General features: G+C 72.5%; 50 protein-coding genes, 1 pseudogene and 1 riboswitch (2 of these 52 only partly in view). Of the genes and pseudogenes, 31 read left to right on the top strand and 20 right to left on the bottom strand.

Features of this window, described 5'->3' with window-relative positions; genetic code table 11:
* Positions 1-1,455: the 5' portion of a long-chain fatty acid--CoA ligase gene (locus J7E94_RS12890; protein WP_215015103.1), read on the bottom strand. 342 nt of this gene lie to the left of the window's left edge; 1,455 of the gene's 1,797 nt are visible here — the first part of the coding sequence; it begins with the start codon at positions 1,453-1,455; its stop codon lies off the left edge, out of view.
* A 230-nt stretch (positions 1,456-1,685) separates the two neighbouring features.
* On the opposite strand from J7E94_RS12890, the gene J7E94_RS12885 reads away from it, so the two are divergent.
* From J7E94_RS12885 to J7E94_RS12860, 6 genes are all read left to right on the top strand, one after another.
* Complete coding sequence (locus J7E94_RS12885; RefSeq protein ID WP_215015101.1) at positions 1,686-2,462, top strand: metallophosphoesterase; 777 nt, start codon at positions 1,686-1,688, stop codon at positions 2,460-2,462.
* Positions 2,463-2,540: 78 nt separating this feature from the next.
* Positions 2,541-2,981 carry an SRPBCC family protein gene (locus J7E94_RS12880; protein ID WP_215015099.1) on the top strand — a complete coding sequence of 147 codons (441 nt, stop codon included), beginning with the start codon at positions 2,541-2,543 and terminating at the stop codon, positions 2,979-2,981.
* Positions 2,982-3,164: 183 nt separating this feature from the next.
* A complete protein-coding gene (locus J7E94_RS12875; protein WP_215015097.1) occupies positions 3,165-4,385 on the top strand; it encodes an ArsA family ATPase in 1,221 nt (406 codons plus the stop codon).
* Positions 4,386-4,461: 76 nt separating this feature from the next.
* A complete protein-coding gene (locus tag J7E94_RS12870; RefSeq protein WP_215015095.1) occupies positions 4,462-4,920 on the top strand; it encodes a DUF5304 domain-containing protein in 459 nt (152 codons plus the stop codon).
* A 61-nt stretch (positions 4,921-4,981) separates the two neighbouring features.
* Positions 4,982-5,923, top strand: a complete 942-nt coding sequence (locus J7E94_RS12865; protein ID WP_215015093.1) for an ROK family glucokinase — start codon at positions 4,982-4,984, stop codon at positions 5,921-5,923.
* 70 nt (positions 5,924-5,993) lie between these two features.
* Complete coding sequence (locus J7E94_RS12860; RefSeq protein WP_215015091.1) at positions 5,994-6,758, top strand: endonuclease/exonuclease/phosphatase family protein; 765 nt, start codon at positions 5,994-5,996, stop codon at positions 6,756-6,758.
* Positions 6,759-7,361: 603 nt separating this feature from the next.
* On the opposite strand, the gene J7E94_RS12855 is transcribed toward J7E94_RS12860, so the two are convergent.
* Positions 7,362-7,943, bottom strand: a complete 582-nt coding sequence (locus J7E94_RS12855) for a hypothetical protein (protein ID WP_215015089.1) — start codon at positions 7,941-7,943, stop codon at positions 7,362-7,364.
* Positions 7,936-8,715, bottom strand: coding sequence for a carboxylesterase (locus J7E94_RS12850; RefSeq protein WP_215015087.1), 780 nt, complete (start codon positions 8,713-8,715; stop codon positions 7,936-7,938). Before J7E94_RS12850 ends, J7E94_RS12855 begins: the two co-directional genes overlap by 8 nt.
* Before the next feature lie 171 nt (positions 8,716-8,886).
* On the opposite strand from J7E94_RS12850, the gene J7E94_RS12845 reads away from it, so the two are divergent.
* The 5 genes and pseudogenes from J7E94_RS12845 (at position 8,887) to J7E94_RS12825 (ending at position 13,838) form a co-directional block, all read left to right on the top strand.
* Positions 8,887-9,624 (top strand): 1-acyl-sn-glycerol-3-phosphate acyltransferase, encoded by a 738-nt coding sequence (locus J7E94_RS12845; RefSeq protein ID WP_215015123.1) that lies wholly within the window; start codon positions 8,887-8,889, stop codon positions 9,622-9,624.
* Positions 9,625-9,658: 34 nt separating this feature from the next.
* Positions 9,659-10,882, top strand: coding sequence for a MacS family sensor histidine kinase (gene macS, locus J7E94_RS35375; protein WP_215015085.1), 1,224 nt, complete (start codon positions 9,659-9,661; stop codon positions 10,880-10,882).
* A gap of 29 nt (positions 10,883-10,911) precedes the next feature.
* Positions 10,912-11,556, top strand: a complete 645-nt coding sequence (locus J7E94_RS12835) for a response regulator transcription factor (RefSeq protein ID WP_215015121.1) — start codon at positions 10,912-10,914, stop codon at positions 11,554-11,556.
* Between the two features lie 145 nt (positions 11,557-11,701).
* A complete protein-coding gene (locus J7E94_RS12830) occupies positions 11,702-12,730 on the top strand; it encodes a 6-phosphofructokinase (protein ID WP_215015119.1) in 1,029 nt (342 codons plus the stop codon).
* 99 nt (positions 12,731-12,829) lie between these two features.
* Positions 12,830-13,838, top strand: a pseudogene (locus J7E94_RS12825) (2-hydroxyacid dehydrogenase).
* A 163-nt stretch (positions 13,839-14,001) separates the two neighbouring features.
* Here the strand turns inward: J7E94_RS12825 and J7E94_RS12820 are convergent.
* Positions 14,002-15,888, bottom strand: coding sequence for an anthranilate synthase family protein (locus J7E94_RS12820; RefSeq protein WP_215015117.1), 1,887 nt, complete (start codon positions 15,886-15,888; stop codon positions 14,002-14,004).
* A gap of 326 nt (positions 15,889-16,214) precedes the next feature.
* Between J7E94_RS12820 and J7E94_RS12815 the strand changes: the two genes are divergently transcribed.
* Both J7E94_RS12815 and J7E94_RS12810 read left to right on the top strand, forming a co-directional pair.
* Positions 16,215-17,579: a class II 3-deoxy-7-phosphoheptulonate synthase gene (locus J7E94_RS12815; protein WP_374224431.1), complete on the top strand. Its 1,365-nt coding sequence runs from the start codon at positions 16,215-16,217 to the stop codon at positions 17,577-17,579.
* A 177-nt stretch (positions 17,580-17,756) separates the two neighbouring features.
* Positions 17,757-18,041 carry a bacterioferritin-associated ferredoxin gene (locus J7E94_RS12810; RefSeq protein WP_215015081.1) on the top strand — a complete coding sequence of 95 codons (285 nt, stop codon included), beginning with the start codon at positions 17,757-17,759 and terminating at the stop codon, positions 18,039-18,041.
* A gap of 6 nt (positions 18,042-18,047) precedes the next feature.
* Here the strand turns inward: J7E94_RS12810 and bfr are convergent, their stop codons facing one another.
* Positions 18,048-18,524: a bacterioferritin gene (gene bfr, locus J7E94_RS12805; RefSeq protein ID WP_215015079.1), complete on the bottom strand. Its 477-nt coding sequence runs from the start codon at positions 18,522-18,524 to the stop codon at positions 18,048-18,050.
* Between the two features lie 173 nt (positions 18,525-18,697).
* Between bfr and J7E94_RS12800 the strand changes: the two genes are divergently transcribed.
* Complete coding sequence (locus J7E94_RS12800; protein ID WP_215015077.1) at positions 18,698-19,330, top strand: sulfite oxidase-like oxidoreductase; 633 nt, start codon at positions 18,698-18,700, stop codon at positions 19,328-19,330.
* Positions 19,331-19,346: 16 nt separating this feature from the next.
* Here the strand turns inward: J7E94_RS12800 and J7E94_RS12795 are convergent, their stop codons facing one another.
* The 6 genes from J7E94_RS12795 to thiO all read right to left on the bottom strand — a co-directional run bounded on the left by J7E94_RS12795 (position 19,347) and on the right by thiO (position 25,315).
* On the bottom strand, positions 19,347-19,949 hold the full coding sequence (locus tag J7E94_RS12795; protein ID WP_215015075.1) for a DUF4396 domain-containing protein: 603 nt from the start codon (positions 19,947-19,949) through the stop codon (positions 19,347-19,349).
* An 88-nt stretch (positions 19,950-20,037) separates the two neighbouring features.
* A complete protein-coding gene (locus J7E94_RS12790) occupies positions 20,038-20,895 on the bottom strand; it encodes a deoxyribonuclease IV (protein WP_215015115.1) in 858 nt (285 codons plus the stop codon).
* A 9-nt stretch (positions 20,896-20,904) separates the two neighbouring features.
* On the bottom strand, positions 20,905-22,833 hold the full coding sequence (pknB, locus tag J7E94_RS12785; protein WP_215015073.1) for a Stk1 family PASTA domain-containing Ser/Thr kinase: 1,929 nt from the start codon (positions 22,831-22,833) through the stop codon (positions 20,905-20,907).
* Positions 22,834-23,118: 285 nt separating this feature from the next.
* The gene (locus J7E94_RS12780) at positions 23,119-23,913 is read right to left on the bottom strand and encodes a thiazole synthase (RefSeq protein ID WP_215015072.1); all 795 of its coding nucleotides are present in this window, start codon (positions 23,911-23,913) and stop codon (positions 23,119-23,121) included.
* Positions 23,914-23,918: 5 nt separating this feature from the next.
* Positions 23,919-24,137 (bottom strand): sulfur carrier protein ThiS, encoded by a 219-nt coding sequence (thiS, locus tag J7E94_RS12775; RefSeq protein WP_215015071.1) that lies wholly within the window; start codon positions 24,135-24,137, stop codon positions 23,919-23,921.
* A complete protein-coding gene (gene thiO / locus J7E94_RS12770; RefSeq protein ID WP_215015070.1) occupies positions 24,134-25,315 on the bottom strand; it encodes a glycine oxidase ThiO in 1,182 nt (393 codons plus the stop codon). The genes thiS and thiO overlap by 4 nt, the downstream gene beginning before the upstream one ends.
* Positions 25,313-25,425, bottom strand: a riboswitch (TPP riboswitch). Its footprint overlaps the gene before it by 3 nt.
* A 125-nt stretch (positions 25,426-25,550) precedes the next feature.
* On the opposite strand from thiO, the gene J7E94_RS12765 reads away from it, so the two are divergent.
* From J7E94_RS12765 to J7E94_RS12745, 5 genes are all read left to right on the top strand, one after another.
* Positions 25,551-26,774 (top strand): NAD(P)/FAD-dependent oxidoreductase, encoded by a 1,224-nt coding sequence (locus J7E94_RS12765; RefSeq protein WP_215015069.1) that lies wholly within the window; start codon positions 25,551-25,553, stop codon positions 26,772-26,774.
* A 79-nt stretch (positions 26,775-26,853) separates the two neighbouring features.
* Positions 26,854-27,219 (top strand): Rv2175c family DNA-binding protein, encoded by a 366-nt coding sequence (locus J7E94_RS12760; RefSeq protein WP_215015068.1) that lies wholly within the window; start codon positions 26,854-26,856, stop codon positions 27,217-27,219.
* A 75-nt stretch (positions 27,220-27,294) separates the two neighbouring features.
* Positions 27,295-27,936, top strand: coding sequence for a thiamine phosphate synthase (gene thiE / locus J7E94_RS12755; protein WP_215015067.1), 642 nt, complete (start codon positions 27,295-27,297; stop codon positions 27,934-27,936).
* Positions 27,937-28,051: 115 nt separating this feature from the next.
* A complete protein-coding gene (metF, locus tag J7E94_RS12750; protein WP_215015066.1) occupies positions 28,052-28,966 on the top strand; it encodes a methylenetetrahydrofolate reductase [NAD(P)H] in 915 nt (304 codons plus the stop codon).
* A 51-nt stretch (positions 28,967-29,017) separates the two neighbouring features.
* Positions 29,018-29,935 (top strand): hypothetical protein, encoded by a 918-nt coding sequence (locus tag J7E94_RS12745; RefSeq protein ID WP_215015065.1) that lies wholly within the window; start codon positions 29,018-29,020, stop codon positions 29,933-29,935.
* A gap of 34 nt (positions 29,936-29,969) precedes the next feature.
* On the opposite strand, the gene J7E94_RS12740 is transcribed toward J7E94_RS12745, so the two are convergent.
* The 5 genes from J7E94_RS12740 to J7E94_RS12720 all read right to left on the bottom strand — a co-directional run bounded on the left by J7E94_RS12740 (position 29,970) and on the right by J7E94_RS12720 (position 34,332).
* Positions 29,970-31,427 carry an NAD(P)/FAD-dependent oxidoreductase gene (locus tag J7E94_RS12740; RefSeq protein ID WP_215015063.1) on the bottom strand — a complete coding sequence of 486 codons (1,458 nt, stop codon included), beginning with the start codon at positions 31,425-31,427 and terminating at the stop codon, positions 29,970-29,972.
* Positions 31,428-31,450: 23 nt separating this feature from the next.
* The gene (locus J7E94_RS12735; RefSeq protein ID WP_215015061.1) at positions 31,451-32,077 is read right to left on the bottom strand and encodes a DUF4126 domain-containing protein; all 627 of its coding nucleotides are present in this window, start codon (positions 32,075-32,077) and stop codon (positions 31,451-31,453) included.
* Between the two features lie 157 nt (positions 32,078-32,234).
* Positions 32,235-32,636: a DUF3040 domain-containing protein gene (locus J7E94_RS12730; RefSeq protein ID WP_215015059.1), complete on the bottom strand. Its 402-nt coding sequence runs from the start codon at positions 32,634-32,636 to the stop codon at positions 32,235-32,237.
* A 297-nt stretch (positions 32,637-32,933) separates the two neighbouring features.
* A complete protein-coding gene (locus J7E94_RS12725) occupies positions 32,934-33,692 on the bottom strand; it encodes a bifunctional 2-polyprenyl-6-hydroxyphenol methylase/3-demethylubiquinol 3-O-methyltransferase UbiG (protein WP_215015057.1) in 759 nt (252 codons plus the stop codon).
* Between the two features lie 91 nt (positions 33,693-33,783).
* Positions 33,784-34,332, bottom strand: coding sequence for an SAV_6107 family HEPN domain-containing protein (locus J7E94_RS12720; RefSeq protein ID WP_215015055.1), 549 nt, complete (start codon positions 34,330-34,332; stop codon positions 33,784-33,786).
* Between the two features lie 198 nt (positions 34,333-34,530).
* On the opposite strand from J7E94_RS12720, the gene J7E94_RS12715 reads away from it, so the two are divergent.
* The 3 genes from J7E94_RS12715 to J7E94_RS12705 are packed head-to-tail and all read left to right on the top strand — an operon-like array spanning position 34,531 to position 38,132.
* A complete protein-coding gene (locus tag J7E94_RS12715; protein WP_215015053.1) occupies positions 34,531-35,412 on the top strand; it encodes an ATP-binding cassette domain-containing protein in 882 nt (293 codons plus the stop codon).
* Complete coding sequence (locus J7E94_RS12710) at positions 35,384-37,471, top strand: YhgE/Pip family protein (RefSeq protein ID WP_215015051.1); 2,088 nt, start codon at positions 35,384-35,386, stop codon at positions 37,469-37,471. The genes J7E94_RS12715 and J7E94_RS12710 overlap by 29 nt, the downstream gene beginning before the upstream one ends.
* A 28-nt stretch (positions 37,472-37,499) precedes the next feature.
* On the top strand, positions 37,500-38,132 hold the full coding sequence (locus J7E94_RS12705) for a TetR/AcrR family transcriptional regulator (RefSeq protein ID WP_215015049.1): 633 nt from the start codon (positions 37,500-37,502) through the stop codon (positions 38,130-38,132).
* A gap of 705 nt (positions 38,133-38,837) precedes the next feature.
* Here J7E94_RS12705 and J7E94_RS12700 read toward each other — a convergent pair.
* The 4 genes from J7E94_RS12700 to J7E94_RS12685 form a co-directional block, all read right to left on the bottom strand.
* Entirely contained in the window at positions 38,838-41,255 is a 2,418-nt protein-coding gene (locus J7E94_RS12700) for a DUF3488 and transglutaminase-like domain-containing protein (RefSeq protein ID WP_215015047.1), read from the bottom strand.
* Positions 41,252-42,616: a DUF58 domain-containing protein gene (locus J7E94_RS12695; protein ID WP_215015045.1), complete on the bottom strand. Its 1,365-nt coding sequence runs from the start codon at positions 42,614-42,616 to the stop codon at positions 41,252-41,254. The genes J7E94_RS12700 and J7E94_RS12695 overlap by 4 nt, the downstream gene beginning before the upstream one ends.
* The gene (locus J7E94_RS12690; RefSeq protein ID WP_215015043.1) at positions 42,616-43,626 is read right to left on the bottom strand and encodes a MoxR family ATPase; all 1,011 of its coding nucleotides are present in this window, start codon (positions 43,624-43,626) and stop codon (positions 42,616-42,618) included. Before J7E94_RS12690 ends, J7E94_RS12695 begins: the two co-directional genes overlap by 1 nt.
* 136 nt (positions 43,627-43,762) lie before the next feature.
* On the bottom strand, positions 43,763-44,350 hold the full coding sequence (locus J7E94_RS12685; protein WP_374224430.1) for a beta-class carbonic anhydrase: 588 nt from the start codon (positions 44,348-44,350) through the stop codon (positions 43,763-43,765).
* Between the two features lie 284 nt (positions 44,351-44,634).
* Here J7E94_RS12685 and rsmH point away from each other — a divergent pair, with 284 nt between their 5' ends.
* From rsmH to murG, 9 genes are all read left to right on the top strand, one after another.
* Positions 44,635-45,594: a 16S rRNA (cytosine(1402)-N(4))-methyltransferase RsmH gene (gene rsmH, locus J7E94_RS12680; protein WP_215015039.1), complete on the top strand. Its 960-nt coding sequence runs from the start codon at positions 44,635-44,637 to the stop codon at positions 45,592-45,594.
* A 134-nt stretch (positions 45,595-45,728) separates the two neighbouring features.
* A complete protein-coding gene (locus tag J7E94_RS12675; protein WP_215015037.1) occupies positions 45,729-46,160 on the top strand; it encodes a hypothetical protein in 432 nt (143 codons plus the stop codon).
* 474 nt (positions 46,161-46,634) lie between these two features.
* The gene (locus tag J7E94_RS12670; RefSeq protein WP_215015035.1) at positions 46,635-48,611 is read left to right on the top strand and encodes a penicillin-binding protein 2; all 1,977 of its coding nucleotides are present in this window, start codon (positions 46,635-46,637) and stop codon (positions 48,609-48,611) included.
* Between the two features lie 36 nt (positions 48,612-48,647).
* Positions 48,648-50,363 (top strand): UDP-N-acetylmuramoyl-L-alanyl-D-glutamate--2,6-diaminopimelate ligase, encoded by a 1,716-nt coding sequence (locus J7E94_RS12665; RefSeq protein WP_215015033.1) that lies wholly within the window; start codon positions 48,648-48,650, stop codon positions 50,361-50,363.
* Positions 50,360-51,784: a UDP-N-acetylmuramoyl-tripeptide--D-alanyl-D-alanine ligase gene (murF, locus tag J7E94_RS12660; protein ID WP_215015031.1), complete on the top strand. Its 1,425-nt coding sequence runs from the start codon at positions 50,360-50,362 to the stop codon at positions 51,782-51,784. Before J7E94_RS12665 ends, murF begins: the two co-directional genes overlap by 4 nt.
* Entirely contained in the window at positions 51,781-52,851 is a 1,071-nt protein-coding gene (mraY, locus tag J7E94_RS12655) for a phospho-N-acetylmuramoyl-pentapeptide-transferase (RefSeq protein ID WP_215015030.1), read from the top strand. The genes murF and mraY overlap by 4 nt, the downstream gene beginning before the upstream one ends.
* Positions 52,833-54,269 carry a UDP-N-acetylmuramoyl-L-alanine--D-glutamate ligase gene (murD, locus tag J7E94_RS12650; protein ID WP_215015028.1) on the top strand — a complete coding sequence of 479 codons (1,437 nt, stop codon included), beginning with the start codon at positions 52,833-52,835 and terminating at the stop codon, positions 54,267-54,269. The genes mraY and murD overlap by 19 nt, the downstream gene beginning before the upstream one ends.
* Before the next feature lie 68 nt (positions 54,270-54,337).
* Entirely contained in the window at positions 54,338-55,699 is a 1,362-nt protein-coding gene (ftsW, locus tag J7E94_RS12645) for a putative lipid II flippase FtsW (protein ID WP_215015026.1), read from the top strand.
* A 6-nt stretch (positions 55,700-55,705) separates the two neighbouring features.
* Positions 55,706-56,621: the 5' portion of an undecaprenyldiphospho-muramoylpentapeptide beta-N-acetylglucosaminyltransferase gene (gene murG, locus J7E94_RS12640; RefSeq protein ID WP_215015024.1), read on the top strand. 179 nt of this gene lie beyond the right edge of the window; 916 of the gene's 1,095 nt are visible here — the first part of the coding sequence; it begins with the start codon at positions 55,706-55,708; its stop codon lies off the right edge, out of view.

Below are 56,621 nucleotides of genomic sequence, written 5' to 3'. Positions count from 1 at the left end.
CGCGTGGGCGCGGATGCGGTCCTCGATGACCGCGGGCGCCACGTTCTTGCCGCCCGCGGTGACGATGAGTTCCTTCTTGCGCCCGGTGATCGCGAGGTAGCCGTCCTCGTCGAGGGTGCCGACGTCGCCGGTGTGGAACCAGCCGTCGGTCAGCGCCTCGGCGGTCGCCGTCTCGTTCTTCCAGTAGCCCTTGAAGATGTGCTCGCCGTGCAGCAGCACCTCGCCGTCGTCCGCGATGCGCACCACGGACCCCGGGAGCGGCTGGCCGACCGTACCGATCTTCGTCTTGTCCCACGGGTTGAAGGCCGTGGCCGCGCAGGACTCGGTCAGGCCGTAGCCCTCCAGCACGGTGAAGCCGATGCCGCGGAAGAAGTGCCCGAGGCGCTCGCCCAGCGGGGCGCCGCCCGAGATCGCGTACTCGCCGCGACCGCCGAGGACCGTGTGCAGCTTGCTGTAGACCAGCTTGGAGAACAGCTTGTGCTTGAGCTTCAGGCTCAAGGAAGGGCCGCCCGGGGCGTCCAGCGCGCGGCTGTACGCGATCGCCGTCTCGGCCGCCGCGTCGAAGATCTTGCCCTTGCCGTCGGCCTGCGCCTTGGCGCGCGCCGAGTTGTAGACCTTCTCGAAGACGCGCGGCACACCGAGGATCAGCGTCGGCTTGAAGGACGCCAGCTCGTCGGTCAGGTTCTTGATGTCCGGTACGCAGCCCAGGCGGATCGGCGCCAGTACGGACGCCACCTCCACCAGGCGGCCGAAGACGTGCGCGGCCGGCAGGAAGAGCAGCACGGAGCACTCGCCGGTGCGGAAGAGCGGGCTGAGGCGCTCCACCACGTTCCCGCACTCGGCGAAGAAGTTGCGGTGGGTCAGCACACAGCCCTTGGGGCGGCCGGTGGTGCCCGAGGTGTAGACGATGGTGGCCGGGTCGTCGGCGTTGGCGAGGCTGCTGCGCTCCTCGACCTCGGCGTCGGGGACGGCCGCGCCCGCGCTCTTCAGCGTGTCGAGGGCGCCCTGCTCGATCTCCCAGACCTCGCGCAGCTCCGGCAGCCGGTCGCGCAGCGAGGCCACGGCCGCGCTGTGTCCGGGGCTCTCGACGATCGCGGCGACGGCGCCGGAGTCGCCGAGGATCCACTGGATCTGCTCGGGGGAGCTGGTCTCGTACACGGGGACGGTGATGCCGCCCGCGCTCCAGATCGCGAAGTCGATCAGCACCCACTCGTAGCGGGTGCGGGAGAGGAGGGCGACCCGGTCGCCGGGGCGGATGCCGGCCGCGATGAGGCCCTTGGCCGCGGCCCGGACCTCGGCGAGGAACTCGGTCGCGGTCACGTCCTGCCACCGGCCGTCGACCTTGCGGCTCATGACGGCGGTGTCTGGATGCTGAGCGGCATTGCGGCGGATGAGATCCGTCAGGTTCCCGTCCGACGGGACCTCGTACAGGGCCGGAAGGCTGAACTCGCGCAAGACTGCTGCTCCTCTGGGCGCCATCGCCACCGTGTGGACCGACCGGACGTTACCCACCGGTAGTGGGTTCCCGATAGAGGGAACCGGCCAGATGTTCCCTGCGTCACATGACGCAGCCATACCGTGCCGACCCTAGTCGACCCCGTTCGCGACTCGGAAGTAACCGCAGGTCCAGCCGCTTTCACCACCCGCACTACCGGCCGGTGGCCAGGCGCCCCTAGGGTGACCGCATGGCTGGCAGCACACGGGTTCACGTCGTGAGCGACGTACACGGCAACACCGAGGCCCTCGCCAGGGCAGGGGACGGCGCCGACGCGCTGATCTGCCTCGGCGACCTGGTTCTCTTCCTCGACTACGCCGACCACTCGCGCGGGATCTTCCCCGACCTCTTCGGCGCCGAGAACGCCGACCGGATCGTGGAGCTCCGTACCGCGCGCCGCTTCGAGGAGGCCCGCGACTTCGGGCGGCGGCTGTGGGACGGGCTGGACCGGGAGCGGCTGATCGAGGGCGCGGTGCGCCGCCAGTACGCCGAGATGTTCGCCGCCTTCCCCAGCCCGACGTACGCCACCTACGGCAACGTCGACATCCCGGGCCTGTGGCCGGAGTACGCCGTCCGCCCCGGCATCACCGTGCTCGACGGGCAGCGGGTGGAGATCGGCGGCCGGGTCTTCGGCTTCGTGGGCGGCGGGCTGCCCACGCCGATGCGGACGCCCTACGAGGTGTCGGTGGAGGAGTACGCCGCCAAGGTGGAGGCCGTGGGGGAGGTGGACGTGCTGTGCTCGCACATCCCGCCGGAGGTGCCGGAGCTCTGCTACGACACGGTGGCGCGGCGGTTCGAGCGGGGCAGCGAGGCCCTGCTCGCCGCCATCCGGCGGACCCGCCCCCGGTACGCCCTCTTCGGGCACGTGCACCAGCCGCTGGCGCGGCGGATGCGGATCGGGAGCACGGAGTGCGTGAACGTCGGGCACTTCGCGGCGACCGGGAGGCCCTGGGCCCTGGAGTGGTGAGCTCCGCACGCACGGTAGCCTTCGAGCGGCGGCCCGAGGCCGCACATTTCCTCGAATACTCCCGGAGGATCGACCGCGATGGCGGAACACACCAGCTCAAGCATCACGATCGAGGCTTCGCCGGCCGACGTGATGGCCGTGATCGCCGACTTCGCCCGCTACCCGGAGTGGACCGGCGAGGTGAAGGAGGCCGAGGTGCTGGCCACCGACGCCGAGGGCCGCGCCTTGATGGTACGGCTGCTGCTCGACGCGGGCGCGATCAAGGACGACCACACCCTCGCGTACACCTGGAAGGGTGCGGACGAGGTCAGCTGGACCCTGGACAAGTCGCAGATGCTGCGACAGCTGGACGGCTCCTACCGGCTGGCCCCGGTGGACGGCGGCACGCGCACCGAGGTCACTTACTCGCTGACCGTGGATGTCAAGATCCCGATGCTCGGCATGATCAAGCGCAAGGCCGAGAAGGTGATCATCGACCGCGCCCTGGCGGGCCTGAAGAAGCGCGTGGAATCTTCCTGACCCCTGCCCCGTGTCCGGCCGCCGCTCCCGGGGCCCTGCCCCAGCCCCGTGTCCGGGCCGCTGCCGGGGCCCTGCCCCAGCCCCGTGTCCGGGCCGCTGCCGGGGCCCTGCCCCAGCCCTTGTCCAGGGGCCGCTGCCGGGGCCCTGCCCCAGCTCCTTGAAGTTACCCGGAGTAGACCCACCATGCCGCACACCCTGCTGATCACCGGCCCCGGCGGCTCCGGCCGGAGCACCGTCGCCGCCGCCACCGCCCTCGCGGCGGCCCGGCAGGGGAGGCGGGTGCTGCTGCTGTCTGGGGACGCCGGCGACCCCGTCGGCGCCCTCACCGGCGAGCCGGCCGGCGAGGTCGCGCCCGGGCTGCGGGCCGCCACCGCCGCCCACGGGCTGCGCGTGGCCCGCGTGGACTCCGGCGAGGAGTTCCGCGAGGAGCTCGTCGCCCTCCAGGAGCGCGGCTCCACGCTCCTCGGCATGGTCGGCGCCCGCCCGCTCGGCGCCGAGGAACTGACCGAGCTGCCCGGCGCCGAGCAGTTCGCGCTGCTGCGCGCCCTCCGCCGGGCCGCCGCCGCGCCCCGCACCGACCTCGTCGTCGTCGACATGCCCCCGCTCCACCAGGCCGTCGCCACCCTCGCCCTCCCCGCTCAGCTGCGCCGCTACCTCGCCCGGCTGCTCCCCGCCGAGCGGCAGGCCGCCCGCGCCCTGCGGCCCGTACTGGCCCAGCTGGCCGGGGTGCCGATGCCCGCGCAGTGGCTCTACGAGGCCGCCGCCCGCTGGGACGAGGAGCTCGCCGCCGTACAGGCCGTCGTCGAGGCCGACACCACCGACGTGCGACTGGTCGCCGAGCCGGGTCCGGCCGCCGCCGACGCGCTCCGGCTGGGGCGGCTCGGGCTCGCCCTCCAGCAGCTGCCCGTCTCCGCCGTCGTCGCCAACCGCACCCTGCCCCAGGGCTCCGCCGACCCCTGGCTGGCCGGGCTCGCCGCCGAGCAGGAGAAGTACGCCGCCCAGTGGGCCGGGGAGGTCCCGCTGATCCGGCTGCCCCACCTCGGCCGGTCCCCGCGGGGCCCGCAGGACCTGGAGCTGCTCGCCGACGCCGCCGACAGCGGTGGCGCCACCGCCGACGGCCTCGTCCCGCCGCACCCCGCACCCCGCCGGGCCTGGGCGGTCGAGGACCGGCTCGCCGAGGACGGGGTACTCGTCTGGGTGGTTCCGCTGCCCGGCGCGCACAAGCGCGAGCTCGACCTCATCCGCCGCGGCGACGAGCTGCTGCTCACCGCGGGCCCGTACCGCAGGATCGTTCCGCTCCCCGCCGCGCTGCGCCGCTGCACGGTGTCCGGCGCCGCCCTGGCCGAAGACGCGCTCCGCATCCGCTTCACCCCGGACCCGGGCCTTTGGCCGCGCACGCACTGATCCCCGTACCGCCGTTCGGGTACCGTCGAAGGTAGCCCGTACCGCACGCACAGCAGCCGCCGCAGGAGAGTCCGCCATGAGCGAGGCCACCGACCGCCCCACCGACGACGACGCCTGGGCCAAGGCCTGCGCCGAGGACCTCGCTGCCGAGAAGGAGCGCCTGCGCGGGCAGGGCGGAGGGACGCGGTCCGGGGACACCGGGACCGCCGCCGAAGAGCTGTTCAAGCTCTTCGAGGCCGTCGCCGACAAGGTCTCCGGGCTGAACCACCCGCTCTTCGGCGGCGCCGCCCAGGGAGCCGTGCGCCAGTTCGTCAACCAGGCGAAGACCGCCGCCAAGCCAGTCATCGAGCGCAACCCCGAGGTCTTCGACCACCTCGCGGCCGCCGGTTCCGAGCTGCTCGCCGCCTACCGTTCGGCCGTCGAGGGCCACGAGCGCCGCTGGACGCGGGACGAACCCCCGGCCCCCCGCAAGGAGCGCGGCCCCCGCGACGAAGGCCCTGGTGCGGGCCCGACGGAGCGGATCGATCTCGACTGAACCTCTGCCGCCCTCGGGTACCGTTGGCCGTGGCGGGGTTTGACCGGAAACCGAGGGACTAATGGGACTCACCATCGGCGTCGACATCGGCGGCACGAAGATCGCGGCCGGCGTGGTCGACGAAGAGGGCACCATCCTTGAGACGTACAAGGTGCCCACCCCGCCGACCGCGGACGGAGTCACGGAGGCCATCTGCGCCGCCGTCTCCGAAGTCAGCAGCAACCACACCATCGAGGCCGTCGGCATCGGCGCCGCCGGCTACGTGGACGACAAGCGCGCCACGGTGCTCTTCGCACCGAACATCAACTGGCGCCACGAGCCGCTGAAGGACAAGGTCGAGCAGCGCATCGGCCTCCCCGTCGTCGTCGAGAACGACGCGAACTGCGCGGCCTGGGGCGAGTACCGCTTCGGCGCCGGCCAGGGCCACGAGGACGTCATCTGCATCACGCTCGGCACCGGCCTGGGCGGCGGCATCATCATCGGCAACAAGCTGCGGCGCGGGCGCTTCGGCGTCGCCGCCGAGTTCGGGCACATCCGGGTCGTCCCGGACGGCCTGCTGTGCGGATGCGGGAGCCAGGGCTGCTGGGAGCAGTACGCCTCCGGGCGCGCGCTCGTCCGGTACGCGAAGCAGCGCGCCAACGCGACCCCCGAGAACGCGGCGATCCTGCTGTCCCTCGGCGACGGCACCCCCGAGGGCATCGAGGGCAAGCACATCAGCGCGGCCGCCCGCCAGGGCGACCTGGTGGCCGTCGACTCCTTCCGCGAGCTGGCCCGCTGGGCCGGCGCGGGCCTGGCCGACCTGGCCTCGCTCTTCGACCCGTCGGCCTTCATCGTCGGCGGCGGGGTCTCCGACGAGGGCGACCTCGTCCTCGACCCGATCCGCAAGTCCTTCAAGCGCTGGCTGATCGGCGGCGCCTGGCGTCCGCACGCGCAGGTCCTCGCCGCCCAGCTGGGCGGAAAGGCCGGGCTCGTGGGCGCGGCGGACCTGGCGCGCCAGGGCTGACACCTTCCCTTGACGCAACCGCCCGCCGCGCCCCCTGGGGGAGCGGCGGGCGGTTGCGTATCTTGCGGGCATGGACCAACAGCTGCTGCCTTCGCTGCCGACGTCTCGTACGGAGCCGGACGGTTCTGCCGTGATCCGGGTGCTCAGCTACAACATCCGCTCGCTGCGCGACGACGAGGAGGCGCTGGCCCGGGTCATCCGGGCGTGCGAGCCCGACCTGGTCTTCGTGCAGGAGGCGCCGCGGTTCTTCCGCTGGCGCAAGCACGCGGCGCGGCTGGCCGCGAAGACCGACCTCGTGGTGCTGGGCGGGGGCGCGACGGCGGCGGGGCCGCTGCTGCTGTGCTCGCTACGGGCCTTCGTGGAGCGGACGCAGGACGTACTGCTGCCGCGCACCCCCGGCCTGCACCGGCGCGGCTTCGCGACGGCCGTGGTCCGCTTCGGGGCGGCCCGGGTGGGGCTCATCAGCGCCCACCTGTCGCTGGACCCGGCGGAACGGCGGGCCCAGGCCGGTCTGCTCCTGGACCGGGTCGCGTCGCTGGGAGCCCCGCACGTGATCGCCGCCGGGGACCTGAACGAGGGCCCGGAGGGGCCCGCCTTCGGGAGGCTGGCGGCGGCTCTTCAGGACTGCCGGGCAGTGGCCCCGTGGGGCGGTGGCCCGACGTTCCCACCGGGGGCGCCGGACCGGCGGATCGACGCGGTGTTCGCGACGGGGGGTGTGGAGGTGCTCGCGTGCGGTGTCCCGGCGGGGCTGGCGGGGGTGGCTGCGGCGGACCTCCTGGCCGCCACGGACCACCTCCCGGTCCTGGCCGCCCTCCGCCTCCCGGCTGCGCCGTAGCCCGGCCGCGCCCCGCGCCTCAAACGCCGGCGCGGCTGACTATGCTGCCCGGTGCGATGTGGCCGTGAGCCAAGCCGCGGCCCGGGTTCCTGGGGCTCTGCCCCAGACCCCGCGCCTCAATCGCCGGCGAGGCTGAACTTGCCCTCCGGGCAACCCACCGCCACCGGCTTGCGGCCGTGAGCCAACCTGCGGTCCGGCTTCCTGGGGCTCTGCCCCAGACCCCGCGCCTCAATCGCCGGCGAGGCTGAGGTTGCTCCGGCTTGCGGCCGTGAGCCGGCTGCTGCCGGGCTTTCCGGGGCTCCGCTCTGCACCCTGCGCCCAAACGCCGGCGAGGCTGAAATTGCCCTCCGGGCAACGCGGCCTGTCGGGCGGTTGAGCTTGGCCGGACACAATTCAGCCTCGCCGGCGTTTGAGGCGCGGGGCGGAGCCCCGGTTTTTGAGCCGCGGCGCCCACTTGGCGGGACCAAACTCCAGCCTCGCCGGCGTTTGAGGCGCGGGGTGCGGGGCGGAGCCCCGGTCTTTGGGGCGCGCTCGCCTGCTTGGCCGGACCGCATTCCGGCCTCGCCGGGGTTTGGGGCGGGGTCCCAAGGGCGGGCGGGGCCCCTAAACCACCGCGCCCCGGCCGGGGTCGTCGTCCTCGTCGTCGCCGTGCTGCATGCGTGCGACCAGCGTCGCGAAGCCGCCCAGGAAGCCGCCGATGCCCAGCGTCGTCAGCCACCACGTCATGTCCCACTGCAGCAGCACCGCCACCAGCAGCAGGACCGGCCCCCCGACCACCGCCAGCCACGCGAACTTCGCCGTCGTGTCCGCCGGCGGCAGCTCCGGTTCCGGCGGGACGAAGTGGCCCTCCTCCGCCCGGTCGGCCGGGGTCAGGTCGTCGTCCTTCGGCTCCGAGAGGGAGTGGTCCCGTGGGCCCGGGCCCACACCGACGCCCGGGGCGAAGACCACCGAGCTGCCCAGCGGAGCCGGCGGCTCAGCCCCAGGCTCCGCCCCGGGCTCCGCCTCCGGCCCGGGCCCCACCGGCTTGACGTCCTCCTCCGGCAGCATCAGATTCTCGATCGGTCTGTACGGTCTGGCCCCCGGCGGGTCCGGCGGCTCCTGCCCGTACCCGGCGACGATCGCCGCCCACGCCGCTTCCTCGTCCAACGGCGGAACTCCGCCCGACTGCTCCTCGTGCTCAGCCACCAGCCTCCGCCCCCTCCCTGCCCACGCTCTCCGCCAGTCGGCCGACGAACGCAAAGCTGTCCGCGAAGATCCGCTCCGCGTCATGGTCCAACGTCGCGACGTGGTAGCTCTGTTCCAGCAGGGTCTCCGTGACGTCCGTCGACGAGATCCGGGCCAGGATCCGCGCCGAGTCGACCGGCGGGACGACATGGTCCTGCCGGCTGTGCAGCAGCAGCACCGGCTGCGTCACCTGCGGCAGATCGGCGTCCACCAGCCGGAAGAACCTCCGCAGCGAGTGGGCGGCCCGGGTCGGGACCCGGTCGTAGCCGACCTCCTCCGAGCCCGGCTTCGCGATGTCGCTGGCGATGCCCGGCGTGGACCGGACGAAGTGCTGGGCCACCGGGAGGGCGAAGGCCAGCGGGTCGTGGACCTTGTTGGCCGGGTTGACCAGCACGAGGCCGCTGATGGCGTCCCCGTGCTTGGCCGCCAGCCGCAGGCTGAGCGCGCCGCCCATCGACAGCCCGAAGACGAACACCTGCTCGCACCGGTCCAGCAGTTCCCGCAGTGCGCGGTCCACCTCGGCGTACCAGTCCTGCCAGCCCGTGAGCTGCATGTCCTGCCACCGCGTCCCGTGTCCGGGCAGCAGCGGCAGCGACACCGTGAGCCCGCGCTCGGCCAGATACTCGGCCCAGGGGCGCAGCGACTGCGGGGAACCGGTGAAGCCGTGGCAGAGAAGGACGCCGACATCTCCGCCCTCGTGGCGGAACGGCTCGGCTCCAGGGAGGACGGGCACCAGGGTCTCCTTGATCATGATGTACGTCGGGATGGGGGTGTTGCTCTGTGTGACTTCACCGTACGCGACCGGGATGACACCGACCAGGGCCGTAGGGCCGCTCCCATGGGAGCCAGGGGATATGGTCTGTTCGACAGACACAGGAAGGCTTTCGAGTTGATCTACGGCGCAATGAAGTTCTCCATCGGCGGGTCCCTGAAGCTCGCCTTCAGGCCCTGGGTGGAGGGCCTCGAGAACATTCCCGCCGAGGGGCCGGCGATCCTCGCGAGCAACCACCTGTCCTTCTCCGACTCGTTCTTCCTGCCCGCCGTGCTGGACCGGAAGGTCACCTTCATCGCGAAGGCGGAGTACTTCACCTCCCCCGGCGTCAAGGGCAAGCTGACGGCCGCCTTCTTCAAGGGCGTCGGCCAGCTCCCGGTGGACCGCTCCGGTGCGCGGGGTGCGGGCGAGGCCGCCATCAAGAGCGGCATCGAGGTCATCGAGCGCGGAGAGCTGTTCGGTATCTACCCCGAGGGGACGCGTTCACCCGACGGACGCCTCTACCGCGGCAAGCCCGGCGGCCTGGCCCGCGTGGCACTGGCCACGGGCGCCCCCGTGATCCCCGTGGCGATGATCGACACGGAGAAGATCCAGCCGCCCGGCAAGGTGGTCCCCAAGCTGATGCGCCCGGGCATCCGGATCGGCAAGCCGCTTGACTTCAGCCGCTACCACGGCATGGACGGCGACCGCTTCATCCTCCGCTCGGTGACCGACGAGGTCATGTACGAGATCATGAAGCTGTCCGGCCAGGAGTACGTCGACATCTACGCGACGGCGGCCAAGCGCCAGATCGCCGACGCCGAGAAGGCGGAGAAGGCCGAGAAGGCCGAGAAAGCCGAAAAGGCAGCCAAGGCGGACCAGGGCGAGTAGCGGGGCGGCGCCGCCCGCGCGGGGGGTGGGGGAGATGGCGAAACGCGAGCGCGTCGTACGCATGTCGGTCGAGCAGCCGCTGTGGCGGGCCCTGACGGGCTATCGGCTGCTGACCATGCTCTACGCGGTGGGGCTGTTCGCCTCCGCCTACAAGAAGTTCGACCGCCCGGGGATCGCGGCCGGCTACCTCGCCGTCCTCGCGCTCTGGACCCTCGCCACCCACCGCAAGGTGGCGAACGCCACCAGCTGCACCAAGCGCTTCCTCGGCGCCGACCTCACGGTCGCCCTCGCCGGGGTCCTGCTCACCCCGGTCGCCGACACCGCCGAGCGGATCGCCGGCGGCGGCCCCACCCTCCCCAGCATCTGGACCGCGGGCTCGGTGCTCGCCTTCGCCATCAAGGGCGGCTGGCGCTGGGCCGGCTTCGCCTCCACCTTCGTGGCCGCGGCCAACATCGTCATCCACGGCGGCGAGCCCACCCGGGACACCCTGCACAACGTCCTGCTGGTCTGGGTCGCCTCGATAGCGATCGGCTACGTCGTCGAGGTCGCCCGGGCCAGCGAAGCCACCCTCGCCCGCGCCCTGGAGATCGAGGCCGCCACCCGCGAGCGCGAGCGCCTCGCCCGCGACATCCACGACGGGGTCCTCCAGGTCCTCGCCATGGTCCAGCGGCGCGGCACCGACCTGGGCGGCGAGGCCGCCGAGCTCGGCCGGATGGCGGGGGAGCAGGAGGTGGCGTTGCGCACCCTGGTCTCCACCGGGCTGGTGAACCCCTCCCGGGTCTCCCGCGACGAATCGCGGGGTGCGCTGGTGCACTCGTACGAGGTGGAGGACGAGGGCGAAGGGGAGGGAGAGGGCGGCGGCGAGCTGGACCTGCGGACGCTCCTCGCGCCCCACGCCGGCTCCCGGGTGAGCTTCGCCGAGCCGGGCACCCCGGTGCCGCTGCCGGTGCCCGCCGCGAAGGAGCTGGCCGCGGCGGTCGGCGCCGCCCTCGACAACGTGCGCAGGCACGCCGGGGAGGGGGCCAGCGCCTGGATCCTGGTGGAGGACTGGGGCGACGAGGTGATCGTGACCGTCAGGGACGACGGCCCGGGCATCCCGGCGGGCCGGCTCGACCAGGCGGAGGGCGAGGGCCGGATGGGGGTGGCCCTGTCCATCCGCGGCCGGCTGCGTGATCTCGGCGGCACCGCCGAGCTGGTGTCCGTCCCCGGGCAGGGCACCGAAGTGGAACTGAAAGTACCCAGGGGGAGGACCCAGTGAGCACATACGAACCGCACGAGATCCGGGTGATGGTCGTCGACGACCACCCGATGTGGCGGGACGCGGTCGCCCGCGACCTGGCCGCCGCCGGCTTCGACGTGGTGGCCACCGCCGGCGACGGCCCCGAGGCGGTGCGCCGGGCCCGCGCCGTCACCCCCGACGTGCTGGTCCTCGACCTCAACCTGCCCGGGATGCCGGGCGTGCAGGTCTGCAAGGAGCTCGTCGGGGCCAACCCGGCGCTGCGCGTCCTGGTCCTGTCGGCGAGCGGCGAGCACGCGGACGTCCTGGAGGCGGTGAAGTCCGGCGCGACCGGCTACCTGTTGAAGTCCGCCGGCGCCCAGGAGCTGATCGACGCGGTCCGCCGCACGGCGGCCGGCGACCCCGTCTTCACCCCGGGCCTGGCCGGGCTGGTGCTCGGCGAGTACCGGCGCCTGGCCACCGATCCGGCGCCGACCGCCTCCGACGAGCCGAAGGCGCCGCAGCTGACCGACCGGGAGACCGAGGTGCTGCGGCTGGTGGCCAAGGGGCTCTCGTACAAGCAGATCGCGGAGCGGCTGGTCATCTCCCACCGCACGGTGCAGAACCACGTCCAGAACACGCTGGGCAAGCTCCAGCTGCACAACCGGGTGGAGCTCGTCCGTTATGCGATAGAGCGGGGCCTCGACGACGCGTAGGCGCGGTCGTACGTCGTACTTACGTCCTCGTACGAGTGAACGGGCGTACGCAACGCCTCGCGATTCCACCGGAATTGACCCCTTCAGGCCCCTTGCTGTGACCTGCGTCACCACTAGCGTGGCCGTCATGGCGAAGGGAGATGCAATGAAGGTCGGAGTGCTGACCGGCGGGGGCGACTGCCCCGGGCTCAACGCGGTCATCAGGGGGGTCGTCCGCAAGGGCGAGCAGGAGTACGGCTACGGGTTCATCGGGTTCAAGGACGGCTGGCGGGGCGTGGTCGAAGGCGCCACGGTCCCGCTGGGCATCCCGGCCGTCCGCGGGATCCTCCCCCGGGGCGGCACCATCCTCGGCTCCTCGCGCACCAACCCGTTCAAGACGGAGAACGGCGTGCGGGGCATCAAGGAGAACCTCGCCAAGTACGAGGTGGACGCGCTCATCGCGATCGGCGGCGAGGACACCCTCGGGGTCGCCGCCAGGCTGTACGGGGAATACGGCATTCCGTGCGTCGGCGTGCCGAAGACCATCGACAACGACCTGTCCGCGACGGACTACACCTTCGGTTTCGACACCGCGGTCGGCATCGCGACCGAGGCCATCGACCGGCTGCACACCACGGCCGAGTCGCACATGCGTGTCCTGGTCGTCGAGGTCATGGGCCGTCACGCGGGCTGGATCGCCCTGCACTCGGGCCTCGCGGGCGGCGCCAACGTCATCCTCATCCCGGAGCAGCGCTTCGACGTGGACCAGGTGTGCGCGTGGGTGACCTCGCGCTTCAAGGCGAGCTACGCGCCGATCGTGGTGGTCGCGGAGGGCGCGATGCCCAAGGACGGGGACCTGGTCCTGAAGGACGCCACCAAGGATTCGTTCGGGCACGTCCGGCTGTCGGGTGTGGGCGAATGGCTGGCCAAGGAGATCGAGGCGCGGACCGGGAAGGAGGCCCGTACGACCGTGCTCGGGCACATCCAGCGGGGCGGCACGCCGAGCGCCTTCGACCGGTGGCTGGCGACGCGGTTCGGGCTGCACGCGATCGACGCGGTGCGCGACGGGGACTTCGGCAAGATGGTCGCGCTCAAGGGGACGGACATCGTCAGGGTTCCGATCGCCGAGGCGACGGCGAAGCTGAAGACGGTGGACCCGGCGCTGTACAAGGAGGTCGGCGTCTTCTTCGGCTGAGCCGCCGGGCCCCCGGGCACGGGTGATCCGTGGGTCGTATCGTGACGAAACGACCCATGGATCGACGGATTCGACGGATTCGACGGAGCGGGAGCAAGCGTGGAGATCCTGGCATTCGGTGTGACCGCCGACGAGAAGCCGCTCCTGGAGCAGGCCTTCGCGGGACAGCACGAGGTCCGCTGCCTGGACGTCTTCATGACCGAGGACACCGCGCCCATCGCGGCCGGCTACGAGATCATCTCCTCCAGCGTGAACGCGGACCTGAACGGGCGGGTGCTGAGGGCCCTGGCGGCGGGCGGGACGAAGATGGTCGCCCAGCGGTCGACGGGCTTCAACAACATCGACCTGGACGTGGCCCGGGAGCTGGGTATGGCAGTCAGCCGGGTCTCGTACTACTCGCCGTACTCGGTGGCCGAGTTCGCCTGGGCCCTGGCGATGGCGGTCAACCGGCGGATCGTACGGGCCTCGAACCGGACCCGGGACTTCGACTTCCGCCTGAACGGGCTGATGGGCCGGGACCATCAGGGGCCGCACGGTGGGCGTCCTCGGCACCGGCAAGATCGGCGAGGCGTTCACCCGGATCGCGCACGGCTTCGGGATGAACCTGCTGGGGTGGGACGTGGTGCACAATCCGGCGTGCGTGGAACTCGGCATGACGTACGTGGACAAGGAGACGCTGTTCGCGTCCTCGGACCTGATCAGCCTGCACGTGCCGCTGCTGGAAGCCACGCACCACATCGTCGACTCGGCGGCGCTGAAGCTGATGCGGGACGACGCGATCCTCGTGAACTCCAGCCGGGGCGGGCTGGTCGACACGGACGCCCTGGTCACCGAGCTGCGGGCGGGCCGCTTCACGGGGGTGGGGCTGGACGTGTACGAGGCCGAGGCCGGGGTCTTCTTCCTCGACAAGTCCCTGGTGGCGGTGGAGGACGACACGCTGGCGCGGCTGGTCACCTTTCCGCATGTGGTGGTGACCTCGCACCAGGCGTATTACACGAGTGACGCGGTGGGTCAGATCATCGACGCGACGGTCGCCAACGTGGCGGACTACCTGGCGGGCCGCCGCTCCGGGAACACCCTGGTTCCCGCCCCTTCTTGGCCCGCCTGAACCGCTTGGGCGGCCCCCGTCCCAGCTCCGCGCCTCAAACGCCGGCGGGGCTGGATTACGCCGGCCACATCCAGCCTCGCCGGGGTTTGAGGCGCGGGGCTGGGCAGAGCCCGGGGAACGGTGGAAGGGCGGGTAGGGGACCGGCTCCGCGCAGCGGCTGCGGTTAGGCCGGGGTCGGGGTCGTGACGCGCGTCAGGAGGTCGCGGAGGAGGTCCGCGCCGCGGAGGGTGAGGACGGACTCCGGGTGGAACTGGACCCCCGCGAAGCCGGCGGCGGGGGATCGGAGGGCGTGGACCTCACCCGAGGACGGGTCCCGGGAGATTTCCACGCCGGACCCGGCCAGCCGCGCGGCCCTCGCGGAGTCGCAGTGCGCCGTGTACGTGTTGTAGAAGCCGACCACCTCCTGCGCCCCGAAGAGATCGATCCGCGTCTGCGCCCCCTGCGCCGGCTCCGCCTTGCGGATCAGCGGCAGCCCCAGCTCCGCCGCCAGCAGCTCATGGCCCAGGCAGACCCCGAGCAGCCCGTGCCGGTGCCCGGCCAGCAGATCGGCGGCCAGCCGGCGCAGCATCCGCATCTTCGGATCCGCCGCATCCGCCGGGTTCCCCGGGCCCGGGCCCAGGACCACCGGGCCCTCCCACGACAGTGCCGCCGCCCGCAGCCCCGGATCGTCGTAGCGGCGGACGGTCACCTCCAGCCCGGCCACCCGCAGCACGTGCGCCAGCATCGCCGTGAAGGTGTCCTCTGCGTCCACCACCAGGGCGTGGCCGGTCAGCGAGGAGGGCTGTTCCTGCATCCGGAGCCAGAAGGGCGCCAGGTCGTCCCGGCGGGCCGCCAGCGCCGCCCGCACCCGGGGGTCGTCCGCCAGCCCGGATCCGGCGAAGGCGGGCCGCCGCCGCGGTGCGGCCGGGCGGACGCCGAGCGCCGCCAGGACCCCCGCCGCCTTGGCGTGGGTCTCGGCCACCTCGCCCGCCGGGTCGGAGTGCCGCACCAGCGTGGCCCCGACGGACACACGCAGCACGCCGTCCGCCGCGATGTCGGCGGTGCGGATCAGGATGGGGGAGTCGAGGGTCTGGCCCCCGGCGGAGTCCAGGCCGAGGAGCGCCAGGGCGCCCGCGTAGTAGCCGCGGCCCCCGGCCTCGTACCGCTCGATCACCCGGCAGGCGTTCTGCACCGGGGATCCGGTGACCGTCGCCGCGAACATCGTCTCCCGCAGCACCTCCCGTACGTCCAGCGAGGAGCGTCCGCGCAGCTCGTACTCGGTGTGGGCGAGGTGCGCCATCTCCTTCAGCCGCGGCCCGACGACGACCCCGCCGCGGTCCCCGACCGTGCACATCATCTTCAGTTCCTCGTCGACGACCATCGACAGCTCCTCGGTCTCCTTGCGGTCGCCGAGGAAGGCGAGGAGGGACTCGGCCGTCGGGCCTGCGGCCGGATAGCGGTAGGTGCCGCTGATCGGGTTCATCACGACCGTCCCGCCGGACATCCGCACGTGCACCTCGGGGCTGGCTCCGACCAGCGTCCGCTCGCCGGTGTGGACCACGTACGTCCAGTACGCGCCCCGCTCGCCCTCCAGCAGCCGCCGGAACAGCGCGAGCGCGTCGGCCCGGCCGAAGCCCTCGATCCGGCCCTCGTAGGTGCGCCGGATGACGAAGTTGGCCCCCTCGCCCCGGCCGATCTCGTCCTCGATGACCCGCGCGACGGTGGCCGCGTAGTCCTCGTCGGGCACGTCGAAGCGGCCGCCCTCCACCCGGACCCCGTGCGCGGGCAGCCCGGCCAGGGCCTGCGCGAGCGGGATCTCGTACGCCTCCTCGGCGACCAGCACGCTCAGCGGCGTGCCGTCGTCGCGTACGTCGAATCCGCGCTCCCGGATCTGCCGGAAGGGGACGAGGGCGAGGGTGGGCAGCTCCCTGACGGGCAGGTCGGCGAGGCGTTGGGCCTCGTGGACGGGGCCGAGGAGCACCTCGACCGTGTCGTGGTCGCGGCCGGGGGTCCGCCGCCGCAGCAGGGCGAACGGCGGGCAGGAGTCGTCGAGCAGCCTGCTGAGTTCCATGGGCATGGGGCTGGCGTCCTTCCGGTGGGAGGAGCGGCCCCGGTTCCCGCAGAACGCGGAAGGCCGCCCCTCGGGGCGGCCTTCGCGTCGGTCGTGTCTAGTGGGTACGCGCGAGGAGTGGACCGCCGGGAGCGGGCCACCACCAGTTCTGGTTCGAGTGCGCGTACATGCGGGGCACCTTAGCCCAGACCTGCCCCCCGGCGCTGGATCCGTCTCACGGCGTGGGCTGAACCATGGATTCCGTTCCTCAGGGGGCCCAGAAGCCTTCGCGGAGCTTCGTCTCACGTTGTGGGCGCCTGGCTGGACAGGGCGCGTAACGCCGTAATGTGTACGAGGTGACCGTGAACGCTGAAACCCAAGCCCCCGCCGCCAAGGCGACCTGGCGAGACCGTCCCGCGGCGCAGCAGCCTTCGTACCCCGATGCCGAGGCCCTGCGCGCTGTCGTCGCGGACCTCGAGTCGTATCCTCCCCTCGTTTTCGCGGGTGAGTGCGACCAGCTGCGCGCCCGTCTGGGAGCCGTCGCCAAGGGCGAGGCGTTCCTGCTGCAGGGCGGCGACTGTGCCGAGGCCTTCGACGCCGTGTCCGCCGAGCACATCCGCGCCAAGCTGAAGACGCTGCTCCAGATGAGCGCCGTCCTGACGTACGCGGCCTCCGTGCCCGTCGTGAAGGTCGGCCGCATCGCGGGCCAGTACTCCAAGCCGCGCTCCAAGGACACCGAGACCCGCGACGGCGTCACCCTGCCGACCTACCGCGGTGACTCCGTCAACGGCTTCGCCTTCACCGAAGAGGCCCGGATCCCGGACCCCGAGCGGCTGAAGCGCATGTACCACGCGTCCGCGTCGACGCTGAACCTGGTGCGCGCCTTCACCACCGGTGGTTACGCCGACCTGCGCCAGGTGCACGCCTGGAACCAGGACTTCGTGAAGAACTCCCCGTCCGGGCAGCGCTACGAGCAGCTCGCGCGGGAGATCGACAACGCGCTGAACTTCATGAAGGCCTGTGGCACCGACCCGGCCGAGTTCAAGGCCGTCGAGTTCTACGCCTCCCACGAGGCGCTGCTGCTCGACTACGAGGGCGCGCTGACCCGCACCGACTCGCGGACCGGCAAGCTGTACGACACCTCCGGCCACATGGTCTGGATCGGTGAGCGCACCCGCCAGCTGGACCACGCGCACATCGAGTTCTGCTCGCAGATCGCCAACCCGATCGGCATCAAGCTGGGCCCGACCACCACGGTGGACGAGGCGCTGACCTACATCGACCGCCTGGACCCCGAGCGCGAGCCGGGCCGGCTGACCTTCGTCGTCCGCATGGGCGCCGACAAGGTCCGCGACAAGCTCCCCGAGCTGGTCGAGAAGGTCACCGCGTCCGGTGCGACCGTCACCTGGGTCACCGACCCCATGCACGGCAACACCTTCGAGGCGGCCTCCGGGCACAAGACGCGCCGTTTCGACGACGTGCTCGACGAGGTCAAGGGCTTCTTCGAGGTCCACAAGGGCCTGGGCACCCACCCGGGCGGCATCCACGTCGAGCTCACCGGTGACGACGTCACCGAGTGCGTGGGCGGCGGCGACGAGATCTTCGTCGACGACCTGCACCAGCGCTACGAGACGGCCTGCGACCCGCGGCTCAACCGCAGCCAGTCCCTGGACCTGGCGTTCCTGGTCGCCGAGATGTACCGGGACCAGTAGGGCCCAAGGTCTGATCAGCAAGTAGCTTCCTACGACGATGGGGCGCGGATCGATGTGATCCGCGCCCCATCGTCGTACCCGGGTCTTTTAGGGAACCCTTAGTTTCGGTACGGTTAGGTAAGCCTCACCGAATAGGGGATGGCTCGCCGAACCATTCCGCCCAGGGAGGTGAACCGCGTGTACGTCTGCTCTTGCTTCGGGATCACCGACACGCAGGTCAAGGACCACGCGGCCGCCGGTGCCTGCACCCCGCGCCAGATCGCCTCGGCGACGAAGGCCGGCACCGACTGCGGATCCTGCGTGCGCACCATCCAGGGCATCCTCGGCCGCGGGGCCTGCCCGCGCCGGGAGCTGCTGGAGAAGGGCAGCAATGCGGCGGCCGCCCTCGCCGCCGACCCGCAGCCGGCGCCGCTGCCGGTGCCCGCGCTCTCGTCCTCGCCGGTGCTGGCGGAAGCCGCCTGACCGCTGCTAGCTCGGCTGCTCGATCAGCTGCGCGATGTACAGCGCCTCGCCCAGGGACTCGATGAGCTCCAGCTGGGTGTCGAGGTAGTCGATGTGGTGCTCCTCGTCCTCCAGGATCTCCTCGAAGAGGCGGGCGGAGGTGGTGTCGCCCTTGCCGCGCATGACCTCGATACCGCGCTTGAGGCGGTCGATGGCCTCGACCTCGACCTGCCGGTCCGCCTGGAACATCTCGGTGATCGTCTGCCCGACGCGTACGTGGAAGAGGCGCTGGTAGTTCGGCAGACCGTCGAGCATCAGGATGCGCTCGGTGATCTTGTCCGCGTGTTTCATCTCGTCGATGGACTCTTCACGCGTGTACTTGGCGAGCTTGGTCCAGCCCTTGTTGTCCTGGATGCGGTAGTGCAGCCAGTACTGGTTGATGGCCGTCAGCTCGCCGGTCAGCTGCTCGTTCAGAAACTCAAGGACCTCGGGGTCGCCCTGCATCGCAGAGGCTCCTTCCAGGCATGGTCAGCCACGTGACGGGTTAGGTGGGCGCATCCTTGCACCGCCGCCGGGGAGCGTCCAGTAAGTGCCTCCTTAGTGCGAGTTGCCGTGACTTGCCCGAATCGGCTCGGACCTGGTCGTGACCACCCCGCCACGTCTGTCACCATGGAGTCATGGGTCAGCCGGAAAGCCGGGAATCTCCGGGAGCAGAGCAGCTGGAGCTTCCACCCGGGCAGCGGTTGCAGCGGGGCTGGCCGGTCACCCACTACGGTCCCGTGCCCAAGTTCAAGCCGGACCGCTGGGAGTTCCGCGTCTTCGGCGCGACGGCCGACGGTGCCAAGCACTGCTGGAACCACGAGGAGTTCGCGGCCCTGCCGTTCGAGTCCGTCGTGGCGGACCTGCACTGCGTCACGAAGTTCAGCATGCAGGGCGCCGAATGGGGCGGCGTGCTCGCCCGTACGATCCTCGCCCTGGCGCCGCCGGCGCCGCAGGTCACGCACGTGATGGTGTGGGCCGAGTACGGCTTCAGCTCCAACCTGCGGCTGGCCGACTTCTCCTCCGAGCGGACCGTCTTCGCCACCCACCAGGGCGGTGAACTCCTCACGGCCGAGCACGGCTTCCCGCTGCGGCTCGTGGTTCCGCACCTGTACGCCTGGAAGGGCCCCAAGTGGGTCCGCGGCGTCGAGTACATGACCGCCGACCGTCGGGGCTTCTGGGAGGAGCGGGGCTACCACAACATCGGCGACCCCTGGCGCGAGCAGCGCTACTCGTACCAGGAGGAGCCGGGCGACGGCCCCGAGCTGTAGCTCTCCGCCGCCGTGCTCAATGGTGGTACTGGTGGACCACCGCGTGTCCCTTGCCGCGGCCGATCATCCACTTGTTGACCGGTGTCGTGATGACGAAGGCGGCTGCCAGGGAGATCGCCAGGACGATCCAGAACAGGGCCTCCGACAGGTGTGCGTCCATCGCCCCCGGCCACAGGGCGATCACGCCGTTGTCGATCAGTTCCATGACGGCGATCGACAGGGTGTCCGCGGCGAGTGCCACCCGGATGGCGGTGCCGAGGTCAACGCCGGCCGAGAGGATCCCCCGCAGGGTGAGCGCGTAGCCGAAGAAGAACGCGAGCACGATCGCCAGGACCATCGTGCCGGCGTTCCCCCAGCCCAGCGCGGTGCCGATGATCATGCCGAGCACCTCGCCGATGGCGCATCCGGTGAGGCAGTGGAGGGTGGCCTTGGCGGCCATGGCCCAGCTGACCTTGCCGTGGCCGTGGCCGTGGCCCGAGCCGTGGGCGTGGTGCTCGTGCCCGTGATGCTCGTGTTGCCGGTGCTCACCGTGGTGCTCGTGGTGGTCGCCGTGGTGCCCGGGCTGCTGTCCGCCGTTGGGCGCCTGCTGCTCTTCGTGGTGCGCGTGTGCGTGGTCCATCGAAACCCCCTGGGAACACCGGATTGCGGTCCTGCGGACAAGCAGAACCGTATACCCCCCAGGGGTATTCCTCAAGAGGTCGAGTGGATCACTCCGCGCCGCGCAGCTCCTTCAGCAGTGCCACGTCCGCGGCGTGCCCTTCCTTGCCGCCGGGCGTCTCGATGATCAGCGGTACGCCCTCCATCACCGGGTGCGTGAACAGCTCGGCGAAGGCGTCCCGGCCGATGTGGCCCTGGCCGATGTTGGCGTGCCGGTCCTTGTGGGCGCCGACGCCCTCCTTCGAGTCGTTCGCGTGGACGAGTTTCAGCCGGCCCTCGCCGACCGTGCCCACCAGCAGGTCGAGCGTCTGCTTGGTACCGCCCGGCTCCGCCAGGTCGTGCCCGGCGGCGAAGATGTGGCAGGTGTCGAGGCAGATCCCCAGCTTCGGGTGATGGTCGAGCGCCTCGAAGTACGGCCCGAAGTCCCAGGTCCGCGAGCAGAGCGAAGAGCCCTGGCCGGCGGTGGACTCCAGCAGCAGGAAGGGGTCGTCGTCGTGCGTCAGCTCGTCCAGCAGCGGAAGCAGGTGCTCCCTGACCTGCGCGTACGCCGACTCGCGCGGGCGGCCTCCGGTGGCCGAGCCGGTGTGCACGACCACCCCGAGCGCGCCGATCTGGCGGGCCCGGCGCAGCGAGTGGCGCAGGGACTCCACCGACTTCTCCACGGTCGCCTCGGTGTGCGAGCCGAAGTTGATCAGGTACGGCGCGTGCACGTAGGCCGGGAGGGACCGGGCCGCGCACTGCTCCCGGAACAGCTGGTCCTGCTTCGGATTGCCCGGCGGGGTGGCCCAGCCGCGGGGGTTGGCGACGAAGACTTGGACGGCCTCGGCACCCATCTCGCGGGCGTAGGTCAGCCCGACCGAGGCGAGGCCGCCCGCCACGGGCACGTGCCCGCCCACTGGATTGCGTATCACTGCTGCTTACAGCCCCTTGGTCCTGATGGTGATCGTGCTGCCCTCGGGGGCGTTCTGGCCGGCGGGCGCCGACTGGGCGTCCACGGTGTTGCTGAAGGAGAGGAAGGGCCGGTCCACCTTCACCTTGAAGCCGGCGGCCTCCAGGGCCTTGCGGGCCGCTTCCACGTCCTGGCCGGTCACGTTCGGGACCGGGAGCTGGCGGGGGCCCTTGGAGAGGGTCAGCGTGACCGCGTCGCCGGTCGCGGCCTGGGTGCCGGCGCCGACCGACTGGTTGGCGACCGTACCGGCCGGGGAAGGGGCATTGACCTGCTCGGGGGCCGTGACCACCTTCAGGCCGAGGCCCTCCAGGGTGGACCGGGCCTGCTCGAAGGGGATCCCGGTCACGCTCGGGACCGGCACCGGGCGGCCCTTGCTGACCACGAGCGCGACGGCCGTGTCGGGCGCCCGCTTCTCGCCGCCCGCCGGGTCCGAGGCGATCACCGACCCCTGGGCGATGTCCTGGCTGAAGGCCAGGGTGACCATGCCGGGGGCCAGTCCGGCGTTCGTCAGCTCGGTCTTGGCCTCCTCCAGCGGGCGGCCCTTGAGGTTGGGCACGGCCACGACCTGGGGGCCGCGGGAAAGGGTGATCGTCACCGCGCCGTTGCCGCGGATGCGCTTGCCGCCCGGCGGGTCGGTGTTCATCACCGTCCCGCGGTCGAAGGAGTCGCTGAACTTCCGCTCCACGCCCTTCACGCCGAGGCCGGCCGCGGACAGCTGGGCGCGGGCCTGCGCCTCCGTCTTGCCGAGGAGGTTGGGGACCTTGGTGAACTGGCCGGAGTTGATGTACCAGACGCCGGTGCCGAGGCCGAGGGCCAGCAGGACGCCGGCGACGACCAGGAGGGTGCCGCGGCGGGGCCGGGGCCGGCGCCGCGCCGGGGCCGGGGGAGGCGGCGGTGTGGCCAGCCGGGAGGTGTGCTGCACGGGCTGTTCCCCGGCTGCCGCCAGGGGCGCCCCCAGCGCGTCCACCGGGCGCGGGATCACGCTGGTGCGGTCCTCGGTGGCGGACCGCACCTCGGCGCGGGCCTGCGGGGGCACGGCGTCCAGCTCGGCGTCGCTGAGGCGCAGGCGGGCCCCGCGGGCGAGGCCGAGCAGGGCGGCGGCGTCGTAGGGGCGCAGCTGCGGATCGCGGGCGGCCGCCTGCGCGACGAGCTCGTCGAGGCCGACGGGCAGGCCGGGCACGGCCGCAGACGGGGGCGGGACGTCCTCGTGGAGGTGCTGGTAGAGCACCTGGGCGGGGGTGCCGCCGGTGTGCGGCTTGGCGCCGGTGAGCATCTCGTACAGCACGACACCGCAGGCGTAGACGTCCACACGGGTGTCGGCGATGCCGTTCTCGATCTGCTCGGGAGCGAGATAGGAGACCGTGCCGAGGACCGAGCCGGTGGTGTGGGTGACGGAGTCCACGGACCGGACCAGCCCGAAGTCCGCCACCTTGACCCGGCCGTCGTCGCCGATCAGGACGTTCTCGGGCTTCATGTCGCGGTGGACGAACCCGGCGCGGTGCGCGGCGCCGAGGGCGGCGAGGACGGGCTCCAGGATGTCGAGGGCGGCCCGGGGCTGCAGCGCGCCGCGCTCGCGGAGCACGTCGCGCAGGGTGCAGCCGGAGACGTACTCCATGGCGAGGTAGGTGTACGGACCGTCGGTGCCCTGGTCGAAGACGGCGACGACGTTGGGGTGGGCGAGGCGGGCCACGGACTTCGCTTCGCGGATGAACCGGTCGACGAAGGCGGCGTCGGCGGCGAGGGCCGGGTGCATCACCTTCAGGGCGAGGACGCGGTCGAGGCGGGTGTCGACGGCCCGGTAGACCGTGGCCATGCCGCCGGCCGCGATGCGGGCGTCGATGCGGTAGCGGCCGTCGAGCACGCGCCCGACGAGGGGGTCATCCAGGGTCGTATCCACCCGGCGATTCTACGAGCCGCCGCCGTGCCGCCGACCGGGCCGGGTCCTGTTGCAGCGCACCTGTGACGTCCCGCCGGGCAGCCGGCCCCGCCCGGGCCCGGGGCTCCGCCCCGCACCCCGCGCCCAAACGCCGGCGGGGCTGGAATCGCGGGCTGGGTGGCCGCGTAGCGGCACATCCAGCCCCGTCGGCGTTTGAGGTGCGGGGGTTCGGGGGGCGGAGCCCCCGCAGCGGCGGGTCAGGCGGCCGGGCTGCGCGGGGTTTCGGGGGCGGCCCCGTAGCGGGGGTCAGAAGGCCGGGCGTTCCGGGTCCAGGGCGGCGCGGCCCTCCGCAGGAGAGGAGGCTTCGGCGAAGCGGCGCTGCGGGATCCGCCCCGCGCGGTACGCCAGCCGCCCCGCCGACACGGCATCCCGCATCGCCGCCGCCATCAGGACCGGCTCCTGGGCGCGCGTCACCGCCGAGGCCAGCATCACCGCCGCGCAGCCCAGTTCCATGGCCAGAGCGGCGTCCGAGGCCGTGCCGGCCCCGGCGTCCAGGATCACCGGGACCCCCGCCCGCTCCGCGATCAGCTCGAAGTTGTGCGGGTTGCGGATGCCCATCCCGGACCCGATCGGTGAGCCGAGCGGCATGATCGCCGCGCACCCCACGTCTTCCAGCTTGCGCGCGAGCACCGGGTCGTCGTTCGTGTACGGGAGCACCGTGAAGCCCTCGTCGACCAGGATTTCGGCGGCGTCCAGCAGCTCGACGCCGTCGGGCAGGAGGGTCCGCTCGTCCGCGACCACCTCCAGCTTGATCCAGTCGGTGCCCAGCGCCTCCCGGGCCAGCCGGGCCGTGAGCACGGCCTCACCCGCGGTGAAGCAGCCCGCCGTGTTCGGCAGGACCGCGATGTCCAGCTTCGACAGCACGGACAGGACCGAGCCCTGGACCGTGGGGTCCAGGCGGCGCATCGCCACCGTGGTGAGCTCGGTGCCGGAGGTGACGAGGGCCCGTTCCAGGATGTCCAGGCTCGGGGCCCCGCCGGTACCCATGATCAGGCGGGAGGAGAAGGTCCGGTCGCCGAGGGTGAAGAGGTCGTCTGCCATGCCGCTCAGCCTCCCTGGACCGCGGTGAGGATCTCGACCCGGTCGCCCTCGCCCACCGGCGTGGCCGGCCACTGCCGGCGCGGGACCACGGTCTCGTTGAGCGCCGCGGCCACGCCGGAGGGGGCCGTGGTCAGGGTGGCGACCACCGCGTCGAGCGTGGTGCCGGCCGCGACCTCGCGCGGCTCGCCGTTGACGGAGACGGATACGGAGACGGGGAGGGTCATGCGTACGACTCCTGTCGTGCGGCGGAGAAGCGGCGGGGGCTGAACGGGCCCGCGATGCCCGGCACTTCGCCGGTGGTCAGCAGCTCCGCCATCACGTCGCCGGTGAGCGGGGTCAGCAGCACCCCGTTGCGGTAGTGCCCGGTGGCCAGGTGCAGGCCCGGCAGGTCGGTCGGGCCCAGCAGCGGGGCGTTGTCGGGGGAGCCGGGCCGCAGTCCCGCCCGGGTTTCGGTGAGGGGGAGTTCGGTGATGCCGGGCACCAGCTCGTGGGCGTCGCGCAGGAGTTCGTAGACCCCGCCCGCGGTGACCGTGGTGTCCCAGCCCAGTTCCTCGCTGGTGGCGCCGATGACGAGTTCGCCGTTCTCGCGCGGCACCAGGTAGACGTGGCTGCCGCGCACGACCGCCCGTACCGTCCGCGACAGGAACGGCGCGTACGGCGCCGGTACGGACAGGCGCAGGACCTGGCCCTTGACCGGCCGTACGGGCGCCACGACCTCCGGCGGTACGCCCGTCAGCCGGCCGCTGAGCGAGCCCGCCGCCAGGACCACCTGGTCCGCGCGCAGCTCCGTACCGTCGTCGAGGACGGCCCCGGCCGCCCGGTCGGCGGTGACGAGCAGCCGCTTCGCGGCGGCCCGGTGGATGGTCACCCCGGCGCCCTCGCAGGCGGCCAGCAGGGCGGCTGCGAGCCGGCGCGGGTCGACCTGGTGGTCGCCGTCCACGCGCAGCCCGCCGCGTACGCCCGGGGCCAGCATCGGCTCCAGGCGGCGGCACTCGCGGCCGGTGAGCCACTCGGACTCCAGGCCGCAGCGGCGCTGGAGGGCGTGCAGCTCGCGCAGGTGGAGCCGGTCGTCGGCGTCGAGGGCGACGGCGAGGGTGCCGCAGGCGCGGTAGCCGATGTCCATGCCGCCGCTCGCTTGGGCGAGCTCGGCGGCGAACTCCGGGTAGCGGGCGGCGGAGGCCAGATTGAGGCCCAGCAGGGTCTCCTCGCCGTAGTGCAGCTCGGTGACGGCGGCCAGCATGCCGGCCGCGACCTGGGCGGCTCCGCCGCCGGGAGACGGGTCGGCGAGGACGGTGCGCAGGCCCCGCCCGGCCGCCCGCCAGGCCGTGACCAGGCCGATGATGCCGCCCCCGATGACGAGGACGTCGGATCCCGTTCCGGATCCCTTCCGAGATGAGTGCATGGGCGTCCAGCCCCTCCCTTCGCCGGCATGACCCGGATCAGGTTCGTACGGTCGGAGGCCGGCCAGCCTCCCTCTCAGCCCGGTGCGCCCGGACTCCCGCGATAGGTACGGTGGCAAGACTAACCGCTCCTCATCAGTGACCAGGAGTGAGTCTTGGACATCAGTTTCCAACCGCGCGGACGGTGGGTAAGGGCCACCTCTTCCTGACAGAGTGTCAGATGATTAGGCTGTGCGGATGATCATGCAGACGGAAGAGGCAGAGAGCGGCGTCGTGATCGTCGGCGCCGGAATGGCCGGGGTGCAGACCGCGGTCGCCCTGCGGGAGCAGGGCTTCACCGGCCCGGTGACCCTGCTGGGAGCCGAGCCCCACCAGCCTTACGACCGCCCCCCGCTGTCCAAGGCGGTGCTGCTCGGCAAGGCCGAGGACTCCGCCTTCGACGTGGACTTCGAAGGCCTCGGCATCGAGCTCAGGCTCGGAACGGAGGTCACCGGACTGCGCGCCGCCGACCACGAGCTGGACACCGAGGCGGGCCCGGTCCCGTACGGGATCCTCGTGCTGGCGACCGGCGCCGAGCCGCTGACCCTGCCCGGCACCGGCGGCGTCCCGGGCGTCCACCTGCTGCGCACCCTGGACGACGCGGCGCGGCTGCGCCCGGTCCTGGCGCAGGCCCCCTCGGCGGTGGTCGTGGGGGCGGGCTGGATCGGCGCCGAGTTCGCCACCGCGGCCCGGGAGGCGGGCTGCGAGGTGACCGTGGTCGAGGCCGCGGACCGGGTCCTTGCCGGGGCGCTGCCCGCGGAGGTCGCCGAGCCCATGGCGAGCTGGTACGCGGAGGCCGGCGCCGAGCTGATCACCGGCGCCAAGGTCGCCGGGGTCGAGGAGGGCCGGGTCCTGCTGGCCGACGGGCGCACCCTGCCGGCCGGCGCCGTGGTGGTCGGCATCGGCGCCCGCCCCGCCACCGGCTGGCTGGCCGGCACGGGCGTGGAGCTGGGCCCCGACGGCGCGGTCGTCGCCGATGCGTACCTGCGCACCTCGCTGCCCGGGGTGTACGCGGTCGGCGACTGCGCCTCCTTCCCGTCCGGGCGGTACGGGACGCGGCTGCTCGTGCACCACTGGGACAACGCGCTCCAGGGCCCGCGCACGGTCGCCGCGAACATCCTGGCCGGCGAGCCGGCCCGGGTCTACGACCCGGTGCCCTACTTCTGGTCGGAGCAGTTCGGCCGCTTCGTGCAGTACGCCGGCCACCACGGCGGGGCCGACACCATGCTCTGGCGCGGTGACCCGGCCGCCGGGCGCACCTGGTCGGTGTGCTGGCTGCGCGACGGCGTCCTGGTCGCGGTCCTGGCCGTGGGCCGCCCCCGCGACGTGGCACAGGGCCGCAAGCTCATCGAGACGGCGGAACCGGTGGACCCCGCGAAGGTCTCCGACCCGGCGGTTCCCCTGAAGTCGGCCGGCGCGTAGGTGCGCCGGAGCGGCCGGAGGGACCCGTACGGGGTCGCTCCGGTACCGGCGGCGAGTCCGAGATGGCAGGCTTGTGTCCGTGACCGAGATTGACGCAAAGATCGATGCCCTTGTCCCCGCCTGGCTGTACCTCCCCGACATCGCGGAGATGCTCCACATCGAGGTGACCCGGGTCCGCCAGATGGTCAAGGAAGGGCAGCTGATCGCCGTCCGCCGGGGCGAGAACCGCTCCCTGCAGGTGCCCGCCCCCTTCATCGACGGCGACAAGGTCGTCAAGGGCCTCGTCGGACTGCTGACCGTGCTGCGCGACGACCGCTTCTCCGAGGAGGAGATCCTGGAGTGGCTCTTCACCGAGGACCCGACCCTGCCCGGCACCCCCGTGCAGGCGCTGAGCGAGAATCGCGGCACGGAGGTGAAGCGCCGCGCTCAGGCGCTCGCCCTCTGACCTGATCCGCATCCGCTCCACCGCGGTGTACGGGCCGCCGGGCCCGTACACCGCCTCACCACGGGGGATACACCCATGCAGCAGCTGTCCGACGCCCGGCTCTACCTGTGCACGGACGCCCGCAAGAAGCAGGGTGACCTCCCCGAATTCCTTGACGCCGTCCTGGCCGGCGGCGTCGACATCGTCCAGCTCCGCGACAAGGGCATGGAAGCGGGCGAAGAGCTCGAACACCTCCAGGTCTTCGCCGAGGCGGCGCGCCGCCACGGCAAGCTCCTCGCCGTGAACGACCGTGCCGACGTCGCCCACGCCATCGGCTCGGGCGTACTGCACCTCGGCCAGGGCGACATCCCCGTCCCGGCCGCCCGCGCCATCCTGGGCGAGCAGGTGCTGATCGGCCGTTCCTGCCACGCCGAGGCCGAGGTCGACGCGGCCGTCGCCGAGCCCGGCGTGGACTACTTCTGCACCGGTCCCTGCTGGCCCACCCCCACCAAGCCCGGCCGCTTCGCCCCCGGCCTCGGACTCGTCCGGTACGCGGCCTCCCTGGAGCAGGACCGCCCCTGGTTCGCCATCGGCGGCATCGACGCCACGAACCTGGACGAGGTGCTGGACGCCGGAGCCACCCGCGTGGTGGTCGTCCGCGCCCTCACCGAGGCCGCCGACCCCGGAGCGGCCGCCGCCGATCTGGCCAAGCGCGTCCGCGCCCGCGTAGGCCAGTAGGACCATCGGGCGACCCTCCAGCGACCTCCGGGGGCGATCCGTAGGGGTGTCCAAAAACGTGTCCAAAAGATGGACGCGGCTTCGACCCCCGCCGAGCCCCGTCTAACCTGCCCGTATGGCCCATGGCACCTCTTCCACCTGGACGGACCGCGCACACACGGTCCGCGATCTCCTCACGTCCGGGCGCTCGTACTCCTTCGAGTTCTGGGCCCCGAAGACGGAGAAGGGCGAGCGCAACCTCTGGAACGCGCTCCGCCGGATCGAGGCGGTGTCCCCGAGCTTCGTCTCCGTCACGTACGGAGCCGGCGGCTCCACCCGGGGCGGCACCGTCCGCGCCACCCAGCAGATCGCCGCGGACACCACGCTGACCCCCGTCGCGCACCTCACCGCCGTGGACCACTCGGTCGCCGAGCTGCGCAACGTCATCGGGCAGTTCGCCGACGCGGGCATCCGGAACATGCTCGTCGTGCGCGGAGACCCGCCGGGCGACCCCATGGGCGAGTGGGTGCCGCACCCGGAGGGCGTGCACTACGCCGCCGACCTGGTCCGTCTCGTCAAGGAGTCCGGCGACTTCTGCGTGGGCGTCGCGGCCTTCCCCGAGATGCACCCGCGCTCGACGGACTGGGACACGGATATCCGGCACTTCGTGGACAAATGCCGCGCGGGCGCCGACTATGCGATCACGCAGATGTTCTTCGATCCCGAGAACTATCTGCGGCTGCGCGACAGCGTCGAAAAGGCGGGCTGCGAGACCCCGATCATCCCCGAGGTCATGCCTGTTGTGGGCATCAAGCAGCTCGACCGGCTTCCCCAACTCAGCAACGCAGTTTTTCCCGCGGACGTGAAAGAACGCATGCTCGCGGTCAAGGACGACCCGGCCGCTGTACGCTCCATTGGCATCGAGTTCGCCACGGAGTTCTGCGCGCGGCTGCTGTCCGAGGGTGTCCCGGGGCTGCACTTCATCACGCTGAACAACTCCACGGCGACTCTCGAGATCTACGAGAACCTGGGCCTGCACCAGCGGGCCTGACCGGCGGGCCCCCGTTCCCTGGGCGGCCGGCCGCACCGAGAGGGGCCATGCATGGGTATGACGGTCCTCTACATCGCGTTCGGCTTCGTCGCGCTGTGGTTGCTTGCCGAGGTCCTGATGCAGTACAAGGCCCGGCTCCGCTGGCGCCTGCTCGCCTTCTCCGGCTTCCTCGGCGTGGTCGCCGGGGTGGTCCTGCCGTCGGTGCCGGTCATCGGCGCCGGCGCGGCCGCGTTCGCCCTGGGCCAGACCCTGGTGACACTCTCCTTCCGCAAGGGCTTCGTGGCCGGCTGGGCGCTGCGCCGCGGCGGCGAACCCGTACGGCAGTCCCGGCGCCGCCGGTCGGGCGGTCCGCGCCCGGAACCGGCGCTCGAGGTCACCGCGCTCGAGTACGCATCGGAATCCGACTCGGAGTCCGGGGCCGCGTACGAATCCGCGTACGAATCCGCGTACGAATCCGCGTACGGGGCGGCGTCCGAGGAGGTCTACCGCCCGGAGCCGGTGCCCGAGGACACCGGGTCCTACGGGATCCAGAGCTTCGCGCCGCCGCAGGTCCCCGACGTCGGCCAGACGGCGGCCTTCGCCTCGCCGTTCACCACGCCCGAGCAGGACGCCCACCAGTACGCCGCGTACTACGACCCGTCATACCCGGCGGGTACGGGCGGGTACGACTACTCCGCCGGCTATCCGGCGGGCGAGCAGCAGCAGGTCTACGCCGCCTACTCCGACCCGTACATCGGCACCGGCGGCTCCATCCCGCCCCAGCCGTACGACTACACCCCGTACACCGGCTACGGCACGGGGCAGGCGCAGGAGCCGTACTCCATGGACACCCCGCCCGGCGGGGTCTGGGTCCCGCAGCAGCGGATCACCGACGAGTACGGGCGGCCCTACCCGGCGGAGGAGCAGCCCGAGACCCCGCCGCAGTACCCGTACCCGCAGCAGGGCGGGTACGAGCAGTACCGCTACTGACCCTGCCGACCCCTGGCCCTGTCGGCCCGTCAGGTCACTGCGAGCCGCGGAACTCCGCGCCCTCCACGATCAGTCCGGCCACCAGGGCCCCGGTCATCCCGGCGTGCGGCAGTCCGCCGCCGGGATGTGCCCAGCCGCCCGCCAGGTACAGCCCCGGCACGGCCGTGGTGTTGGCGGGGTACAGCAGCCGGCCCCCGGCCCCCGCGAGGGCGGGCAGGGGCACCGAGCCGCCCACCGCGCCCGTCGCCGCCTCTACGTCGACCGGGGTGCGCACCTCGTGCCACAGCAGCCGCTCCCGCAGCCGCGGAACGACCAGGGAGGCCGCCTCCAGCAGCTTCTCGGCGTGCGGCCCGGCCACGGAGGGCGCCGTCCAGTCCACGGCGCCGTGCGGTGCGCACACGGCCTGGACGGTGACCGCCTCGTGGCCGTCGTCGGGCCGGGTGGCGGGGTCGTCGGGGCGCAGCACCGTGAGGTCGCAGGCGGTCCCGCGGGAGAAGAGCCGGGTGCGGTGCGCCGTGCCCTCGGGGCGGGCGCCGCGCAGCGCGAGGAACAGCGTGAACCGGCTGGTGCCGGACAGGCCCCCGCGGGCGGGGACCGCGTCCGGCGGCCAGGGCAGGGAACCGGCCGGCAGTCTTCCCGGGTCGATCCCGCAGACCACGGAGTCGGCGGCAGCCTCGCTGCCGTCGGCCAGCAGCAGCCCCGCCGCCCGGCCGTCGCGGACCAGGACCTCCCGTACCTCGGCGCCGAAGACGAAGGCGACCTTCCGCTCCCGGCAGCGCTCGTACACGGCGGTGGCCAGCGCCCGCATCCCGCCGCGCACGTACCAGCTGCCGAAGGTCTGCTCCATGTACGGGAGGACCGTGGCAGCCCCGGGCGCGGACCGGGGGTCCACCCCGTACTCCGCGACCAGGCCGGTCAGCAGCTCGCCGAGAGCGCCGCCCAGCTCGCGGTCGGCGATCTCCTTGAGAGCCGGCGTACGGCGGCGCAGCAGGCCGCTCTTGCGCCGCGCCGGGTACGGATCGTTGCCGAGCACCTGCCAGTCGGGGCGCAGCGGCTCCTCCAGCAGCGGGCGGCGGGTGGCGTCCCAGGCGTCCCGGGCGCGGCCCAGCACGGTGTTCCAGCGCTCGCCCGCGCCCCGGCCGAAGGCCTCGTCGAGGGCGGCGGCGACACCGCCGCGCGAGGCGCCCGGCAGGGTGACGTCGATGCCGTGCTCGGGGAGCACGTGCCGGACGGCGGGGTCCAGCTGGACCATGTCGACGCAGTCCTCCAGGGACCGCTTGCCGGTCTTCACGAACAGGTCGCGGTAGACGGCGGGCAGGTGCAGCAGCCCCGGCCCGGTGTCGAAGGCGAAGCCCTCGCGCTCGTACCGGCCGACGGCGCCGCCGTAGGTCGCCCCGCGCTCGTACACCGTCACCTGGTGCCCTGCCACGGCCAGCCGGGCCGCTGTCGCCATCGCGCCCATGCCGGCGCCGATCACCGCAATTCGTGCCATGCGGCTGAGCCTATCGAGGGAGGTCAGGGGGGTGGCGCGGTGGTGCGCGCGCGGGCCTCGGAGGCGAGCCGCTTCTCCTCGCGGCGCTGGGCTCGGCGGCGCAGGAAGCGGCGGATCCTGGTCCAGAGGAAGATCAGCAGTGCGAGCCCGATGGCCAGCAGGACGGCCGCGATGACCGCGGCGGCCTGCGGGTTGAACATCGCGAAGGTGATGATGCCGGCGACGCCCAGGTCCTCGGCGATGCTCATCGCGACATTGGTGAAGGGCTCGGGCGAGGTGTTGATCGCCATCCGGGTGCCGGCTTTGACGAAATGGCTGGCCAGCGCCGTGGAGCCGCCGATGGCACCGGCGGCGATGTCGGAGAGCGAACCACTCTGCCCGGCCAGCAGCGCGCCGATCACCGCGCCGGACACCGGGCGGATCACCGTGTGGGCGGTGTCCCATATCGAGTCGAGGTACGGGACCTTGTCGGCCACGGCCTCGCAGAGGAAGAGCACCGCGGCGACGATCAGCACGTCGGTGCGTTGCAGCGACGCGGGGACGTCGTCGGTCAGGCCGGTCGCGCCGAAGATGCCGAGCAGGAGGACCACGGCGTAGGCGTTGATCCCACTGGCCCAGCCGCTGGTGAAGACCAGGGGGAGCACACTCACCTGATCATCATGCCGCAGAAGAGGCCCGGCGACGGACAGAACGCACGACAGTGAGGGGACGCGCCACAGCGAGCAGAGGCACAACAGAGAGGGGACGGCCGCCTCACGGCGGCCGTCCCCTCACGCGTCTTCACGTTGCGCTGCGTTGGGTGCGGGGCTACTGCCCCTGTTCGTCACGGCGGCGCTGCCACCGCTCCTCGATGCGCGTCATCATCGACCGACGCTGCCGGTTCTGGCCATGGGCCGAACCACCTGCACTTCCGGAGGCGGGCTGCTCACCAGGCTTGGGTGCCTTGCGCCAACCGGTGACCACGAGCACGGTACAGCCCAGCATGACGAGGAAGCCCACCACGCTGATCCACAGTACGTTCGGCACGATCACACCGGTCATGAGGAGCGCGATACCCACCACAATGCCTGCGACTGCCTGGTAGACCCGTCGCCGGGTGTACGTGCGCAGTCCGCTTCCCTCAAGCGCTGTCGCGAACTTGGGATCTTCGGCGTACAGCGCTCGCTCCATCTGCTCGAGCATGCGCTGCTCGTGCTCCGAGAGCGGCACGGGAGTCCTCCTCATCCGTCGGTCGCGGGGGGTAGCGACCAGGGGTCCCCTTCAGGATAGGCGGGGAATCGCCCCCGTGATACCCGCCCTCTACGCCGGCTTGTGAATGAAACACAGCCTGAGCAAAGCCTCAGTCCGAATCAAGCACCAGCCGAAATCCGTACCGCCGCGGAAGCGGTCACTGAGGCGCTTATTCCCCACTGGCCCGTCCACCATGCCGGTCACTGCCCCGATCATACGGGCCTGAGCGCCGTATCGGAGGGTGTGTGGCCTACTCCGTCCGAGGAAGATCGCAGATCAGGCCTGCTTCTCGCCGAGCACGTGCAACTGCGTGGCGACTGCGTGGAAGGCGGGCAGCTCCGCGGCGGCCTCCTCCAGGCGCAGCAGCGCCTCCACCGCGCCCGGTTCGGTGTCCACCAGGACTCCCGGGACGAGGTCGGCGAAGATGCGCACGCCGTGGACCGCGCCGACCGCCAGACCGGCCCCGCCGACCAGCTCGGAGAGCTGCTCGGCGGTGAAGCGGCGCGGCACCGGGTCGCCGGAGCCCCAGCGGCCGGCCGGGTCGGTGAGGGCCGTACGGGCCTCCGTGAAGTGCCCGGCCAGCGCGCGGGCGAGCACGGCCCCGCCGACGCCGGCGGCGAGCAGGCTCAGGGTGCCGCCGGGGCGCAGGGCCGCCACGGTGTTGGCCACGCCTTCGGCCGGGTCGTCCACGTACTCCAGCACGCCGTGGCACAGCACCACGTCGTACGCGTCGCGCTCGACGACCTCCAGCAGGCCCTGGGCATCGCCCTGGACCCCGCGGACCAGGTCGGCGACACCGGCCTCGGCCACCCGGCGCTCCAGCCCGAACAGCGCGTTCGGGCTGGGGTCGACCACCGTGACCCGGTGGCCCAGGCGGGCCACCGGCACGGCGAACTTGCCGGTGCCGCCACCGGTGTCGAGCACGTCCAGCACGTCCCGCCCGGCCGCCTTCACCCGGCGGTCGAGCGCCTCCTTGAGGACCTCCCACACCACGGCGGTGCGGAGGGAGGCACGGGGGCGGGAAGTGTCCGACACGGCTGATGGCTCCTCGGCGCGGTAGGGAAAGGGGGGTGAGTGATGCGGACCCCACTCCGCCCTACCCTATTGCCTTCCGCGGCCGGTCAGCTCATCCCGCCGCCGGACGCTCCGGCCGCGGCTGGGGCACGGCCTGCCCCACTGCCTGTGCCCCGGTCCGGGCGGAGGCCGGCTGCGTCGGCTGGACGGCGAGCATCCGCTCCACCAGGCGCAGGAACATCGAGACCGCGCGCACCAGGTCGTCCGCGTCCCGGCCGCCGGCCGCGCCCGGTAACCCCGCCTCGGCCCGGGCCCGCCGGGCGGCGCCGGAGGCGAAGAGCGCGCTCCACTCCGTCAGCTCCGGCGCTATCTCCGGCAGCACCTCCCACGCGCTGCGGATCCGCGGCCGCCGCCGCGGGTGCACCGGTTCGGGCCGCCCGCGCGCGGCGAGCACGGCCGCGGCGGTGCGCAGTGCGGCGAGGTGCGCGGTGGCGTACCGCTCGTTCGGCCGGGTCAGCCGGGCGGCTTCGGCCAGGCCGCTGCGGGCCTTGGCGAGCAGGTCGAGTGCGGCCCTGGGGCATCCCCGCAGCGGAGCCGTAGGGGAGGGTGCAGCCGACCTCCGCAGGACGGGGTGGACAGGGGACGGGGACGGTGTGGCCATGACGAACCTCCTGTCGATGCGTTCGTGCGTACGACGCGTTCGATGCGCTCCCACCATCGTGGCGGCCCCCACTGACAATCGCCGCTGACCTGCGGTTTTGCGGTGGCGGACTCGCCAACTGCCCCCTCCTGCCCACGGAATGCCCCGAGAGGTGGTAGTTTTTGAACTGACCGGTCAGTTCAAAAGAAGGGGGACGGTGTGGACAGCCCGCACGGCGCGGCCGTCAAAGCCGAGGACTTCGGACTCAAGGGCCCGCGCGGCTGGGCCTTCCGGGGAGTCGGCATCGACGCGGCGCCCGGCTCGCTCATCGCGGTCGAAGGTCCTTCCGGCAGCGGCCGTACCTGCCTGATCCTGGCCCTCACCGGCCGGATGAAACCCACCGAGGGCCACGCCGAGATCGGCCCCCACCGCCTGCCGAAGAAGATGGCCGCGGTCCGCCGGATCGCCGCCCTCGGCCCGGTCCCCGGGGTCAACGACCTCGACCAGGCGCTCACCGTCGCCGAGCAGCTGCGAGAGGGAGCCCTGCTGCAGCGCCGCTACGAGGGTCCCGTCCGCGCCCTGCTGCGCCCCCGCGCCGAGCGCCGCACCGACACCGAGGCCCGGATCGACGCCGCCCTCGCCGCCGCGGGACTGGACCTCGGGACCCTGCCCAAGGGGCCGCGCACCTCCGTACGCGACCTGGAACGCCTGGAGTCCGTACGGCTGTCCGTGGCCATCGCACTGCTGGGCTCCCCGCGGCTGCTGGCCCTCGACGACCTCGACCTCAAGCTCTCGGAAGCCGAACGCGCCGAGGCCTGGGACCTGCTCCGCTCCCTCGCCGCCGCCGGCACCACCGTGCTCGCCGTGTGCAGCGAGGCGCCGGCCGACGCCGTGGTGCTGAGGACCGCCCCCGCGGATCCGACGGCGCCGGCGGACACCGCGGACAGGGCGGACACCGCGGACACCGCGGACGCGGACGCCGAGACCGAAGACGCCGATGCCGATGCCGATGACGCGGACACCGAACCCGCAGACACAGAAGACGTGAACGACGACACGAAGGGGGCGGACGATGCGCTCGCCGAAGCTGGCCGCGCTTGAGCTGAAGCGGTTCGGGCGGGGGAAGCTGCCCGCGGCCGCTCTCGTCGCGCTGCTCCTCATCCCGCTGCTCTACGGAGCGCTGTACCTGTGCTCCTTCTGGGACCCGTACAAGCGCCTCGACAAGGTCCCGGTGGCCCTCGTCAACGCCGACAAGGGCACGACCGTCGACGGCAAGCGCATCGACGCCGGCGGCGAGATCACCAAGAAGCTCCACGACAGCAAGACCTTCGACTGGCGCGAGGTGAGCGCCGAGGAGGCGGCGAAAGGGCTGGAGAAAGGGACGTACTACCTGTCCCTGACCATGCCCGCCGACTTCAGCGCGAAGATCGCCTCCAGCTCCGGCGAGGACCCCACCACCGGGGCCCTCCAGGTCCGCACCAACGACGCCAACAACTACATCGTCGGCTCGATCTCGCGCACCGTCTTCTCCGAGGTCCGCGCGGCGGCGTCCACCAACGCCTCCCGCGGCTTCCTCGACAAGATCTTCGTCAGCTTCTCCGACCTGCACGACAAGACCGCCGAGGCCGCCGACGGCGCCGACCAGCTCAAGGACGGCGCGGGCAAGGCCCAGCAGGGCGCGAAGGACCTCGCCGACGGCCTCGACATGGCCAAGGAGAAGACCGGCGAGCTCACCGGCGGCCTGAAGAAGCTCAACACCGCCGCCGGCCGGCTGGAAACCGGCTCCCGGCAGGTCGCGGACGGCACCCAGGCGCTCGCGGACAAGGTCAACGGCGCCGCCGCCAAGGCCCGCCCCTTCGTCAAGGACCCCAAGAACCTGGCGGACACCGCCAAGCTGGTCGCCGACACCGCCAAGGTCGTCAACAACCACCTCGACAAGTTCGCCGAGAAGGCCCCGGCCGCCGCCTCCGCCGCCAAGAAGGCCTCCACCGGCGCGGACGCGTACTACACGAAGCACTGCGTCACCCCGGGCGCGGAGCCGCACCTGGCCTCCTGTCCCGAACTGAAGAAGGTCAGGGACGACGCCGCCGAGGCCGCCCTCCTCTCCGGCGACGTCAACACCCTCGTCGGCAACACCAACGGCGACGTCGGCAAGCTCCGCACCCAGCTGACCGACCTGGAGAACAAGGCCCGCGAGCTCGTCGACAAGGCCCCCGGCCTCGCCGCCGACCTCGACGCGGCCGTCGCCAAGGTCAACGCCCTCAACAGCGGCGCCCAGCAGGTCGCCGACGGCATGGTCCAGCTGCACGCGGGCATCGGCACCGCCACCGGCGGCTCCGGCGCCATCAACGCGGGCGTCGGCAAGCTCGGCGACGGCGCGCACACCCTCGACGGCGGCATGTACAAGCTCGTCGACGGCACCGGCGAACTCGCCGGCGGCCTGCACGAGGGCGCCGGCAAGATCCCGGACTACGACGAGCAGCAGCGCGACACCCGGACGCAGGTCATGGCCGACCCCGTCCAGCTCGCCAACCAGTCCCTCCACAAGGCGCCCAACTACGGCACCGGCTTCGCCCCCTACTTCATCCCGCTCTCCCTCTGGGTCGGCGCGATGGTCGCCTACATGCTCATCGCCCCGATGAACCGGCGGGCCCTGGCCGCGGGCGCCTCGCCCTGGCGGGTAGCCTTCGCCGGCTGGCTGCCCGTGGCGGGCATCGGCGTCGCGCAGGTGAGCGCGCTGATGTCCGTACTCCACTGGGGCCTGGGCCTGGAGATGGCCCGCCCGGCCCTGACCATCGGCTTCCTCATGCTGGTCACCGGCTGCTTCGCGGCCATCGTCCAGTGGCTGAACGCCAAGTTCGGCGCGGCCGGGCGGATCCTGGTCCTCGCGGTGCTGATGCTCCAGCTGACCTCGGCGGGCGGCACCTACCCCGTACAGACCAGCCCCGGCTTCTTCAACTTCATCCACCCGTACCTGCCGATGTCGTACGTCGTCGAGAGCCTGCGCCGCCTCATCACGGGCGGCGACCTCGCCCCCGTCTGGCAGGGCTGCGCGGTCCTGACGGCCTTCACCGTCGGCGCCCTCGCCCTCACCGCGCTCGCCGCCCGCGGCAAGCAGGTGTGGACCATGGACCGGCTGCATCCGGAACTGAGCCTGTAGGAGCGGTTGACCTGTGAGAATCAGCGCCATGGAAAGCAGCAGCACCGCTACGGGCACCGGCGGCGGTCGACGCCAGGCCACCCGCCAGAAGCTCTACGAGGCAGCCGTCACGCTGATCGCCGAGCAGGGCTTCTCCGCGACCACGGTCGAGGAGATCGCCGAGCGGGCGGGCGTCGCGAAGGGCACCGTCTACTACAACTTCGCGAGCAAGAACGACCTCTTCGAGGAGCTGCTGCGGCACGGGGTCGGCCTGCTGACCGCTTCGCTGCGGACGGCGGCGGAGGAGACGGAGGCGCGCGGCGGCAGCCGGGTCGAGGCGCTCGACGCCATGATCCGGGCCGGGCTCGTCTTCATCGACCGGTACCCGGCCTTCACCCAGCTCTACGTCGCCGAGCTGTGGCGGACGAACCGGGCCTGGCAGTCCACGCTGATGGTCGTACGGCAGGAGGCGGTGGCCGTCGTGGAGACGGTGCTGCGGGAGGGTGTCGAGCGGGGGGAGCTGAGCGCGGAGATCGACGTGCCGCTGACGGCTGCGGCCATGGTGGGGATGGTGCTGGTGGCGGCGCTGGACTGGCAGTCCTTCCAGAGCGAGCGGTCGCTCGACGACGTGCACTCGGCGCTGTCGCTGCTGCTGCGGGGGCGGGTCAGCGGAAACCGCTGACGCGGTGGGCGGCACCCCCCAGTCGGCGGTGCCGCGCGGGGGCGGCAGGCCGTACAACTGGTGGGGCCTGCCGCGGCGACTGAGTATCCGTACCTAGGCGCGGAAATGAGTACGTGCGCGGATGGCTCCCACCTGCGCGAACGCCAGACTGGGGGCAGCGGACAGGAGACCCGGTCCGCACCGCGGACACGGGGCCGCGGAGCGGACCGGGTGCCTCCTCCGTGATGCGGTACGCCGGCGCGGCGGGGCTCGGGGGGATCGAGCCTCGCCGCGTCCGCGCGCCCGGCCTCCCCGCCGCTGCCGGGGCCCCGCCCCGGACCCCGCGCCTCAAGCGCCGGCGGGGCTGAAGGTTTCGGCGGGGCCGTGGTCCAGCCGAGTGGGCCTGCGCGGCTCAGAGATCGGGGCTCCGCCCCGGACCCCGCGCCTCAAACGCCGGCGAGGCTGAAGGGGCCCCCGCGCTCAAACGCTGGCGGCGCTCAAACGCCGGCGAGGCTGAAAGGGCCCCCGCGCTCAAACGCCGGCGAGGCTGAAAGGGCCCCCGCGCTCAAACGCCAGCGGGGCTGAAAGGGCCCCCGCGCTCAAACGACGGCGGGGCTGAAAGGGCCCCCGCGCCTCAAGCGCCGGCGGGGCTGAAGGGGCCCGCGCGGCTCAAGCGCCGGCGGGCTGACGGCCCCGCGGCGGGTCGGGCGTTCGCGAGGGGGAGGGTCAGCCGCGGATTCGCAGGGGGAGGCGGCTGCGGAGGGTTGTCAGGCGGGTGGACAGGGTTGTGGTGAGGGCGGACCAGCGGGCGGAGACCGCCCAGGCGACGCGGGCTGCCGAGCGGGGGAAGAGGAGAGCTCGGAGGCGGGTGGTGCGGGGCGCCGAGGCCAGGAGGCCCGTGCGGGCGCGCAGCACGTCGTCCGGCAGGTTCGGATACGGGGCCGCCGCGCCCGGCGGTGCGTACAGGGCCCGTTCCACCGCACCCGCGACCCGGTGGACCGCACCGGCGGCCTCCGGCTCCAGGCGGCCCAGCTCCACGATCCGGCCCGCCGCCCGTCGCGGCGACAGCGCCTCGTCCGGCGGCACGCCCACGTCCCAGGCGGAGTCGCCCAGCTCGCGCCAGGCCGCCGCCACCTCCCCGCCGCCCAGCCGGCGTGCCCGGACACGGCTCCGCCACAGCAGCGGAAGGAGGGGGAGGGACAGGACCGCCACCGCGACCGCCGCCCAGCCGAGGATCGTCGTCGCCGACGGCCCGTCGTCGCCGGCGGAGCCCTGCGCGGGCGCCACCACCCCGCACTCGCCCAGCTTCTTCAGCTCCGGCGGGCAGTCGTCCGCCTTCGACGGCGCGGCCGACGGTTCCGGCGCGGCCTGCGAGGGCAGCGCCGACGGCGCCGACGGCTGGGCCGCCGGAGTCTGCGGCCGGGAGTAGTCCGGCACGTTGATGCCCGACCGGGGCGTCGGCTCGAACCGCGTCCACCCCACACCCTCGAAGTAGAGCTCCGGCCACGCGTGCGCGTCCCTCATGGAGACGTTCACGTTGCCGTCCGACTGCTTCTCGCCCGGGGTGAAGCCCACCGCCACCCGCGCCGGAATGCCCAGCGAGCGGGACATCGCCGCCATCGAGAAGGCGAAGTGGACGCAGAACCCCTCCTTGTCGGCGAGGAAGCGGGCGACCGCCTGCGGACCCGTACCGGACGCCGTCTTCGTGTTGTAGCGGAACCCGCCGCTGACCGCGAAGAAGTCCTGCAGCTTCACCGCCCGCGTGTAGTCGTCCTTCGCGCCCTGCGTCACCTGGCGGGCCGTGTCGGCGACCACCGGCGGCAGGTTGTCCGGCAGCTTCGTGTACTCGTCCCGGATCTCCCGGGCCGGCGCGGGAGCCTTCTGCAGCTGCTGCGCCGTCGGCCGCAGCTGCAGGCTGCGTACGGTGTACATCGCGCCCTGCACGTTCTGGAACGTGTCCTTGCCCAGCTGGTCCCCGACCAGGGTCCGGCCGGCCGGCTCGAACCGCCACTTCCCGGGGATGTCCACCTTCGTCGCCGGATACGGCATCGGCAGGTAGCGCTGCGTGTAGCTGTCCGCCGCCGAGATGTTGGTGCGCACCTCGACCGCGCCCGCCTGGACCGGCCCGGCGAGCCCGGGCGGGTTCGGCAGCTGCTCCGGCACATCGGTCAGGGCACGCCCCGAGGCCTCCCACTTGACGCCGTTGAACTCGTCCAGGGCGAGGATCCGCAGGTACTGCTCACCCTGCTGCGGGTTGTCCGTCCGGTACTTCAGCACCACCCGGTTGTCCTGCGCGTTCAGGTTGCTCTGGAGGGAGACCAGCGGGTTGACGGCCGAGATCGTCCCGCCCACCCCGCTGCCGCCGCCCTCGGCCTCGCCCTGCGCGCCCAGCAGCCCGCCGCCGAGCGCGGGCAGCGCCGCCGGCACCGCCAGCGCCAGTCCCAGGGCCACCGCGCCGATCCGCCGGCCGGTCCGCACGGGGGCCGTCGCGTGACCGCCCGGGCCGCTGCCCAGGCCGGAGGCGGCCGATACCCGGCCGGGTGGGGCCCCGCCGAAGACCCGGCCCCACTGGGCGAGCCGGTCGCGGCCCTCGGCCAGCAGCATCATCAGGTACCCGGAGCCCGCCAGCAGGAAGGAGAACCAGGAGGCCTCCCCGCCGCCCGACAGGCCCGCGGCCACCGAGTACAGCGCGAGCAGCGGCAGCCCGGCCGCGGCGGCCGTCCGCAGGGTCACCGCCAGCAGGTCCACGAGCAGCCCGATCAGCAGCACCCCGCACACCAGCAGCAGCCGGATGCCGTCCGTCATCGGCGCCGGGATCGCGAACTCGCCCACGTCCTGCACACCGCGCCGGAACAGCGCGCCGAAGTCCGTCACCAGGTAGGCCACCGGCCCGGTCCCGCCGGTCCCGGCCTTGCCGCCGAAGAGGAACGCGAGCAGCACCAGCGACACCAGCAGCTGCGCGGCCACGGTCAGCGACCGTGCGACCGGCACCCGCCGGACCCCGGCCCCCACCGCGCTCTGCACGGCCAGCAGCAGGGCCGCCTGGAGCAGCCAGCCCGCCGAATCGACCAGCGGGACCAGCGACCACGAGGTGAGCAGGGTCGCCAGTGCCGCGAAGACCATCACTCTCGCCCGCCCGCTCATGCCCGCCCTCCGGAGGTTCCCGTGCTCAGGCGCGCGGTACCGGCGTGGCGCCACAGTTCGCCGAAGGCCACCCCGGGAGGGGCGGCCAGCGCCGTCCAGCCCGCGTCGCGCAGCCTGCTCAACCGCTGCTCCAGCGGGGGCAGGGCGTGGTTCTGCGCGGGCTGCCCGGCCCAGGTCGCGGAGTCCAGTACGAAGGCCACCGCGCCCCCGGCACGCTGGCGCATCTTGGCCGCCATTTCGGTTTGTACGTCGTCCAGGTCTCCGAAGAAGGCGATGAGGAGCCCCTCGGCGCCGGCTCCGCCGAAACCGCCGCCGCCGCGCACCGCGTCGTAGGCCCGGGAGAGGCCCGCGCCGTCCGAGTGCCCGACCACCGCGAGGGTGTCCATCATCAGCCCGGCGGCCTCCGCGGACTCGTGCCCGCCGGAGGTGAAGCCGCCGCCGGCCTCGCCGGGCACCGAGTCGCCGGTGTCCATGAGCAGCCGCACCGAGAAGCCCTGCTCCAGCAGGTGCACCAGGGACGAGGCGGCCCCGGAGACGGCCCACTCGAAGGCGGAGTCGGGGCCCGCGCCCTCGAAGGCGATGCGCCGGGTGTCCAGCAGGACGGTGGCCCGGCTGCGCTGGGGCTGCTCCTCGCGGCGCACCATGAGCTCGCCGTAGCGGGCGGTGGAGCGCCAGTGCACCCGGCGCAGGTCGTCGCCGCGCCGGTAGGTCCGCGGGATCACGTCGTCGTCGCCGGCCAGGGCCAGCGAGCGGCGGCTCCCGTCGCCGTAGCCGGAGGACTCGCCGGCCAGGTGGACGGGCGGCAGCGGCTCGGTGCGCGGGATGACGGTGAGGGTGTCGTAGGTGCTGAAGGAGCGGGTGAGCTCGACCAGCCCGAAGGGGTCGGTCAGCCGCAGCTGGAGCGGGCCGAGCGGATAGCGGCCGCGCAGGTCGGAGCGGACCCGGTAGGAGACCTCGCGGCGCCCGCCGGCCTCGACCCGGTCCAGGACGAACCGAGGCCGGGGCCCGAGCACGTACGGCACCCGGTCCTGGAGCATCAGCAGGCCCGTGGGCAGCCGGGAGACGTTGTCCATGCGCAGCTGCACCCGGGCCTCGCCGCCCGCGGGCACCCGCTGCGGGGTCAGCCGGCGGGTGCCGGAGACCCGGTGGCGGGTGCGGTGCAGGGCGTAGACGCAGATCAGCGGCAGGGCGGCGAGCAGCAGGCCGACCCGGAGCAGTTCGCCCTGGCCCAGCACGTACGCGCACGCGGCGGCGGCGGTCCCGGCGGCCAGGAAGGAGCGCCCGCGGGTGGTCAGGCCGGACAGCGACGTGCGGAGCCCGCCTTCCGGGCGGCCGGCGCCGCGCGGGGCACCGGCGCTCATCAGAAGCCCCGGATGCCGGCGCCGGGCGGCATCTCGCCGCGGGCGTGCGCTGCAGGGACGGGGGTGCGCTGGAGGATCTCACCGACGACCTGCTCGGCGGTGCGCCGGTTCAGCTGGGCCTGGGCCGTGGGCAGCAGCCGGTGCGCGAGGACGGGGGCGGCCAGCGCCTGGACGTCGTCGGGCAGCACGTAGTCCCGGCCGGAGAGCGCGGCGGAGGCCTTCACGGCGCGCAGCAGGTGCAGGGTGGCGCGGGGCGAGGCGCCCAGGCGCAGGTCCGGGTGGTGGCGGGTGGCGGAGACCAGGTCGACGACGTAGCGCCGGACCGCCTCGGCCACGTAGACCTCGCGGACGGCCTCGATGAGCTTGACGATCTCGTGGGCGTGCGCGACCGCCGTCAGGTCGTCGAGCGGGGAGAGCCCGCCGTGCACGTCGAGCATCTGGAGCTCGGCCTCGGGGCTCGGGTAGCCGACGGAGACGCGGGCCATGAAACGGTCGCGCTGGGCCTCGGGCAGCGGGTACGTGCCCTCCATCTCCACCGGGTTCTGGGTGGCGACGACCATGAAGGGGCTCGGCAGCGCGTAGGTGGTGCCGTCGATGGTGACCTGGCGCTCCTCCATCGACTCCAGCAGCGCCGACTGGGTCTTCGGCGAGGCGCGGTTGATCTCGTCGCCGATGACGATCTGCGCGAAGATCGCGCCCGGCTTGAACTCGAACTCGCGGCGCTGCTGGTCGTAGATGCTGACGCCGGTGATGTCGGAGGGCAGCAGGTCCGGCGTGAACTGGATGCGCTGCACCGAGCAGTCGATCGACTTGGCGAGTGTCTTGGCCAGCATGGTCTTGCCGACGCCGGGCACGTCCTCGATCAGCAGGTGCCCCTCGGCGAGCAGCACGGTCAGCGCGAGGCGAACGACCTCGGGCTTGCCCTCGATCACGCTTTCGACCGACTGGCGCACCCGCTCCGCCGTGCTGGTCAGATCAGCGAGGCTCGCTCGGTCGTCATACGTGGTCACCTGGTTCTCCTCGGCCCATTCCCAGGGCCGACGCCCTCGGCGCATGAACCGGCCCACCCCACACACGGACACCGGCCCCGGGGGGTCCCGGGGGGCGTCTCCCCGCATTCTTGACGGCGTTACGGCCTTGTGTCACTCAAGAGCGGGGATCGATCTCCCGGAGGAGCCCGGTGTGCACGTCGAAGACGAAGCCTCGCACATCGTCGCGGTGGGGCAGGAAGGGGTTGGTACGGACCCGCTGCATGGACTGGCGTACGTCCTGGTCCACGTCCCGGAAGGCCTCCACGGCCCAGGCCGGGCGCTGGCCGACCTCGTCCTCCAGCTCGTGCCGGAAGTCCTCGGTGAGGCTTTCGAGACCACAGCCGGTGTGGTGGATCAGTATGACCGTGCGGGTGCCGAGGGCCCGCTGGCTGATCGTGAGGGAGCGGATGGTGTCGTCGGTGACCACGCCGCCCGCGTTGCGGATCGTGTGACAGTCGCCGAGTTCGAGGCCGAGGGCGGCGTGCAGGTCGAGGCGGGCGTCCATACAGGCCACGACCGCCACGTGCAGGACGGGGCGGGCGTCCATGCCCGGATCGGTGAACTCCGCCGCGTAGGCGCGGTTCGCCGCGACCAGCCGGTCGGTGACGGAGCCGCCGCCGGATGCCTCGGGCGCGGACTCGGCAGGCAGGGATGCGGAAGTCGTCATGGGTACGACGGTAATGGTCACAGCGTGTGGGGGCATCGAGTGAGGGTGGACAAAGAAGGTCAACAAGCCTTGTTGTGAGCTAACCCACAGGAGTGAGGGGGAGGCGGCCAACAGGGTGATTCGCGGCATTTGCGGGTTCGGTGCGGGGGGCGCGCACGGCGACGCGCACGGCGCGCGAGGCGGTTCGTTGACCGCGGCGACCGTTGCACTAAAGTGACGCGAACCGGCCGGAGCCCGGCCCTGACCGGCCGCCCGGCCCCGAAGACTCCGCGTGCGCGGCGCGTACGTACGCCTGTCGCGCCGTTATCTGAGAGGGCGCTTTGACTAGCGAGTCCCGACATGTCCCGGTGATGCTCCAGCGGTGCCTGGACCTGTTGGCCCCGGCGCTGGAGAGGCCCGGGGCCGTCGTCGTCGACTGCACCCTCGGCCTCGGCGGCCACAGCGAGGCGCTGCTGACCCGGTTCCCCGAGGCCCACCTGATCGGCCTCGACCGCGACAAGGAGGCCCTGCGGCTCTCCGGAGAGCGGCTCGCCCGCTTCGGCGACCGGGCCACCCTCGTCCACGCGATCTACGCCGACCTGGCCGAGGTGCTGGACGGCCTGGGCATCCCGACCGTCCAGGGCATCCTCTTCGACCTGGGCGTCTCCTCCATGCAGCTGGACGAGGCCGACCGCGGGTTCGCGTACGCGCAGGACGCGCCGCTGGACATGCGGATGGACCAGACGACGGGCATCAGCGCCGCCGAGGTGCTCAACACCTACGCGCCGGGCGAGCTCGTACGGATCCTGCGCCAGTACGGCGAGGAGAAGCAGGCCAAGCGGATCGTGTCCGCCGTCGTCCGGCAGCGGGAGAAGGAGCCCTTCACCAACAGCGCCCGGCTGGTCGAGCTGATCCGCGACGCGCTGCCGCAGGCCGCGAAGCGGACCGGCGGCAACCCGGCCAAGCGGACCTTCCAGGCACTGCGGATCGAGGTCAACGGCGAGCTGTCGGGGCTGGAGAAGGCCATTCCGGCGGCGGTGGACCGGATCGCGGTCGGCGGCCGGATCGCGGTGCTCTCGTACCACTCGCTGGAGGACCGGCTCGTGAAGCAGGTCTTCGCGGCGGGCGCGGCGTCCACGGCTCCGCCCGGGCTGCCGGTGGTCCCGGAGAAGTACCAGCCGAAGCTGAAGCTGCTCACGCGCGGGGCGGAACTGCCGACCGAGGAGGAGATCGCCGAGAACCGGCGGGCCGCCCCGGCGAGGTTCCGCGGAGTCGAACGCATCCGGGAGGCGCGGCTGTGACGGCCGCCGGGGGCGGCGGCAGGGGCGGGAGGTTTGCCACGCTCACGCGCGGGCGAGCGGCCCTGGTCGGCCGGGCGCTCGGCGGGCCGGTCCGTCCGGGACGGCCGGGGCGGTCGGGCGGGCAGGCGGCGCGGATGCCGTTCGTGCTGCTGGTCGTGGCGCTGCTCGGCGGGGGCCTGATCAGTCTGCTGTTGCTGAACTCGGCGCTGAACGAAGGGTCCTTCCAGCTGAGCAAGCTGAAGAGGGAGACCACCGCGCTCACGGACGAGCAGCAGGCGCTCCAGCGGGACGTGGACGGGTATTCGGCGCCGGACGCGCTGCAGCGGCGGGCCCAGGAGCTGGGCCTGGTCCCGGGCGGCAGCCCGGTCTTCATCGGCCCGGACGGCAAGATCACCGGCGCCGCGTCTCCGGCGGAGCCCCCGCCCCCGCCCGTGCCGCCGTCGGCGGCCGCCCCGCAGGCCCCTGTGGCTACGCCTGCGCCCACCCCCACGCCTACGCCCGCGCCGTCGCAGTCGGCGGCGGCGCCCAGCCCGACCCCGCAGCCCAACCAGCCTCCTGGAAGGTGACGTCGTGACGCGGATCCCTGCGGGGCCTTCCCCCACCCCGCCCCTTTCCGAAACCGGGGCTTGCGACCCCGGCCGCCGCTCCCGGGGCTCCGCCCCGGCCCCGGCGGGGGCTCCGCCCCCGAGCCCCCGCGCCTCAAGCGCCGGCGGGGCTGGAACTGCCCTGCGGGCAATCCAGCCCGCCGGGCAGTGTTGCGCTGCGCGCACCGACGGGCGGCGCCGGCCACACCCCGCCCCTCCGGCGTTTGAGGCGCGGGGGCTGGGGCGGAGCCCCAGGAAGGGGCCCGCGGGGCATCGTGCACCTGTCCTCCCCGGCACGGGCATCGCCGCCGGGCGGCCACACCCGGCCCCTCCGGCGTTTGAGGCGCGGGGTGTGGGGCGGAGCCCCGGGAAGCGGCCCGCAGGGCATTGTCGGCCCGCACCCCCCGCAGCGGCACCGCTGGACGCCCGGGTCCGGCCGCAGCAGGCGGTGGGCCGGTGAGCCCGCAGGAGCCGCCGCGGCGGCGGGTGCCCGGGCCGGCCAGGGCGCGGGTGACGGCGCGGCCCGCGACGCGGCGGCCCGCCGCGGCCAGGCGCCCGCACACCATCCGGCTCGGCAGCCCCAAGCCCCGGCTGCGCCTCGTCAGCATCGGGCTGACGCTCGTGATGGTCGCCTTCGTCGTCCGCCTCCTCCAGGTGCAGGCCGTCGACGCCTCCGCCTTCTCCGCCGAGGCCTCCAAGAACCGCTACACCAGCGTCAGGCTGGCCGCCGAGCGCGGCGAGATCACCGACCGCAAGGGCGTGGCCCTCGCCACCAGCGTCGACGCGTACGACATCACCGCCGACCCGAAGATGTTCACCCCGCAGGACAGCAAGGCCCCGGACGCCCCCGAGCAGGCGGCCGCCCTCCTCGCGCCCATCCTCGGCAAGGACGCCAAGGAGCTCACCGAGCGGTTGAAGACCAGGAACACCCGGTACGTCGTCCTCGCCCACCGCCAGACCCCCCAGGTCTGGAACCAGATCAAGGACCTCAAGAAGGTCTTCGCGGACAAGGCCGAGGCCGACAAAAGGAACAACGGCCCCGGCGCCAACGTCCTCGCCGGCGTGTTCAAGGAGGACAGCAGCAAGCGCGTGTACCCGAACGGCGACCTGGCCGCCGGGATACTGGGTTACGTGAACGCCGAAGGCAAGGGCGCCGGCGGCCTGGAGTCCTCCCTCGACAAGAAGCTGTCCGGCAAGGACGGCGAGGTCACCTACGCCCAGTCCGGCGGCCGCAAGGTGCCCACGGCCGGTTCCAGCGAGAAGCCCGCCGTGCCCGGCGAGGACATCGAGCTGACCATCGACCGCGACATCCAGTGGGCGGCGCAGAGCGCCATCACCGAGCAGGTCCAGAAGTCCGAGGCCGACCGCGGCTACGTCATCGTCCAGGACACCGGCACCGGCGAGGTCCTGGCCATGGCCAACGCCCCCGGCTTCGACCCCAACGACCTGACCGGCGCCCGTTCCGCCGCCATGGGCAACGCCGCGCTCCAGGACGTGTACGAGCCCGGCTCCACCGCCAAGGTGATGTCGATGGCCGCCGTCCTGGAGGAGAAGAAGGCCACCCCCGAAACCCACGTCGAGGTGCCGAACCGGCTGCACCGCGGCGACCGGCTCTTCAAGGACGACGTCGACCACCCGACCTGGTACCTGACCCTCAACGGGGTCCTCGCCAAGTCCTCCAACATCGGCACCATCCTGGCCACCGGCCAGCTCGGCCCCACGCAGCCCGAGGCCAACAAGGTCCTGTACTCGTACCTGGACAAATTCGGCATCGGGCGGCCCACCGGCCTGAACTACCCGGGCGAGTCCCGCGGCATCCTCGCCGACCCCGAGGACTGGTCCACCTCCCAGCAGTACACGATTCCTTTCGGCCAGGGCCTGTCCCTCAACGCCATGCAGGCGGCCTCCGTGTACTCCACCATCGCCAACGGCGGAGTGCGGATCACCCCGACCCTGGTGCGCGGCACCAAGGGCCCCGACGGCCGCTTCACCCCGGCCCCGGCGCCCGAACAGACCCGCGTGATCAGCCGGGACACCGCCAAGACCCTCTCCGAGATGCTCGAATCCGTCGTGGACGACCAGGAGGGCACCGGGGCCAAGGCGAAGATCCCCGGCTACCGGGTCGGCGGCAAGACCGGCACCTCCAACCGGGTGGATCCGGCCACCGGCCGCTACAAGGGCTACACCGCCTCCTTCGCCGGGTTCGCACCCGCCGACAACCCGCGCATCACCGTCTACTGCGCGATCCAGAACCCTACGAAGGGCAGCTACTTCGGCGGCCAGATCTGCGGCCCCATCTACAAGAAGGTCATGGAGTTCGCCCTGAAGACCCTCCAGGTCGCCCCCACCGGCACGGCCCCCGCAGGGCTCCCGGTCGCCTTCGACCCCGGTCCGCAGCCCGCCCCGCAGCCCAGTCCGCAGCCCGGTCGATGACCCACCGCCCGGCCAGAAAAGCGTGAGGCACCATCAGTGACAACGATCACCCCGAAACCCGGGAACCAGTCGGCCGCCGGCGCCGAGGCCGGGCCCTCGCTTCGCGACCGGCCCGCCGCGCCCGGTACGCTCACCGCCGTGCCCCACGCTGATCAGCCCAGAACCACCCAGAAAGACGCCCCGGCAGCGCCGCCGGGAGCGCCCCGGCCCGTGTCCGCCCGCCCGACCCCTCTGGGCGAGCTGGCCACCCTGCTGGGCGTCCGAGCGCCAGGCGCAGCGCAGATCACCGGCATCACGCACGACTCCCGTGCGGTCCGCCCCGGCGACCTGTACGCGGCCCTGCCCGGTGCCAAGCTGCACGGCGCGGACTTCGCCGCCCAGGCGGCCGCCCTCGGCGCCGCCGCCGTGCTGACCGATCCCGCGGGCGAGGAGCGCGCCGCCGCGACCGGGCTGCCGGTCCTGGCCGTCGCCGACCCGCGCGGCCGGATCGGCGAGCTCGCCGCCGAGATCTACGGCCACCCGGGCGAGGGCCTGCTGCAGATCGGCATCACCGGCACCTCCGGCAAGACCACCACGGCGTACCTCGTCGAAGGCGGCCTGCGCGCGGCGGGCCGCAGCACCGGACTGGTCGGCACCGTGGAGATGCGCATCGGCGACGAGCGCATCAAGTCTGAGCGGACCACCCCCGAGGCCACCGACCTCCAGGCCCTCTTCGCGGTCATGGGCGAACGCGGCGTCGAGGCCGTCGCCATGGAGGTCTCCAGCCACGCCCTGGTGCTCGGCCGCGTCGACGGCTGCGTCTTCGACGTCGCGGTCTTCAACAACCTGAGCCCGGAGCACATGGAGTTCCACTCGGACATGGACGACTACTTCCGGGCGAAGGCGGGGCTCTTCACCCCCCGCCGCGCCCGCCTGGGCGTGGTCAACCTCGACGACGAGTACGGCCGCCGCCTCACCAAGGAGGCGACGATCCCCGTCACCACCTTCTCCGCGGCCGGCGACCCGGCCGCCGACTGGCGTGCCGAGGACGTGGTCTTCGGACCGGCGAGCTCCACCCTGACCCTGCTCGGCCCCGCAGGACAGCGCGTACGGGCCACCGCGCCGCTGCCCGGCCCGTTCAACGTGGCCAACACCGTCGCCGCGATCGTCACCCTCGCCGCCGCCGGCCTCGACCCGCAGACCGCCGCCGACGGCGTCGCCGCGGTCCCCGGGGTCCCCGGCCGGCTGGAGCGGGTGGACGCGGGACAGCCGTACCTGGCCGTCGTCGACTACGCGCACAAGACCGACGCCGTCGAATCGGTCCTGCGCGCCCTGCGCGAGGTCACCACCGGCAGGCTGCACATCGTGCTCGGCTGCGGCGGCGACCGCGACACCACCAAGCGGGGCCCCATGGGCGCCGCCGCCGCCCGCTACGCCGACGTGGCCGTCCTGACCTCCGACAACCCGCGCTCCGAGGACCCCCTCGCGATCCTCGCCGCGATGTTCGAAGGCGCCGTGTCCGTACCGCCCGCCGAGCGCGGCGCCGTCCTCGTCGACGCCGACCGGGCCGCGGCCATCGCGGCCGCCGTCGCGCGCGCCGAGCCCGGTGACACCGTGCTGGTGGCGGGCAAGGGCCACGAGCAGGGCCAGGACACCGCGGGTGTCGTACGGCCCTTCGACGACCGCGAAGTGCTCCGCGCAGCCATCGAGAACGCACTGAAGAACGACGCACCGAAGAACGACGCGCTCCAGCAGGCCGAGGTGAACCAGTGATCGCCCTTTCCCTCGCCGAGATCGCCGACATCACCGGCGGGCGGCCCCACGACATACCGGATCCGTCCCTGCGGATCAGCGGGCCCGTCGTCATCGACTCCCGCCAGGTGGAGGCCGGCAGCCTGTTCGCCGCCTTCGACGGCGAGCACGTCGACGGCCACGACTACGCCGTGCGCGCGATCGAGGCCGGCGCCGTCGCCGTCCTCGCGGCCCGGCCGGTCGGCGTCCCCGCCATCGTCGTCCCCGATGTCGAGAAGGCGCTCGGCGCCCTCGCGCGGGCCGTCGTCGAGCGGCTCGGCACCGACGTGGTGGCCCTGACCGGCTCGGCCGGCAAGACCTCCACCAAAGACCTGATCGCGCAGGTGCTCCAGGCCCACGCGCCCACCGTGTGGACGCCGGGTTCCCTCAACAACGAGATCGGCCTGCCGCTCACCGCGCTCAAGGCCACCGCCGAAACCCGGCACCTGGTACTGGAGATGGGGGCCCGCGGGATCGGCCACATCGCCTACCTCACCGGCCTGACCCCGCCCCGCATCGGGCTCGTCCTCAACGTCGGCACCGCCCACATCGGCGAGTTCGGCGGCCGCGAGCAGATCGCCCAGGCCAAGGGGGAACTGGTCGAGGCGCTGCCCTCCGAGGCCGAGGGCGGGATCGCCGTCCTCAACGCCGACGATCTGCTGGTGCGCGCCATGTCCGCCCGCACGAAGGCCCGTACGGTCCTCTTCGGCGAGGCCGAGGACGCCGACATCCGCGCCACCGAGGTGCGGATGGCCCCCGGGGGACAGCCCGCCTTCACACTCCACACACCGACCGGGTGCAGTGATGTGACCTTGCGGCTGTACGGTGAGCACCACGTGTCGAACGCGCTCGCCGCGGCCGCCGTCGCCCATGTACTGGGCATGTCCGTCGACGAGATCGCCACCGCGCTCTCCGGGGCGGGCACCCTGTCCCGGTGGCGGATGGAGGTCACCGAGCGGGCGGACGGCGTCACGATCGTCAACGACGCCTACAACGCGAACCCCGAGTCCATGCGGGCCGCTCTGCGCGCGCTTGCCGCGATGGGCGGCGCCGCCAGGGCGAACGGGGGACGCACGTGGGCAGTGCTCGGTCCCATGGCCGAACTCGGAGACGCATCGCTGGCCGAGCACGACGCGGTGGGACGGCTTGCCGTCCGGCTCAACGTGAGCAGGCTCGTCGCAGTCGGGGGCAGGGAAGCGTCCTGGCTGCAACTGGGCGCATATAACGAGGGTTCGTGGGGTGAGGAGTCGGTGCTCGTGTCCGACGCGCAGGCGGCGGTCGACCTGTTGCGCAGTGAACTGCGCCCGGGTGACGTCGTGCTGGTGAAGGCTTCCAGGTCGATCGGACTGGAGCGGGTCGCGCTGGCGTTGCTGGAGCGCGAGGGCGAGGTCGCCGACCGATGAGGCAGATCCTGTTCGCCGGAGTCATCGGACTCTTCCTCACGCTCGTCGGCACCCCGCTGCTGATCAAGCTGCTGGCCCGCAAGGGCTACGGCCAGTTCATCCGCGACGACGGCCCGCGCGGCCACGCCGGGAAGAAGGGCACGCCCACCATGGGCGGCATCTCCTTCATCCTGGCCACGCTCATCGCGTACGCCGCGACCAAGGTCATCACCTCCAGCGAGCCGAGCTTCTCGGGTCTGCTGGTGCTGTTCCTGATGGCGGGCATGGGCGTGGTCGGCTACCTGGACGACTACATCAAGATCGTCAAGCGCCGCTCGCTCGGTCTGCGGGCCAAGGCCAAGATGGCCGGCCAGCTGATCGTCGGCATCGCCTTCGCGGTGCTCGCGCTGCAGTTCTCGGACTCGCGCGGACTGAGCCCGGCCTCCACCAGGCTGTCGTTCGTCACGGACTTCGGCTGGTCGATCGGCCCCGTGCTGTTCGTGGTCTGGGCCCTGTTCATGATCCTGGCCATGTCCAACGGCGTGAACCTGACCGACGGTCTCGACGGCCTGGCCACCGGCGCCGCGGTGATGGTCTTCGGCGCCTACACCTTCATCGGCGTCTGGCAGCACCAGGAGTCCTGCGTCAACGCGGAGACCCTGACCAACCCGAACGCCTGTTTCGAGGTGCGCGACCCGCTGGACCTCGCGGTCGTCGCCTCCGCCCTGATGGGGGCCTGCTTCGGCTTCCTGTGGTGGAACACCTCGCCCGCCAAGATCTTCATGGGTGACACCGGCTCGCTCGCCCTCGGCGGCGCGCTCGCGGGCCTCGCCATCTGCTCCCGCACGGAGTTGCTGATGGCGCTGCTCGGCGGCCTCTTCGTGCTCATCACGATGTCGGTCGTCATCCAGGTCGGCTCCTTCAAGATGACGGGGAAGCGGGTCTTCCGGATGGCCCCGCTCCAGCACCACTTCGAACTCAAGGGGTGGTCCGAGGTCCTTGTCGTGGTCCGCTTCTGGATCATCCAGGGCATGTGCGTGATCGTGGGTCTCGGTCTCTTCTACGCGGGATGGGCAGCCGACAAGTGACCTCCTGGCACGGCAAGAACATCACCGTCGCCGGCCTCGGCGTGAGCGGCATCAGTGCCGCCCGCGCCCTGGCCGGCCTCGGCGCATCGGTGACCGTCGTCGACGGCGGCGACAGCGAGGGCCACCGCGCCCGCGCCGCCGAACTCGGCGAGCTGGGGATCTCCGTACGCCTGGCGGACGCGGAAACCCTTCCCGAGGGCACCGACCTGGTCGTCACCTCGCCCGGCTGGAAGCCCGACAGCCCGCTCTTCGCGGCCGCCGCGGCGGCCGGCGTGGACGTGGTCGGGGACGTGGAGATCGCCTGGCAGCTGCGCGGCGAGACCTCCGAGAAACCGGCGCCCTGGCTCGCCATCACCGGTACGAACGGCAAGACCACCACGACCCAGATGCTGGCGTCGATCCTGAAGGCCGCGGGTCTGCGGACCGCCGCGGTCGGCAACATCGGCACGCCCATCATCGACGTGGTCCTCGGCGAGCAGCAGTACGACGTGCTCGCCGTCGAACTCTCCAGCTACCAGCTGCACTGGGCGCCCTCGGTGCGCGCCCACTCGGCGGCCGTGCTCAACCTGGCCCCCGACCACCTGGACTGGCACGGCTCCATGGAGGCGTACGCCGCCGACAAGGGCCGGATCTACGAGGGCAACCAGGTGGCCTGCGTCTACAACGTCGCCGACCCGGCCACCGAGAAGCTCGTCGAGAACGCCGACGTCGAAGAGGGCTGCCGGGCGGTCGGCTTCACCCTCGGCGCCCCCGGCCCCTCCATGCTCGGCGTCGTGGACGGCATCCTCGTCGACCGGGCCTTCGTGGAGAACCGGCAGAAGAACGCCCAGGAGCTCGCGCAGGTCGAGGACGTCAACCCGCCTGCCCCGCACAACATCGCCAACGCGCTCGCCGCGGCGGCCCTGGCCCGCGCCTTCGGCGTCGAGCCGCGCGCGGTCCGCGACGGACTGCGCGACTTCCGCCCGGACGCCCACCGGGTCGCGTACGTGGACGAGGTCGGCGAGGTCAGGTACATCGACGACTCCAAGGCCACCAACACGCACGCGGCCGAGGCCTCCCTCGCCGCCTTCGAGCCGGTCGTCTGGATCGCCGGAGGCCTCGCCAAGGGCGCCACCTTCGACGAACTCGTGCAGAAGTCCGCGAAGCGGCTGCGCGGTGTGGTGCTGATCGGCGCCGACAGGGCGCTGATCGCCGAGGCGCTGGCGCGACACGCCCCCGAGGTCCCGGTCGTCGACCTCGACCGGACCGACACTGGGGCGATGCTCGCAGCGGTCCGGGAAGCGGCCCGGCTCGCCGAGCCCGGCGACACGGTCCTCCTGGCGCCTGCCTGCGCCTCGATGGACATGTTCGCGAACTACAACAAGCGTGGGGACGCGTTCGCCGACGCGGTGCGCGAACTGGCCGCCGAGAGCGCCTAGGCAGGGTTCCTGGAACGCGTCTCTCCGGCCGGCCGCTCGCCTCGTACGAGTGGAGGGGAAGGTCACAGATGCCGGCCAAGCAGATGCTGCCGGGGCGGCGGCCGTCCGCCGTCAAGGCGCAGGGCCGCAAGCGCCCTCTGGTGAGTGTGCGGCGGCCCGCCGGGCGCGGGCCGCTGGCCCGGCTGCGGCGTACGCAGCAGCAGGCACGCAAGGCCTGGGACCGCCCGCTCACGGCGTACTACCTGATTTTCGGCAGCTCGCTGCTCATCACCGTGCTCGGTCTGGTGATGGTCTACTCGGCCTCCATGATCAAGGCCCTCCAGCTCGGCCTGGGCGACGCCTACTTCTTCAAGAAGCAGTTCCTGGCGGCCCTGATCGGCACCGTGCTGATGCTGGTCGCCTCCCGGATGCCGGTCAAACTGCACCGGGCGCTGTCCTATCCGGTGCTCGCCGGCACCCTGTTCCTGATGGTCCTGGTCCAAGTCCCCGGGATAGGGGTCTCGATCAACGGCAACCAGAATTGGATCTCCCTTGGCGGTCCGTTCATGCTGCAGCCCAGTGAGTTCGGCAAGCTGGCCCTGATCCTGTGGGGCGCCGACCTGTTGGCGCGCAAGGGCGACAAGGGGCTGCTGAGCCAGTGGAAGCACCTGCTGGTGCCGCTGGTCCCGGTGGCCTTCCTGCTGCTCGGCCTGATCATGCTGGGCGGGGACATGGGCACCGCGATGATCCTCGGTGCCGTCCTGTTCGGCCTGCTCTGGCTGGCGGGCGCTCCGACGCGGATGTTCGTCGGGGTGCTGGCGTTCGCCGGTGTGATCGTCGCACTTCTGATCAAGACCAGTCCGCACCGGATGGACCGGCTGGAGTGCCTCGGCGCGACGGATCCGGGCAAGAACGACCTCTGCTGGCAGGCGGTGCACGGGATCTACGCCCTGGCCTCGGGTGGATGGTTCGGTTCCGGTTTGGGTGCCAGCGTGGAAAAATGGGGCCAACTACCCGAAGCCCACACCGACTTCATCTTCGCCATCACCGGGGAGGAACTGGGTCTGGCGGGGACGCTGTCGGTACTCGCCCTGTTCGCGGCTCTAGGCTATGCGGGTATCCGCGTGGCCGGACGCACGGAGGACTCCTTCGTACGGTTTGCCGCGGGAGGCGTGACCACCTGGATCACGGCCCAGGCCGTGATCAACATCGGTGCGGTGCTCGGCCTGCTGCCGATCGCCGGAGTCCCGCTCCCGCTGTTCTCCTACGGAGGGTCGGCCCTGCTGCCGACCATGTTCGCGGTCGGACTGCTCATCGCCTTCGCGCGGGAGGAGCCGGCGGCGCGCGCGGCCCTCGCGATGCGGCAGCCGAAGACCGGCTGGATGCGGACCGGGGTGAGATGGAAGTCGATGAGACGGCGCGTCAAGAAGCGTCCGTCCGGAGAGCGGTGAATTTCGGTGCATGTCGTACTCGCCGGTGGGGGGACCGCCGGCCACATCGAGCCGGCGCTCGCCCTCGCGGACGCCCTGCGCAGGCAGGACCCTTCAGTGGGCATCACCGCCCTCGGCACCGAGCGCGGACTTGAGACCCGCCTCGTGCCGGAACGCGGCTACGAACTGGGGCTGATCCCCGCCGTTCCGCTGCCCCGCAAGCCCACCCCGGAGCTGATCACCGTTCCCGGGCGGCTGCGCGGCACGATCAAGGCCGCGGAGGAGATCCTCACCCGCACCAAGGCCGACTGTGTCGTCGGCTTCGGCGGCTACGTGGCCCTGCCCGGCTACCTCGCGGCCAAGCGGCTCGGGGTGCCGATCATCGTCCACGAGGCCAACGCCCGGCCCGGACTGGCCAATAAGATCGGCTCCCGGTACGCGTACGCCGTCGCGGTCTCCACCCCCGACAGCAAGCTGCGAGGTGCCCGCTACGTGGGCATCCCGCTGCGGCGCTCCATCTCCACCCTCGACCGGGCCGCGGTCCGCCCGGAGGCGCGCGTCGCCTTCGGCCTGGACCCCAACCTGCCGACGCTGCTGGTCTCCGGCGGCTCGCAGGGCGCCCGCCGCCTCAACGAGACGATCCAGGCGGTCGCTGCGACCCTCCAGCGCTCCGGGATCCAGATCCTGCACGCCGTCGGGCCGAAGAACGAACTGCCGCGTGTCGACAACATGCCCGGGATGCCGCCCTATGTGCCGGTACCGTACGTGGACCGGATGGATCTCGCGTACGCCGCCGCCGACATGATGCTGTGCCGCGCGGGCGCGATGACCGTCGCCGAACTGTCCGCCGTCGGGCTCCCCGCCGCCTACGTCCCGCTGCCGATCGGCAACGGCGAACAGCGGCTCAACGCCCAGCCGGTGGTCAAGGCCGGCGGCGGCCTGC

The organism is Streptomyces sp. ISL-94 (assembly GCF_018614075.1).
Lineage (GTDB): Bacteria > Actinomycetota > Actinomycetes > Streptomycetales > Streptomycetaceae > Streptomyces.
Note: the sequence above shows the minus strand (reverse complement) of the source record. Positions and strands in the feature narration are given on the sequence as shown.

Bases quoted from the DNA above. Each gene is read 5' to 3' on its own strand.
- J7E94_RS12865 (WP_215015093.1), top strand. From the start codon at position 4,982: ATGGGACTCACCATCGGCGTCGACATCGGCGGCACGAAGATCGCGGCC.
- J7E94_RS12835 (WP_215015121.1), top strand. From the start codon at position 10,912: ATGGTCGTCGACGACCACCCGATGTGGCGGGACGCGGTCGCCCGCGAC.
- J7E94_RS12830 (WP_215015119.1), top strand. From the start codon at position 11,702: ATGAAGGTCGGAGTGCTGACCGGCGGGGGCGACTGCCCCGGGCTCAAC.
- metF (WP_215015066.1), top strand. From the start codon at position 28,052: ATGGCCCATGGCACCTCTTCCACCTGGACGGACCGCGCACACACGGTC.
- murD (WP_215015028.1), top strand. From the start codon at position 52,833: ATGGGCAGCCGACAAGTGACCTCCTGGCACGGCAAGAACATCACCGTC.
- J7E94_RS12875 (WP_215015097.1), top strand. From the start codon at position 3,165: ATGCCGCACACCCTGCTGATCACCGGCCCCGGCGGCTCCGGCCGGAGC.
- macS (WP_215015085.1), top strand. From the start codon at position 9,659: ATGGCGAAACGCGAGCGCGTCGTACGCATGTCGGTCGAGCAGCCGCTG.
- J7E94_RS12800 (WP_215015077.1), top strand. From the start codon at position 18,698: ATGGGTCAGCCGGAAAGCCGGGAATCTCCGGGAGCAGAGCAGCTGGAG.
- J7E94_RS12765 (WP_215015069.1), top strand. From the start codon at position 25,551: ATGATCATGCAGACGGAAGAGGCAGAGAGCGGCGTCGTGATCGTCGGC.
- J7E94_RS12720 (WP_215015055.1), bottom strand. From the start codon at position 34,332: ATGGCCACACCGTCCCCGTCCCCTGTCCACCCCGTCCTGCGGAGGTCG.
- J7E94_RS12745 (WP_215015065.1), top strand. From the start codon at position 29,018: ATGGGTATGACGGTCCTCTACATCGCGTTCGGCTTCGTCGCGCTGTGG.
- J7E94_RS12740 (WP_215015063.1), bottom strand. From the start codon at position 31,427: ATGGCACGAATTGCGGTGATCGGCGCCGGCATGGGCGCGATGGCGACA.
- thiO (WP_215015070.1), bottom strand. From the start codon at position 25,315: ATGCACTCATCTCGGAAGGGATCCGGAACGGGATCCGACGTCCTCGTC.
- ftsW (WP_215015026.1), top strand. From the start codon at position 54,338: ATGCCGGCCAAGCAGATGCTGCCGGGGCGGCGGCCGTCCGCCGTCAAG.
- J7E94_RS12795 (WP_215015075.1), bottom strand. From the start codon at position 19,949: ATGGACCACGCACACGCGCACCACGAAGAGCAGCAGGCGCCCAACGGC.
- J7E94_RS12695 (WP_215015045.1), bottom strand. From the start codon at position 42,616: ATGAGCGCCGGTGCCCCGCGCGGCGCCGGCCGCCCGGAAGGCGGGCTC.
- J7E94_RS12860 (WP_215015091.1), top strand. From the start codon at position 5,994: ATGGACCAACAGCTGCTGCCTTCGCTGCCGACGTCTCGTACGGAGCCG.
- J7E94_RS12700 (WP_215015047.1), bottom strand. From the start codon at position 41,255: ATGAGCGGGCGGGCGAGAGTGATGGTCTTCGCGGCACTGGCGACCCTG.
- bfr (WP_215015079.1), bottom strand. From the start codon at position 18,524: ATGCAGGGCGACCCCGAGGTCCTTGAGTTTCTGAACGAGCAGCTGACC.
- J7E94_RS12780 (WP_215015072.1), bottom strand. From the start codon at position 23,913: ATGGCAGACGACCTCTTCACCCTCGGCGACCGGACCTTCTCCTCCCGC.
- J7E94_RS12705 (WP_215015049.1), top strand. From the start codon at position 37,500: ATGGAAAGCAGCAGCACCGCTACGGGCACCGGCGGCGGTCGACGCCAG.
- J7E94_RS12870 (WP_215015095.1), top strand. From the start codon at position 4,462: ATGAGCGAGGCCACCGACCGCCCCACCGACGACGACGCCTGGGCCAAG.
- J7E94_RS12845 (WP_215015123.1), top strand. From the start codon at position 8,887: ATGAAGTTCTCCATCGGCGGGTCCCTGAAGCTCGCCTTCAGGCCCTGG.
- J7E94_RS12675 (WP_215015037.1), top strand. From the start codon at position 45,729: ATGCCGTTCGTGCTGCTGGTCGTGGCGCTGCTCGGCGGGGGCCTGATC.
- J7E94_RS12885 (WP_215015101.1), top strand. From the start codon at position 1,686: ATGGCTGGCAGCACACGGGTTCACGTCGTGAGCGACGTACACGGCAAC.
- J7E94_RS12820 (WP_215015117.1), bottom strand. From the start codon at position 15,888: ATGGAACTCAGCAGGCTGCTCGACGACTCCTGCCCGCCGTTCGCCCTG.
- mraY (WP_215015030.1), top strand. From the start codon at position 51,781: ATGAGGCAGATCCTGTTCGCCGGAGTCATCGGACTCTTCCTCACGCTC.
- J7E94_RS12710 (WP_215015051.1), top strand. From the start codon at position 35,384: ATGCGCTCGCCGAAGCTGGCCGCGCTTGAGCTGAAGCGGTTCGGGCGG.
- J7E94_RS12685 (WP_374224430.1), bottom strand. From the start codon at position 44,350: ATGCCCCCACACGCTGTGACCATTACCGTCGTACCCATGACGACTTCC.
- thiE (WP_215015067.1), top strand. From the start codon at position 27,295: ATGCAGCAGCTGTCCGACGCCCGGCTCTACCTGTGCACGGACGCCCGC.
- J7E94_RS12880 (WP_215015099.1), top strand. From the start codon at position 2,541: ATGGCGGAACACACCAGCTCAAGCATCACGATCGAGGCTTCGCCGGCC.
- thiS (WP_215015071.1), bottom strand. From the start codon at position 24,137: ATGACCCTCCCCGTCTCCGTATCCGTCTCCGTCAACGGCGAGCCGCGC.